39 protein-coding genes (2 of these 39 cut by a window edge) are annotated in these 57,671 nt (G+C 71.1%); 15 read left to right on the top strand and 24 right to left on the bottom strand.

Annotated features, from left to right (window positions below; translation table 11 throughout):
- On the bottom strand, positions 1–433 hold the 5' portion of the coding sequence (locus tag ACFW0G_RS16650; RefSeq protein ID WP_378326137.1) for an SDR family oxidoreductase. Its footprint begins 320 nt before the window's first position; the window shows 433 of its 753 coding nt (coding positions 1–433); it begins with the start codon at positions 431–433; the stop codon falls past the left edge of the window.
- A 157-nt stretch (positions 434–590) separates the two neighbouring features.
- Between ACFW0G_RS16650 and ACFW0G_RS16655 the strand changes: the two genes are divergently transcribed.
- Both ACFW0G_RS16655 and ACFW0G_RS16660 read left to right on the top strand, forming a co-directional pair.
- Positions 591–1,406, top strand: a complete 816-nt coding sequence (locus ACFW0G_RS16655) for a class I SAM-dependent methyltransferase (RefSeq protein ID WP_378326138.1) — start codon at positions 591–593, stop codon at positions 1,404–1,406.
- A 116-nt stretch (positions 1,407–1,522) separates the two neighbouring features.
- Positions 1,523–2,011 carry a hypothetical protein gene (locus ACFW0G_RS16660; protein WP_378326139.1) on the top strand — a complete coding sequence of 163 codons (489 nt, stop codon included), beginning with the start codon at positions 1,523–1,525 and terminating at the stop codon, positions 2,009–2,011.
- Positions 2,012–2,166: 155 nt separating this feature from the next.
- On the opposite strand, the gene ACFW0G_RS16665 is transcribed toward ACFW0G_RS16660, so the two are convergent.
- The 15 genes from ACFW0G_RS16665 to ACFW0G_RS16735 form a co-directional block, all read right to left on the bottom strand.
- Positions 2,167–4,104, bottom strand: a complete 1,938-nt coding sequence (locus tag ACFW0G_RS16665; RefSeq protein WP_378326140.1) for a hypothetical protein — start codon at positions 4,102–4,104, stop codon at positions 2,167–2,169.
- Positions 4,101–5,528, bottom strand: coding sequence for a type VII secretion protein EccB (gene eccB / locus ACFW0G_RS16670; protein ID WP_378326141.1), 1,428 nt, complete (start codon positions 5,526–5,528; stop codon positions 4,101–4,103). Before eccB ends, ACFW0G_RS16665 begins: the two co-directional genes overlap by 4 nt.
- Position 5,529: 1 nt before the next feature.
- Positions 5,530–6,909 carry a type VII secretion integral membrane protein EccD gene (eccD, locus tag ACFW0G_RS16675; protein WP_378326142.1) on the bottom strand — a complete coding sequence of 460 codons (1,380 nt, stop codon included), beginning with the start codon at positions 6,907–6,909 and terminating at the stop codon, positions 5,530–5,532.
- Positions 6,906–10,853 carry a type VII secretion protein EccCa gene (eccCa, locus tag ACFW0G_RS16680; RefSeq protein ID WP_378326144.1) on the bottom strand — a complete coding sequence of 1,316 codons (3,948 nt, stop codon included), beginning with the start codon at positions 10,851–10,853 and terminating at the stop codon, positions 6,906–6,908. Before eccCa ends, eccD begins: the two co-directional genes overlap by 4 nt.
- The gene (gene mycP, locus ACFW0G_RS16685) at positions 10,850–12,142 is read right to left on the bottom strand and encodes a type VII secretion-associated serine protease mycosin (RefSeq protein ID WP_378326146.1); all 1,293 of its coding nucleotides are present in this window, start codon (positions 12,140–12,142) and stop codon (positions 10,850–10,852) included. Before mycP ends, eccCa begins: the two co-directional genes overlap by 4 nt.
- A gap of 1 nt (position 12,143) precedes the next feature.
- Complete coding sequence (locus ACFW0G_RS16690) at positions 12,144–23,465, bottom strand: putative nucleotidyltransferase substrate binding domain-containing protein (protein WP_378326147.1); 11,322 nt, start codon at positions 23,463–23,465, stop codon at positions 12,144–12,146.
- Positions 23,465–23,797 carry a WXG100 family type VII secretion target gene (locus ACFW0G_RS16695; RefSeq protein WP_378326149.1) on the bottom strand — a complete coding sequence of 111 codons (333 nt, stop codon included), beginning with the start codon at positions 23,795–23,797 and terminating at the stop codon, positions 23,465–23,467. Before ACFW0G_RS16695 ends, ACFW0G_RS16690 begins: the two co-directional genes overlap by 1 nt.
- Positions 23,797–24,258 carry a YbaB/EbfC family nucleoid-associated protein gene (locus tag ACFW0G_RS16700; RefSeq protein ID WP_378326150.1) on the bottom strand — a complete coding sequence of 154 codons (462 nt, stop codon included), beginning with the start codon at positions 24,256–24,258 and terminating at the stop codon, positions 23,797–23,799. Before ACFW0G_RS16700 ends, ACFW0G_RS16695 begins: the two co-directional genes overlap by 1 nt.
- Before the next feature lie 134 nt (positions 24,259–24,392).
- Entirely contained in the window at positions 24,393–25,844 is a 1,452-nt protein-coding gene (locus ACFW0G_RS16705) for a hypothetical protein (protein WP_378326151.1), read from the bottom strand.
- A gap of 21 nt (positions 25,845–25,865) precedes the next feature.
- Positions 25,866–26,423, bottom strand: coding sequence for a hypothetical protein (locus ACFW0G_RS16710; RefSeq protein WP_378326152.1), 558 nt, complete (start codon positions 26,421–26,423; stop codon positions 25,866–25,868).
- Between the two features lie 3 nt (positions 26,424–26,426).
- Complete coding sequence (locus tag ACFW0G_RS16715) at positions 26,427–26,735, bottom strand: WXG100 family type VII secretion target (protein ID WP_378326153.1); 309 nt, start codon at positions 26,733–26,735, stop codon at positions 26,427–26,429.
- Between the two features lie 36 nt (positions 26,736–26,771).
- The gene (locus tag ACFW0G_RS16720; protein ID WP_378326154.1) at positions 26,772–27,089 is read right to left on the bottom strand and encodes a WXG100 family type VII secretion target; all 318 of its coding nucleotides are present in this window, start codon (positions 27,087–27,089) and stop codon (positions 26,772–26,774) included.
- A 183-nt stretch (positions 27,090–27,272) separates the two neighbouring features.
- On the bottom strand, positions 27,273–27,941 hold the full coding sequence (locus ACFW0G_RS16725; RefSeq protein ID WP_378326155.1) for a hemerythrin domain-containing protein: 669 nt from the start codon (positions 27,939–27,941) through the stop codon (positions 27,273–27,275).
- Between the two features lie 5 nt (positions 27,942–27,946).
- On the bottom strand, positions 27,947–30,613 hold the full coding sequence (locus ACFW0G_RS16730; RefSeq protein WP_378326156.1) for a BTAD domain-containing putative transcriptional regulator: 2,667 nt from the start codon (positions 30,611–30,613) through the stop codon (positions 27,947–27,949).
- A gap of 21 nt (positions 30,614–30,634) precedes the next feature.
- Entirely contained in the window at positions 30,635–32,443 is a 1,809-nt protein-coding gene (locus ACFW0G_RS16735) for a helix-turn-helix domain-containing protein (protein WP_378326157.1), read from the bottom strand.
- Positions 32,444–32,633: 190 nt separating this feature from the next.
- Between ACFW0G_RS16735 and ACFW0G_RS16740 the strand changes: the two genes are divergently transcribed.
- From ACFW0G_RS16740 to ACFW0G_RS16755, 4 genes are all read left to right on the top strand, one after another.
- Positions 32,634–35,432 (top strand): AAA family ATPase, encoded by a 2,799-nt coding sequence (locus ACFW0G_RS16740; protein ID WP_378326158.1) that lies wholly within the window; start codon positions 32,634–32,636, stop codon positions 35,430–35,432.
- Positions 35,429–38,257 (top strand): ATP-binding protein, encoded by a 2,829-nt coding sequence (locus ACFW0G_RS16745; protein ID WP_378326160.1) that lies wholly within the window; start codon positions 35,429–35,431, stop codon positions 38,255–38,257. Before ACFW0G_RS16740 ends, ACFW0G_RS16745 begins: the two co-directional genes overlap by 4 nt.
- A gap of 294 nt (positions 38,258–38,551) precedes the next feature.
- Positions 38,552–39,088 carry a hypothetical protein gene (locus ACFW0G_RS16750; RefSeq protein WP_378326161.1) on the top strand — a complete coding sequence of 179 codons (537 nt, stop codon included), beginning with the start codon at positions 38,552–38,554 and terminating at the stop codon, positions 39,086–39,088.
- A gap of 17 nt (positions 39,089–39,105) precedes the next feature.
- Entirely contained in the window at positions 39,106–39,528 is a 423-nt protein-coding gene (locus ACFW0G_RS16755; protein WP_378326163.1) for a DUF4234 domain-containing protein, read from the top strand.
- 56 nt (positions 39,529–39,584) lie between these two features.
- Here ACFW0G_RS16755 and ACFW0G_RS16760 read toward each other — a convergent pair whose 3' ends face one another.
- The gene (locus ACFW0G_RS16760; RefSeq protein WP_378326164.1) at positions 39,585–42,500 is read right to left on the bottom strand and encodes a BTAD domain-containing putative transcriptional regulator; all 2,916 of its coding nucleotides are present in this window, start codon (positions 42,498–42,500) and stop codon (positions 39,585–39,587) included.
- A 295-nt stretch (positions 42,501–42,795) separates the two neighbouring features.
- On the opposite strand from ACFW0G_RS16760, the gene ACFW0G_RS16765 reads away from it, so the two are divergent.
- The 4 genes from ACFW0G_RS16765 (at position 42,796) to ACFW0G_RS16780 (ending at position 46,476) form a co-directional block, all read left to right on the top strand.
- Positions 42,796–43,773, top strand: coding sequence for a DUF4436 family protein (locus ACFW0G_RS16765; RefSeq protein WP_378326166.1), 978 nt, complete (start codon positions 42,796–42,798; stop codon positions 43,771–43,773).
- Positions 43,770–44,468, top strand: a complete 699-nt coding sequence (locus ACFW0G_RS16770) for a TIGR00645 family protein (RefSeq protein ID WP_378326168.1) — start codon at positions 43,770–43,772, stop codon at positions 44,466–44,468. The genes ACFW0G_RS16765 and ACFW0G_RS16770 overlap by 4 nt, the downstream gene beginning before the upstream one ends.
- A gap of 113 nt (positions 44,469–44,581) precedes the next feature.
- Complete coding sequence (locus ACFW0G_RS16775) at positions 44,582–45,169, top strand: hypothetical protein (RefSeq protein ID WP_378326169.1); 588 nt, start codon at positions 44,582–44,584, stop codon at positions 45,167–45,169.
- A gap of 83 nt (positions 45,170–45,252) precedes the next feature.
- Positions 45,253–46,476: a glycosyltransferase 87 family protein gene (locus tag ACFW0G_RS16780; protein ID WP_378326171.1), complete on the top strand. Its 1,224-nt coding sequence runs from the start codon at positions 45,253–45,255 to the stop codon at positions 46,474–46,476.
- 5 nt (positions 46,477–46,481) lie between these two features.
- Here ACFW0G_RS16780 and pntB read toward each other — a convergent pair whose 3' ends face one another.
- Positions 46,482–47,900 (bottom strand): Re/Si-specific NAD(P)(+) transhydrogenase subunit beta, encoded by a 1,419-nt coding sequence (pntB, locus tag ACFW0G_RS16785; RefSeq protein ID WP_378326172.1) that lies wholly within the window; start codon positions 47,898–47,900, stop codon positions 46,482–46,484.
- A 38-nt stretch (positions 47,901–47,938) separates the two neighbouring features.
- Complete coding sequence (locus ACFW0G_RS16790; protein WP_378326173.1) at positions 47,939–49,462, bottom strand: Re/Si-specific NAD(P)(+) transhydrogenase subunit alpha; 1,524 nt, start codon at positions 49,460–49,462, stop codon at positions 47,939–47,941.
- Positions 49,463–50,213: 751 nt separating this feature from the next.
- On the opposite strand from ACFW0G_RS16790, the gene ACFW0G_RS16795 reads away from it, so the two are divergent.
- Entirely contained in the window at positions 50,214–51,020 is an 807-nt protein-coding gene (locus ACFW0G_RS16795; protein ID WP_378326174.1) for a L,D-transpeptidase, read from the top strand.
- Between the two features lie 48 nt (positions 51,021–51,068).
- Entirely contained in the window at positions 51,069–51,866 is a 798-nt protein-coding gene (locus ACFW0G_RS16800; RefSeq protein WP_378326175.1) for a choice-of-anchor P family protein, read from the top strand.
- Here the strand turns inward: ACFW0G_RS16800 and ACFW0G_RS16805 are convergent.
- Positions 51,856–52,206 carry a hypothetical protein gene (locus tag ACFW0G_RS16805; protein ID WP_378326176.1) on the bottom strand — a complete coding sequence of 117 codons (351 nt, stop codon included), beginning with the start codon at positions 52,204–52,206 and terminating at the stop codon, positions 51,856–51,858. The two genes, ACFW0G_RS16800 and ACFW0G_RS16805, sit on opposite strands and share 11 nt — an antisense overlap.
- A gap of 387 nt (positions 52,207–52,593) precedes the next feature.
- Between ACFW0G_RS16805 and ACFW0G_RS16810 the strand changes: the two genes are divergently transcribed.
- Positions 52,594–52,758, top strand: coding sequence for a hypothetical protein (locus ACFW0G_RS16810; RefSeq protein ID WP_378326177.1), 165 nt, complete (start codon positions 52,594–52,596; stop codon positions 52,756–52,758).
- Between the two features lie 113 nt (positions 52,759–52,871).
- Positions 52,872–53,486, top strand: coding sequence for a TetR/AcrR family transcriptional regulator (locus tag ACFW0G_RS16815; RefSeq protein ID WP_378326178.1), 615 nt, complete (start codon positions 52,872–52,874; stop codon positions 53,484–53,486).
- A 19-nt stretch (positions 53,487–53,505) separates the two neighbouring features.
- On the opposite strand, the gene ACFW0G_RS16820 is transcribed toward ACFW0G_RS16815, so the two are convergent.
- Genes ACFW0G_RS16820 through ACFW0G_RS16830 form a run of 3 tightly spaced genes read right to left on the bottom strand, consistent with a single transcriptional unit; the run spans position 53,506 to position 55,468 of the window.
- Positions 53,506–54,948 carry an MFS transporter gene (locus ACFW0G_RS16820; RefSeq protein ID WP_378326179.1) on the bottom strand — a complete coding sequence of 481 codons (1,443 nt, stop codon included), beginning with the start codon at positions 54,946–54,948 and terminating at the stop codon, positions 53,506–53,508.
- On the bottom strand, positions 54,945–55,289 hold the full coding sequence (locus ACFW0G_RS16825; protein WP_378326180.1) for a VOC family protein: 345 nt from the start codon (positions 55,287–55,289) through the stop codon (positions 54,945–54,947). The genes ACFW0G_RS16820 and ACFW0G_RS16825 overlap by 4 nt, the downstream gene beginning before the upstream one ends.
- Positions 55,290–55,303: 14 nt before the next feature.
- The gene (locus ACFW0G_RS16830; RefSeq protein ID WP_378326181.1) at positions 55,304–55,468 is read right to left on the bottom strand and encodes a CopG family transcriptional regulator; all 165 of its coding nucleotides are present in this window, start codon (positions 55,466–55,468) and stop codon (positions 55,304–55,306) included.
- Between the two features lie 155 nt (positions 55,469–55,623).
- Here ACFW0G_RS16830 and ACFW0G_RS16835 point away from each other — a divergent pair, with 155 nt between their 5' ends.
- Positions 55,624–57,003 (top strand): MFS transporter, encoded by a 1,380-nt coding sequence (locus tag ACFW0G_RS16835; RefSeq protein ID WP_378326182.1) that lies wholly within the window; start codon positions 55,624–55,626, stop codon positions 57,001–57,003.
- On the opposite strand, the gene ACFW0G_RS16840 is transcribed toward ACFW0G_RS16835, so the two are convergent.
- Positions 56,962–57,671, bottom strand: the 3' portion of a protein-coding gene (locus tag ACFW0G_RS16840; protein WP_378326183.1) for a helix-turn-helix transcriptional regulator. The gene runs 247 nt beyond the window's last position; 710 of the gene's 957 nt are visible here — the last part of the coding sequence; its start codon lies beyond the right edge, outside the window — the gene reads right to left on this strand; it ends in the stop codon at positions 56,962–56,964. The genes ACFW0G_RS16835 and ACFW0G_RS16840 overlap by 42 nt on opposite strands.

The raw sequence follows: 57,671 nt of genomic DNA on the forward strand, positions 1-57,671 counted from the left end.
CGCCGATCGAGGCGACGTTGACCACCGAGCCGCCGTGCTCGCCCATCCACGCGTCGCGGGCACGCTTGATCCAGGACAGCGGCGCGAGCACGTTGACGCCGAGGATCTTGGCCGCGGCCTCCGGCTCGGCGTCGAGCATCGGACCGTAGACGGGGTTGATCCCGGTGTTGTTGACCAGCATGTCCAGCCGCCCGAACGTCTCGATCGTCTTGGCGATCGCCTCGTCCTGGTGGGCGGTGTCGTCGGCCTTGCCGGGTACCGCGAGGGCGACGTCCTGGCCGCCCAGCTCGGCGACGGCGTCGGCCAGCGGCTCGGGCTTGCGCGCCGTGATGCACACCTTCGCCCCGCGCTCGACCAGCTCTTTCGCGATACCCAGTCCGATGCCCCGGCTGGCCCCGGTGACGATCGCGACGCGATCCTTGAACGAGTTCACTGCGGTGTGTCTCCTCATCTGCCCGGATGGCCAAGCGGAGGCTTGCGCCCGGCCGATCCTAACGGCGGCCGCCGCCCGCCTCAGCGTGACATACCGTCCGGTCGGTATCGACACCGCCCACTGAGACGTCGGCCACACCGGGCGTAAAATCGCCGACGTGGAAGACGCCGACCTCGTCGGAGTGCAGAAGACGCTCAGCCCGGTCCTCCGGGCCAAAGCACTGGACAACCGGCTGCCGGACCCGATCCTCGGCGACGAATACGCCGAGCAGGCGATGCGCCGGCTCGACCCCGGCTACGACAAGCGCGGATTCGGCACGAGCCAGCTGGGCCTCGCCGCCGTGGTACGCGCCAAGGCCCACGACGACTGGGCCCGGAGCTTCCTCGCCGATCATCCCGGCGCGGTCGTGCTGCATCTGGGTTGCGGCCTCGACGCCCGGGTGTACCGGATCGACCCGCCCGCCACCGTCGACTGGTACGACCTGGACTACCCCGCCATCATCGAACTGCGGCACCAGTTCCTGCCACCGCGAGAGCACTACACGCTGATCGGCTCCAGCGTCACCGACCTGACCTGGCTGGACCGCGTCCCCCACGGCAGGCCGGTGCTGATGATCGCCGAGGGGTTGGTGCCCTACCTGTCCGAGACCGACGTCCGGCGACTGCTGACCGGCGTCGTCGACGCCTTTCCCGCCGGCCAGCTGCAGTTCGACACGGTGTCGGTCTGGGCGTGGCGCACCTCGAAATGGGATCCCACCCTGCGCAGATACGGCACCCGGTTCCACTGCGGCTTCGCCGATCCGGCAGCACTGGCCGATTGGCACCCCCGGCTCGAATACGTCGACGAGGCGCCGATGAACGACTCGCCGGTCCTGATGGCCAAGGCGCCCGCGAACGTGCGCCGCCTGTACCGCCTCATGAACCTGTTGCCGGGCATGAAACGGTCCAGCCGCATCGTGCGGTTCCGGTTCTGACGCACCGAGCTGATCGACGTTCCCCGCGGACCGGGCGCTTATCGGTGATTGAACGCCTGTTGATCGCGCGCTCCTACGGTCCCGTTCACCTACGGACTCGAGGGGAACGCACCGCGATGCCTGGAACGACCACGCCCGAACTTCCCGACTTCTCCCCGCACACCGCGGAACCCGCTGCCGAACACCGGACCCTGGTGCCTCCCCCGCAGGTCAAGGTGTCGTTCTGGCTGCTGCTGCTCCAGGCCGGCTTCGCGCTGGGCACCGCGCTCCTGACGATCATCGGGATGTCGGCCGCGGACGCGGTGGCGCGCGCGACCGACGGGGCGGTGTCGGCGGGCGTGGCCGCCACGGCGATCGGCCTGGTCGCGGTCGTGTTCCTGGTGATCGGGCTGCTCACGCTGCTGATCGCGCTCAACGTGCGCGAGGGCCGGGGCTGGACCCGCGTCGTGCTGGTCGTGGTGTTCGTGCTCGCCCTCGCGGGGCAGGTGAACGGCGGACAGGATCTCGGCGGCTGGCTGACCGTCGCGTTCTCCTTCCTCTGCACCTGCCTGCTCTTCGCACCCGCGGCGAGCGCGTACTTCCAGGCCGTCAAACAGCGGCGGTAGCCGGGCCTGTCAGGGCCGGTGCTCGAACCGGTCCGTCGTCCGGGTGCCGTCGATTCCGACCAGCGGGGGTGAACGACCGCCGGATCCCGCCGCCGTCCGGCGGCTTCGTCGGCAGGTCGAGCCCTGGCGGCGACGGCACGCCGAGTGGCCCATGGTCAGGTCAGCCCGAGCGGATGGTCGAAACGGGCCGGGGTTTCGAGTTCCTGGCGGCGACGTGGGGCGACCGTGTCCCGGTTCGCCGCGACCTCGGTCAGTCTGTCCAGCGCGGTCTGGTCCCGGCCACCGTCCGCGCCGGTGACCTCGCGCAGCAGCACCCGCCCTTCGGTCACCGCGAGCACCTTGAAACGGGTGTCCGGCGGGAAGATGACGCGCTGCTGTTCGGGACCCTCGCCGCCGGTCAGGAACCCGGTGCGCCGCGCGGTCAGCGCCAGGACGAAGAACTCCACCGCGCCGGGCAGCTCGACGAACGGCGTGGCCAGCGCGTGGAGCAGGCCACGTTCGGTCAGCACCTCCCCGACGCGGTACCGCGCCCACTGTGCGTCGTCCAAAGTGGCCGAGGTCAGCACCGGGCCGCGGTGGGTGGGCAGGCGCCGGAGACCGGACACGATGCACCCGGCATAGGGCCGGAACGCGCCGAGAGTTCCCGTACGCAACGCCTGATCGAAGCTCTGCGAAGCGCCTTCCGCGTAGGCACGGACCGCGACCAGGTCGGTGATCACCGCTTCCGAGAAGCTCGCAGTCTCCTCCTCCCCACGCAGCCCTGGCCGCTGCGCGAGCAGCCGGGACACCGCGCTGGCGTAACTGTCGAACCGGCTGCCCAGGGTCCGGCGCAGCCATTCGTGTTCCGCCGGTCCGCTGCGGTGGTCCGGGGCGATCCGGTCGTCGCCGGGAACCTCCGGAGTTTCCGCCGTGGGTTCCCTCTCCACCCGCATCCATTGTGTGACCGGCTCTTCTTCCTCCAACGGGGCTTCGGCGAAGATCAGCTGGGCGGCCTGCCGCGCGGCTGGTTCGAGCCGCTCGACGAGTCCGGCCGCCGCGTCGGCGAGCGTTCGAGACGGAGGCGTGCCGGGTTCGCCGACGGTGACCCGCAGCCGGCGTGGGTCCAGCGGCACCGCCCTGATCTCGCCGCCGTTCATCGGTTCGGTGCCACCGCGCACCCACAGTCCGGATTGGACGGTCTCGACGATGATGTCGTCGGTGAGCCGGAAAACCCCGGGATGCGGCTCGGCGAGGCCGGGCAGCGGCGCGCGGTACCGCACCACCTTGGGCACCGCGGGCATCGGGACCCTGCGCGGCCAGTAGCTGAGCACGGTGGCGAACGCCCACTCGATCAGTCCGGTGTGGACGGTGAGCGACGCACCGAACGCGTCCGCGACCAGCTGGCCGACCGGTTCCCCGGCACGCTCATGGGTGCCGTGCGGCATCAGCCGCACCCGCGTGCGGGCCGACGCCGGGAGTGCGGCGAGCAACCGGCAGACCTCCGGCACCGGCACCGACGGTTCGAGCACCACGGTCAGCATCTCGGCCTGGCACGGCAGGTCGAACACCGGCGCCGGATCGGGGTGGGACTCGGGCCGCAGCCACAACCCGGCCGGGATCGGTTCGACCACCAGACCGGGGCCAGGGGCCAGCCGCCGCAGCGGGGTGCCCGGTTCCCAGGCGGGCACCGGATAGCGGAGCCCGGCCGGCCGCGGCGGAGCACCGGGCCGGAACCGCAGCCAGCCCGCACCATCCGCGACGAAGGCGAACCCACCCGGCACCGGGTGCACCACCCCGTCCGGCGCGATCACCTCGGTCTGCTTGCGTTCGGCCAGCGCGTGCGCGAGCGATCCCGGCCCGCCGGAACCGGCACGCGACAGCACCAGCCGCAGCGGCCGGCGGTCCGGTACCAGCGCGGCGAGCTCTTCGACCAGCGCCGGGCCGCCGAGCTCGGGCGTGTCGACGACGACCACCGTGTGCCCTGGTTCCGGCGGCAGCGTCCTGGCCAGTTCGACCGCCGTCCCCGCCGGTCCTTCCTGCGGATGCACCAAGAGCGCGGCGCCGATCGGGCGGCACATCAGCCCGGTGCCCGCGTGCGGCGAGCTGATCCTCATGCCGGGCCGCTCCGCTGGGTCCTGGCCGCCTGCGGGTCGAGCGCGTTCCCGGTCGGCAGGAAGGCGAGCACGGCGGAGGGCACCGGGACCGGTTTGGCGTCACCGTAACCGAGTGCCGCGGCCACCTCGTCGCCCGGCAGCGGGAACTTCACGCCGACGTCGGTGATCAGGAACTTGGTGCCGTTCTCCACGCCCGGCGCAGGCTGCCCGATGACCAGCGTGCCGGAACCTCCCGGCACCCGGACCTGGTCGGCCACCCGATCGTCGTCGTGGTCGCCGCGCGGGCGCGGACCGGTCACCCGGAGCTGGTCGGCCGCGACCGTGACCAGCGAACCGGTCGCGCCGATACCGGCGGAGAATCCCAGGCGCACGCACACCGATCGGCCGTCCGCGCCGTCGGCAGGCCGAGGGGGTTCCTTCGGCAGCCCGGTGACCACCGTGGTCCTCGATTTCGGCGCGGCGGCCGCCGCGGCCGCGGTCAGCGGGATCGCCCGCACCTCGCCCTGGTCGTAGGCACCGCCGGTGGCCGGATCGGCGAGGAACAACGCGAGTTCGGTGCGCGAGATCGGGACCAGCCCGTCCGCGCGCATCAGGTAGTAGGTCCCGGTGCCGCCCGCGACCTGCACCTCGAACAGCTGACCGGCCTTGGTGGATCGTCCGGCCAGCGACTGGCCGGGCTGCCCGCGCTCCGGCAGCGGAGGAAGCGCGAGGCCGGGCCCGGCCGGGAGCGCGTTGAGCCACGCGGTGCTCACCGGCAACGGTTCGAAACCGCCGAAGCCGAACGTGATCAGCAGGGCCCTGTCCTCGATCCGCATCCGCTGTCCGTGCCACACCAGGACGATCGCCCCGTCCGGGGTGGCCACCGGTATCGCCCGGTCCTCGGGCACCGGCGTGAACTGCCACGCCGCGCCGACCGAGACCGCGACACCCGGCCGTTGCGGACCGTCGACGGCACCGACCGTGGCGGCGCACACCATCCAGGGTTCGGTGTTCAGGCGCTTCGGGTCCGGCAGCGCGTCCGGCGCGTTCGGGATGCCGATCGGCAGGCCGTGCGGCACACCGTCCAAAGAGGACTTCGACACGGTGCGCACTTCGGCGTTCCCGCCGCCCGCGGCCAGCCGGGCGGAGGCGTAGTTCAGCACCGGCCGCAAGGTCCCGTCCAGAAACAGGTACCGGCTGCCGGTCTCCTTCTCCACGATGATCGATCCGGGTTTGCGCCATCCGCTGTCGCCACCGCCCGCGATCAGGCCGATGACCCAGAACGCGGCCGCGGCCACCAGCGCGATCAGCACCCCGATCACCGTGCCCACGCTCGCCCGCCGCATCGGTGTCTCCGACGCGTCCAGTTCGCCGGTCACCAGCGCCGACACCAGCCTGCCGACACCGAAAAGGTGGGCGTGCAACTGGTCTCGCTTGTTCTGCATGTCAGCCTGCCAAGGAGCGGAAGAAGGAGTAGACGTCCAGCACCGCGAGCATCATCGGCACCACGGCGATCGCGAACAGCGTCTCGCCGAGGTCCGCGGCCCGGCCCCAGTACGGCAGCAGCCTGTGGCCGGGAAGCCTTGCCGCGCCGAGGAAAAGCAACCCGGCCGCGAGGACGAGACCGGCCAGGGCGCCGACACGCGCGACCGGGTCGAGCGCACCGGCGAGCGCGATCGCCTGCAGCGCCAGGCCTGCCGCCCCACCGGCTACCGCGGCGCTCCGCTGCCACGCGCTCACCAGCACCCGGGAACGCAGCAGCAGCCCGAGCGACACCACGGCCACGAAGACCTGCGCGGCCCAGCCGCGGTCGAACGCGAGCAGCGCGAAACTCCCGGCACAGATCACCGAGATCGCCACGAAGATCGCGGACAGGAACCGATCCGCCTTGGCCGCCCTGGCCAGCGCGACGCGTTCCGGCACCGGGTCGGTGTCGGAGCTCAGATCCGCGGCGCCGGTCGGCAGCTGGGGCAGCCGGATCCGGACCATCCGGGCGGACAGCGAGGGCGCGGCCACCCCGGCGAGATAGGCGACCCCGGCGACCAGCGCGGCCGCCTGCGCTCCGGTCAGATCCGTGCATAGCACCAGCAGGCCGCCGACCGCCGCCGCGGCGCAGGGCAGCACCGCGCCGAGGAAGACCGCGGGCGCGACGCCGACGGCGAACAGCGCGATCACCCCGGCCGCGGTCGCCAGCGCTCCTCCTGCCAGCGCGCCCGTACCGCCGAGCGGCTCGGCGCCACCCGCAACGGCCGCGGGCAGCAGCAGGCCCGCCACCAGCGCCATCGGGATCGCCGCGACGCCGAGCACCGCGCCGAGCACACCGTCGCCCCACGAACGCGAGGTGACGGCGGAAAACCCGAGCAACAGCACGGCGAACACCCCGGCGGCGAGGGACCGGATCCACTCCATACCGCCGAACAGCCCGATCGCGGCCGGCACGACGGCCAGCGCCCCGCCGCCGAGCACCAGGAACAGCCGCCGGGTCAGGTCCGGGCGCCAGCGGTCACCGCGTTGCCGGATCGCGGTGCCCACCCCGTCGACCACGTCGTCGAAGTCGATCGGCGGCATCGGCGCCTCGCGCGGGCGAAGGTAGAGCACCTCCCCGTCGCGCAGGCCCAGCGATTCCGGCGTGCCTCCCTCGTCGAGCGGTTCCTCGCCGAGCCGTTGCAGTACCCAGTGGCCGCGCCCTGCCGCGGCCTGCGTGCGGTCCGGATCCGCGCGGCGGCTCAGCAGCGGCAGCAGGTCGAAGACCGGGGTACGCACCGGCACCGCGAAATCGGCGCGGCCTGCCGGGGCCAGCACGGTCAACCGGCACAGATCACTCAACGGACATTCCCCTCTACGAATCCACTTTGGACGAGCCGGACGCCGCGGCGGGTGACCAGCTGCGCGCGACCGGGCGGCAGTTGCCTCGGCGCGGCCTCGCCGAGGAACTTGCCCTCTTCGCGCGGATAGGACAGCAACAGACCGGGGCAGCCGAGTTCCCACATCCGGCGCAGCAGCGGGTCCATCATCGCCCGCATCGCGCCGGAGCTGCTGCGCGCGATCACCAGGTGCATCCCGATGTCCGCGCCCTGGGCCAGCAGCTCCGCCAGTGGCTCGAGCGGACCGCCGATCCCGGGGGTCAGCAGGTCGTAGTCGTCCACCAGCACGAACAGCCGCGGCCCGCTCCACCAGTCCCGCAGCCGCAATCGGTCCGGGGTGATCTCCGGCCCCGGCAACCGGCGGCGCATCGACACCGCCGCGTTGGCGGCCAGCTCGGCCAATGTCCCGGTGGCCACCGAGTAGCCGATCCGGTATTCCTCCGGTACCAACGGAAACAGCTGCCGTCGCGGATCGGCGAGCAGGATCTTCGCTTCGTCCGGGGCGTAGCGCTCCAGCACTCCCCTGGCCACCAGCCGGAGCAGGTTGGTCTTGCCGGTCTCGCCGTCCCCGAACACCATCAGATGCGGCGCCTGGGCGAAATCGTGCCAGACCGGCCGCAGCCGCTCCTCGTCCAGCCCGAGCGCGAGCCGGAAATCCCCTTCGGCGGCGGGAAGCCGCTCGACGGGAAGCCGCGACGGCAGCAACCGCACCGGTGGCGCGTCCTCGCCCGGCCAGAACCCGGCGATCTCCTCGACCAGGTTCTTGGTCGCGGTACCGAGGTCCTCCGCCGCTCCACCGCCGTCGAGCCGCGGCAGCGCACCGAGGAAGTGCCTGCCGTCGGACGTCAGCCCGCGACCGGGCTGTGCCGGGACCCCGGCCGCCGCGCGGCTGCCGATCTCGGATTCCAGCGGATCTCCCAGCCGCAGTTCGTACCGGGTGCCGAGCAGGTCGCGCAGCCACGGCCGGATCTCCGACCAGCGCGTGGCCGCGACCACGACGTGGATGCCGAAGCCGAGCCCCCGCGAGGCGAGTTCGGAGATCACCGGCTCCAGGTCCTCGAAGTCCTGCCGGACCGTGGCCCACCCGTCGACCACCAGGAACACGTCGCCGTAGGGATCGTCCACCTCCCCGTCCCGGCGGAGCCCGCGGTAGGCGGCCATCGATTCCACGCCCAGTTCGGCGAACGTCGCCTCACGCCATTCCAGCAGCCCGGTCAGCTCGGCGACGGTCCGGTTGACCCGGTCGGAGTCCAGCCGCGCGGCCACCGAACCGGTGTGCGGCAGCCCGGACACCGCGCCCATCGTGCCACCACCGAAGTCGAGGCAGTAGAACTGCACTTCCGCCGGGGTGTAGGTGAGCGCGAGGGCGAGCAGCAGAGTACGCAGCATCGTGCTCTTACCGGTCTGCGGCGCGCCCACCACGCCGACATGCCCGGCGGCCCCGCCGAGATCGGCCAGCAGCAGATCGCGGCGCTGTTCGAACGGACGGTCCACCACGCCGACCGGCACCCGCAGCGCCCCGCCACCCGGTTTGTCCACAGTGGACAAACCGCGGCCCGGATCGGGCACCACCCCGGGCAGCAGGACGTCCAGGCCGGGCGCCTCGGCCAGCGGCGGCAGCCAGACCTGCCGGGCCGGTGGCCCCTGGCCGAGCAGCCGTTCCAGCATCGCCTCCATCACGGTCCCCGACTCGGTGTCTTCGCCGGGCGCGGCGGACCGCTCCGGCTCGGACCGTGCCGGCTCGCGCGACGGCTGGAACAGCGGGCCGAAACCGACCACCTCCCGCCCGGCGGGTGCCGCCCGCACCGGCGCATCCTGTTCCCCGGTCGCCGCGATCGGGCCGGACACGTAACCGGCCTTGAACCGCACCAGCGTGGTGGTGTCCTTCTTCAGATATCCGTGGCCTGGGCCCGACGGCAGTTCGTAGGCGTCGGCCACCCCGATCACGCTGCGGCTTTCCATCGCGGAGAAGGTCCGCAGCGCGATCCGGTAGGACAGATGGCCTTCCAGCGCGTGAATGCGGCCCTCGTCCAGCCGCTGGGACGCGAGCAGCAGGTGCACCCCGAGGCTGCGGCCGAGCCGCCCGATCATCACGAACAGGTCCATGAACTCCGGTTTGGTCGCCAGCAGCTCGCTGAACTCGTCGCAGACGAGGAACAGGGTCGGGAACGGGCTCAGCGGCGCGCCCTGCGCGCGGGCCTTCTCGTAGTCCAACCGCGAGCTGTAGCCGGCCTGGCGAAGGAGTTCCTGGCGCCGCATCAGCTCGCCGTGCAACGCGTCCTGCATCCGGTCGACCAGCGGCAGCTCGTCGGCGAGGTTGGTGATCACCGCCGAGGTGTGCGGCAGTTCCTCCATCCCCATGAAGGTCGCACCACCCTTGAAGTCGACCAGGACGAGGTTGAGCACCTCGGAGGAATGCGTCGCGGCCAGCCCGACCACAAGGGTGCGCAGCAGCTCACTCTTCCCGGAACCGGTCGCGCCGATGAGCACGCCGTGCGGCCCCATCCCGCCCTGCGCGGACTCCTTGATGTCCAGCTCGATCACCGAACCGTCCGCGCCGAGCCCGATCGGCACCCGCAGCTGGGCGGGCAGTTCCGCGCGCGGCCGCCACAGCTCGTGCACCGGGTAGCTCCGTACGTCACGGATGCCGAGCAGCCGGGCGAGGTCGAAATCGGCGGCCAGTGGTTCGTCCGCGTCGGCCGTGCCGGCGGTCCGCAGCGGCGACACCATCCTGGCCAGCGATTCGCAGCGGGCCAGTCCCAGCCGGTCGGGGGTGGCCAGCGGCGGCGCGGAATCCGCGCCGGTGCGGTCGATCCGGTCGGCGCTCACGGTGAGGCCGAGCCGGTGCGGGCTCTCGTGGCCGCTGCCGCCACCGACGTCGAGCAGCAGCACGTTGCGCAGCCCGCCCGCCGCCAGTGGCGAGTACTCCGGCAGCGTCACGCCGTCGCAGACGACCACGGTGTACGGTTCGCCGCGGCCGAGGGGCGCGTCCGGTGCGAACGCGGGCCGCCCACCGAACGCGGGCCCGAGCCTGGCGAGCAGTTCGTCGTGCTCGGTGGCGAACAGCCTGGCCGGCCCCGCCGCGTCGGTTTCGTGGCCGCTTTCATTGTGCGGCAACCATTTCGTCCATTGCCAGGTACCGATCCGGTCCCGGCAGGCGAGTACCGCGACCCTGAGGTCCTCCGGGGCGTGGAAGGTGACCAGCTGCGCCACCATCGCCCTGGCCAGCTCGTACGTCGCGTCCGGGTCCCCGGTCAGCTCGAGCCCGGAGTAGCCGCGCAGGTGCAGTGCGCTGGCCACATCGGACACCGTGGAGTAGGCCGCGATGAACCGCCGCAACGCACCGGCGCACAACGGTTCCAGGTCTTCGACCGGTTTGGTCTGCGCGGGGACGAGCCGAAGCAGCGCGCGCTGGGTGCCGGTGCCGATCCGCACCTCGGCGAAATCCTCGTGGTTCGGCCTGCGTTCCCACAGCCGGGGGCCGGACGCGATGGTCCACAGCCGCGCCGGAGCGGGGTTGTCCCAGTCCACCGCGGCGCGCTGCTGGTTCAGCGCCCCGCGGACCTGCTTGCGGACCTGGCCGAGGTAGCGCAGGTAGTCCCGCCGCTCACCCTTGAGCTTCCGCTTGCGCTCGCCGGACGCCCGGCCGAGCTGCCCGAACATCATGCCGACCGTGGACACCGCCATCAGCCCGGACGCCACGTACATTCCCCCGCCGGTGCCCGGATTGGCGAACATCAGCACGGTCGCCCCGGAACCGAGGCCCATCGGCAGGTATGTCATCACCGAGGACATGTCGGCGCCCTGCACCTCGGGCAGGGCCGGGGGTTCCTGCAGCTCCAGTTCACCGTGTGGGGACGGCGGACCCGCCTGGCGCGGCGGACGGCTGATGACGATCGTGCTCACTTACTAATCCGATCAAAAGTAGGCGGAGACGGTTCGCGGCCGGTTTGCTTGTATAGAGCCGTTTCCGCCGTGGCTGTGGTCGGATTAGTAACGAACGGCACAGTACTTCCTCCTGAACGCCAGCCCCGGCGCCGTCCGCGCGGCACCGCGCCACGCAGTACCCAGGCCACCCCGATCACCAGCACCGCCCCGGCCGCGGAGAGCATCGCCACCAGCCGGGTCGGATCGTCCGGCGCGACCAGGGCCGGTGGCGGCACCACCACCTGCCGATCATCCACAATGGACTTTCCGGCGAACTCCTCCGGCAGTACGGCGGTGACCGCCGCGTACGGGTTGACCACACCCCAGCCGACCCGCGGATCGGGCACGTTCGTCCCCGGCCGGTCCGCGGTGACCTCGAGGCGGTGCTTGACCTGCCGGGCGGTCAGCTTCGGGTGGTAGGCCCGGACCAGCGCGGCGGCACCGGCCACGAACGGGCTGGCGAAGCTGGTGCCCTGGGCCACCACATGCCCGGTCCCGGCGGCGCTCAGCCCGACCACGTCCACCCCGGGCGCGGCCAGATCCACGAAGTCCCCGGTCTCGGAGAACCTGCCGCGCGAACCGTCCGCGGCGATCGCGCTCACCGCGATCACGTCCGGATACGCGGCCGGATAGGCGGTGGGGTTGCCGTTCTCGGCCTCGTTGGCGGCCGAGGCCACGATCACCGCGTCGTGCTGGCTCGCGTAGCGCACCGCGGTCTCCAGATCCTCGCTGGAATGGAACGTGGTCGCCGAAATGTTGACGACCCTGGCGCCCGCGTCCACCGCCTCCACGATCGCCTTGGCCATGGCCGAGGCCGAGCCGCCCGCGGAATCGGTCTGCCGCAGCGGCAGGATCGTCGCGCCGGGAGCCACTCCGGCGAACCCGGTGCCCTCCCGTGGCTGCGCGGCGATCAGGCTCGCGACGAACGTGCCGTGCCCGAGGCAGTCGGCCTCCTTGCCGGACGGGGAGACGATGTTCACCACCGGGCGGACGTGCCCGGCGAACTGCGGCACCGCGTCCACCCCGGAGTCGACCACCGCGACGAGCTGGCCTTCCCCCTTGGTGAGCGGCCACACCCTTTGCGGGGCAAGGCGTTTCTGTGGCCACGGGGTGCCGGAGAACAGGGTGTTCGACGGCGCCGCGCATTTTCCGCCGCCGGCGACCTGTTCCAGCGGCGGCACTGTGGGATCGGCCAGCGCGGCGGGCCCGGTGCCCAGGAGCAGGGCGGCCGCCAGCGCGCCGGCGCGCGCGAGGAAGGAACTCGGCACTTCACGCCCCGCCTTTGGGCCGCGTGATCGACGGCGCCGGGGTGATCCGCACGTCGTCCTCGTCCTCTTCTTCGTGCGTCGCGCTGCTGGCGTGCACCGCGAGCTTCAAGGCGTCCACAGTGGACAGGGCGTGCCATGGCCGCGCCAGGTCTTCGGTTTCCCGGGGCGGTTCACGATCGACCGGTGCTTCCGGTGGGGCTGGGCGCGCCGCCGGAGGCTGTCCGGGCAGGGGTAGCTTCAGTCGTTCCGCCTCGGCCCGGGGCACCAGGAGATACACCCCGTCCGGCATGGTCACCGTGCGGTGCCTGGTCCCGGTGCCAAACCGCCGGTCGAGCACGTTGCCCTGCTCGCGCACCACCGAGAGGTCGTAGCGGGCGGTCGCCCGGTACCGGTAGTAGGTTCCTCCGTGGGTCACGGTTTCTTCCCGGTTTCCGGTGCCGGTGGTCTGCGCGGCCGTGCTCTTCTTCGTCGTCGCGGCGGTGCCGGGGGTGCCGCCGGTGGTACCGGGGCCAGTGGTGCCCTGCGCGGTCCCGCCGAGTGAGAAGGTGCCCGTCGTGGTGGTCTGGTGCGCGGTACCGGTCTCGTTCGCGATCTTCGTGGCCTGCTCGGTGGTCAGCTCCACCGTGCCCAGCAGCTCCGGCGAAACCACCTCGAGCCGCATCCCGAACCGGTAGCCGGTCGTGGTGGCCAGGTCGTTGTCGACGACGGTCTGCTCGATCCCGTCGAGCAACCGGCCGAAGTTGCCGATCCGCAGGTCCTCGTCGGTGAACACGGCCGTCTTCTGGCCGCCGTGCCTGCCCTCGGCCACCAGTTTCGTGGTGTCGCCGGCTCGGAAGAAGGCGACCTCGTTCGCTGACTCGGTGATCAGGCGCCGCAGTTCGGCGGCCAGTTCGGGGCCGCCGGGCATCGCCTGCGCGAGCACCTTCGCGCCGCGCAGGTCGACGGCGCCGGAGTGACTCGCCACGGTGCCGGCCGGTTCGGTGGTGGGGCAGAGTTCCTCGGGCACCAGCAGCGAGGCCGTGCCGTCGCGCAGGGTCGTGCCGTCCACCCGGTTGCCGTCCCGGAAGATCTCCACGACGTATTCGACCGGCACCTCGAACCGGACGGATTGCTTGCCGCCCTTGATCTTGTCCGCGTTCTTCACCGTGTGGCCGGTGCTGTCGGTGCCGCCGGTCTGACGGCCGGCGAGCAGGCCGCCCGCGGGCACCCCGCTGACCGCCGAAGCCGGGTCGGCTCGCACCTGCGGAGCCATCCCGTCGAGGGTGGCGGCGATGGTCGAGTTCGTGGTCTTCGAGGTGGCGTGCGCGGACGAACCCTCGGCCGTGCTGTCGACGGCGATCCGCTCCGACCCCGCCGACCTCGCGTTCGCGGTGTCCAGCCTGGCCGCGACCCGGATCTCCAGCTGCCGAAGGCCCCGCCAGGTGGAGCGGTGCACGACCACCGACTGGCCGGACGTCGCCGCCCGGCGCAGCGCGGCCTTGACGTCACTGGGGGAAAAGGCCGCGCGTAGTGCGGGAATCACGCCGGTCGGCGCCCCGGTGTCCTGCGAGTGCGGGGCGAACTCCGGCGCGTACCGGTTCAGCAGCCGTCGTGCTTCGGGCAGGATCCGGGCGGCCGGGCTCACCTCGTCCACCGCGACGTTCCCGAGCGACTTCCCGATGTGCTCGGGGAGGTACCAGCGCTTGTCGTCCACAGTGGACACCGATGGCTCTGCGACCGGGAGGTTCGCCTTTTCCGCGCGATCCTTCGGCATCCAGTACTCGACGCCGTCCGGCAGGACGACCGGGATGCGGTGGGTCGCCGGGTGGCCGCCCGCACCGGGACCGTCCTGCCAGGAGTACGCGGTCACCCAGTACACCGCGTCCGCCCGGTACTTCAGGTGGGCTCCGGAACGCTTGATCGTCGAGGTGTTCTTCCCGCCGACGCTGTCCGTGGTGCCCTCTTCGCCGCCGACGCCCTTGCGCACGCCCGCGGCCGCACCCGCTCCGGCCTGCGCGTAACCCTCGACGCCCCAGGATTTACTGTGCCCGGACTCGGTGCTCACCGACGAGGTGTGCTGTGTTTCCGAGGTGACGCCCTCACCGTCGCCGACCAGTTTCGGGTGGCGCAGCTCCAGTTCCACCCGCACGGCGTCGGTCCGGCGGTGCACCGCTCCCGGCGCGAGCACCTGGAGGTCGAGGCCGCCGTTCAGCATCCGGTCGAACCGGGCGTGTGCCACCGACGTCGGCACCGTGAGCGGGGTCAGCCCGCGCCACGCGCCGACGCCCTTCCTGGTCACCGCGAGCGCCTGCGCGATCGCGGCGTTCACCTTGTCCACGTGGTCCAGCCGTCCGGGCAGCGCGCTGCCCGGTGGCAGGCTGATCGCGCCGGTCGGGGACAGCGTGTTCTTCGCGGCGGGGATCGCGGTGAAGGTCGAGGGCAGGCAGTCCGATTCGGGCAGCACCATGCGGACCGAGCCGGACACGTACTGGCCCTCGGCCCGGTTCCCTTCGGAAAGCGCGACCTCGAACGTGGCCGGGTAGTCCACCGCCACGCCCGGTCCGGAGTAGGTGAGCTTGTGCGTCGAGCCCGTCGCGGCCGAGGTCGCGGAGCTGTCGGCATCCTGCCATTTTGCCGCGCCACCGAGGGTGAGCCCGGCGAGCAGGCCGGGTTTGTCGCGGTCGACCCCGATCCTGGCCGCGACTTCCAGACCGACGCCCCGGTTGCTGCTCTTGGTGTCCTTGCTCTCCACCGATCCCGTACTGCCGGTGCTGCTCGCGATCTCGACGGTGCCGACCCGGCGGGCCGTCGAGGCCTTGCCGAGGTAGGCCTTGACGGTCAGGGTCAGGTTCCGCCCGGCGACGGAGATCGGCACCCGCAGCCCTTCGCGCACCTGCTCGTAGGAGTCCCGCAGGTTCGCCGCGGACAGCGTTTCGGCGAGCTGCGCCTTGACAGTGTCGAGCTGTGTCTTCCGGCCCGCGAAGAACTTGTCGAGCAACTCGGTCGCCTTACCGGTGACGTGCTCCAGGCCCGTCGCACTGTCCACTGCGGACAGTGCGGTCGCGGTGCCCGCGTCCGGCGCGGCGGGCGGGTCGAGCGGCGCTGCCTTCAGCGCGGCGGAGGCGGTTTCGCCGCGCAGTGCGGCTTCGAATTCCGCGGCCTGCCACGACGGCACCCGGACGTAGACCTGGCCCCGATGGGTTCCACGGTAGTCCAGCCCGGTGCCTTCGACGGCGTATTCGGTGTCCACCCGGTACAGCACGGTTTCGCCGTCGTACTTCAGCGTGGTCTTCGCCGCGCCTTCGATCGTGGCCGCGGTGGTGAGACTCCTGGACGGGCCCGCGGTGGCGGACGCGGTGGCAGCGATCTTCACCTCTCCCGACGGGATCTTCACCCCGGGCGCGCCGTAGGAAAGCGCCACGCCCACCTCCGTGCCGAAGGCGCCGGCCTGTGCCGTCTTGTCCTTGCGAGTGCTGCTCGCGCTCTGTTCCAGAGTGAGGTCGGAGGTCTCGACGCGCTGGAAATGCGTGGGCGTGGACCGCACGGCGACGCCCGCGGTGCCGTCGGTGGCGGTGAGCACTCCGCCGAGCAGGTGCCTGCCGTGTGTGGCCGGGGTGTCCACGGAGAACCCGCCGGTGATCGCCCGGTGCAGCGGTGATCCGGGAACGACCCCGGGCCGCTCCAGCAGCGCGTCCCGGATCGCGGTGAGACCGCCGGCGTCCTCCACCACGCCGAAGACGCGGTGCACCGCGTCCGGGGCGATGACGGCCTGACGGTCCGCGGTCACCGATGAGACCTCGCCCGGATAACGCACTCGCAGCGCCGATGGAAGGTCCGTGGTGTGGGTCCGGCCCCCGACCGAGATGTCGAGCACGGCGTCCACCTCGAAGCCCGTCTTCCCGGTGGCGGTGACCGTGTGCGTGGTCTCGGCGGTGTGGGTGACGGCCTGCTGTCGGGTCCGTTCGTCGACCGGTTTCAGCGTGGGCTTGACGGTGAGGAAATGCCCGTCCGCCACCGCCGAGGTCACGGCCACCGCGGCGGAGAGCGGGCTGACGGTACTGGTCGACGTCGTGGTGCCGGTCGTGCTGACGGTGCTGGTCGCGGCGGCCGTCGGCACTTCGGCACCGACCGGGGCGGCCCGGGTTCCGGTGACCCGCAGGCGCGCCCGTACCGGGGTGTCCCCGCCGACGAGTTGTTCCCCGGCCAGGAGCCTGCGTGTCGCCCCGGCCGGTCCGTGCCGCTCGATCAGGTCCACGATCGCTTGGCGGGCCTGCTTTTCCACGGCCAGTGGCAAGTTGTCGGTCACCACGTCGACCAGTGCGGCGGCGATGGCGTCCGGTTCGCGCACCGGGTGGCCGAGAACCTGTTCTACCTGGCCTGTCCCGAGCAGGCCCCGGCTCAGGTAGACCGGCGGTGTGCCGGGGGTGGCCGTTCGCGGCGCCTCGGTGACCGGCTCCGTTGGCGGTTCGGTGACCGGTTCTGTCGGCTTTTCGACGACCGGCACCGGCGACGTCTCGGCAACCGCCACCGGCGACGTCTCGGCAACCGGTTCTGTCGGCGTTTCGACGACCGGCTCCCGTGGTGTTTCGGTGACCGGTTCTGGCAAGGCCTCGGTAGCCCAGAAGTGGGCGGCCTTCCGCTCGTTCAAGGTGCGGACGAGAACCACCTCGTGACCGTCGCCGACCGAGGTGACGGAACCGTCCTCGTTGACCACCGACAGCCGCACCCCGTACCGGTCGGCCACGGCCTGCACGGCGAGGTCACCGGCCGTCGTGGTGTAGTAATCGGAATCGGTCCGGATGGCCGTCGCCGCCTCGGCCAGTGTCACCGCGGTCTGCCCCTCGGTGGGGGTGAGCAGCAGCCGGTAGCGGTCGGCTTCGGCGCCGGTCGCGTGTTCCACGCGGTCGGCCACCTCAAGCCGGATCTGTTCCCAGCCCGCGCCACCGAGCCGCTCGCCCGCGGTCGCCGCGAGCGCGTGGAAGAGACACCACCCGTCCGCCGGAACCGACTGTTCCCGGTGGCCGAGGCGGCCGAGTTCGGTGTGCTGCCGTTCGCTGAGTTCGTAACCCGTCTGCTGCGGCGCGGGGCGGGCGGCGGGCTGCCGGGGCCCGTTCAGGCGGTATCCGTCCAGGAAGTCCAGGTACTGCGCGATCGTGTCGCGGGCGGCGAGGACCGACTTCGCTTCCGTCTCGGTGAGCACGTAGCCGTGGTCCGGTTTGGCGGGACCACCGGCGAACAGCGCGGAGAATCGGCTGGACAGCGGCCCGGGAAGCCGGGCTTCGTCGTTTTCCCTGCCGTAGTGGGCATGCAGTTTCTGGCGGAGCCCCTGCACGGTGTCGAAGGCGGTGCGCAGGTCGGTGACCTGATCACGCTTCAGCACGCCGAGATCGCCGAGGGTCCGCAGCCGGTCGGCGGTGTTCGACCGGCCGAGCTGGCCCTCGCTCGCGCCGAGCCAGCGGGTGCCGAGGGTGAGCGGGCGCAGCAGGGTTTCCTTGACGTCGAACCTGCCCTGGATGTCCATTGTGGACTTCGCGGCCGGGACGAGGTCGCCGAGGGCTTGCTTCGCCCTGTCGGGCGGAAGCCTTTCGTGCGGCTCTCGGAACCGGCCGAACACCGAGGCGTCCGCGCCGGGCAGGTCGACCGGGATCATCCTCGCGTCGAATCCGACGCCGAAGTTCGGCAGGCCGGGCTCGGCGGTGACCAGCGTGTGCTCCGCCAGCCATTCCGGACGGGCCGACTTGTGCGTCGGCAGCCACATCGGGTCGGCCTGGAACAGCACCGGCCCGGTGCCGGGCGGCAGGGACGCGTTCAGCCGCGCCCGGGCCAGGTTGATGACATCGCAGGTCAGGTTCTGCAGCACCTGCAGCCGGCGGTGGCCGGGGGAGTCGTCCTCGACGTCACCGACGATCGCGAAATCGAGATCGCTCGCGGGCGCCAGTTCCTTCCGGCCGTAGCCACCGAGGGCGACCACGGCCCACGAGTGCGCGGGTGCCCCGGCGATCCGGACGGCGGTGGCCAGCGCGTTGTGCACGATCTCGTCCGCGTGGGCGACGATCAGGCCGGTGAGCTCGGCGGGGGCCACCCGCTGCGCCTGCCACCGGGCCGCCGTCTCCCGCAGCGACGCCAGGTTCCCGGCGAGCTCGCCGGCCACCGCGGGAATCTCGGCGACGATCCGGTCGGCGCGCACGGGGTCAGTGACGATCTCCTCCGGGAGCCCGTCGACGATGCGCCGCAGGACGTCGCGCTCCCCGCTGGAGAACGTGTGGCCCCGCTCCATGCGGTCCAGGAGGACCTGCTGCTTCTGGTTCGGGCGAGCGGGCGGCACGGGCCCCGGCGGTTCCTCCGGGGGCCGGAACCCGTGCTTCGGCAGGTCCAGCGGGGTCTGCGCCGGGGACCTCGGGTCGGTCAGTACCGCGTGGCTCCCGTCCGGCAGGTGCACCTGGCTGGTCATCGTCTGCTCGATCCGCCGCAGGTGCCGCGGCAGCAGCGTCGGCGCGTAGTACACCTGCCGGCCCATCAGCCCGTCGTCCTCGACCACCGAGTTCAGCGGTTTCCGTCCGCCCGGCAACGGTTTCCCGTCGCTGTTGAAGATCCGTTGCCACGGCCCGGAATCCCGGTACTCGTCCGGCAGGCCGAAGTAATGCGCGATCTCGTGCGCCAGCACGTTCTGCGGGGTCGCGGTGCCCCACTCCACCTGATTGGCGTTCTCGGTGCCGGTCAGTTTCACCGTGGTGTGCGCGCCGGTCTCGGTGAATTCCACCCGGACGTGGAACTGGTCGCCCGAGGGCAGGCGATATCCCTTGTTCAGCACCGAGTCCACCCCGGCGAGCGCCTTCGCCCGCGTGTCCGCCATTGCCTGGGGCGAGATCCCGTCCTCCGGCTTCAGGTGCACCTTGAGCGTGTACTCCTGAACCCAGTGCCCCGGCTCGACCTCCATCCGCCGCACGTCGTAGCGGACCAGGCCGGGGATGAACTCCAGGTGCTTCGGGTCGCTGGACCGGAGGATGTCCCGCGCCTCGTAGTCGACCGTGCGGACCGGGGCCTTGTCCCGCAACGACTCCCATTTCGACGGCGGCAGCGGATTCTTCGGCTGGGCCCAGTCCGCGGTTTCGGTGGCGGGGGCGTGCCCGGTGGGGTCGACGGCGACCGGAGCCGCCCTGCCCCTGGTCCCGTACCGCGGCTGGTGATCGAGTTGGCCTTTCACCTGTGCGTCCAGGCTCGGCGGCACGCCGTCCTTGCCTGCCTCGAATACCACCTCGCCCGCGGCGATGTTCTGCTGCCTCCGGTCGGCGAGCACCTGGGCGAGCGAATACCGCGAGGCCTGTTCCGTCGACGGCACCCGCAGCTCGATGGGCAGCCCCGTCACCTGGTTCCGGTGCAGGACCTCGTCGATCACCTCGGCCGCGACGGCAGGGGGCACCCACCTGCGCGACTCGCCCTGCTTCGTGGTCACCGGCAGCGCCAGCGAACCTCCGCCGCCCTGCCCGTGGATCACGATCCCCGTGACACCGGCGATGTCGACGGTGGCGGGCACCGTCTTCGGTGGCTTGCCGCCGAACTCGATCACCAGGTGCTCCCCGTCCCGCCGGACCGTGGTGACACTGCGCAGTTCCGGCGCGGAGACGACGAGAGCCGGGTCGTTGCGCAACGGGACGACCTGCCGGTCGGGGCCAGTGGCCTGCCGCTTGGCCGGGGGACCGGGCTCGGGGGCCGCCTCGACCACGATGGTGATCGGTTCCCTGCCCTCGAAATTCACCTTGGTGAACTCGTGAAACGTCTTGGCCGGTTCGTTCACGCGCCCGATCGAGTAACCCGGCACGTTCCCCCCGGCGCCGACGGGATACACCCGGAACTTTCCGCGGCCCCGATCGTGATCCTTCGCGTCCACATTGTCGGCGAATCTCTCCGCCGTGATCACATAACCCTCGCCGACCGCGACGACCGCCGCGGCGTGATAGGGAGCGTGGTCCCGGTCGTCGTGCGGCGCGTCCTTGGTCGGCACCATGACGAAGGCCTGGCCGACCTGCGGAGCCGCCTTCTCGTTCGCGTTGGCGCCGTGCTGTGCGAGGTAGTCCTGTGCCACCGTCCGGTTGTCTTCGAAGGAGTTGCCGAACAGATGTTCCGTGCCGGCGACCTGGCTTCGCAACGGCACCGTCTGCTGTTTCTGCCCTGGCGCCAGATCGTAGGGATACTGCTGGTTGTTGAGGATTTCTTCGGCGGTGTGCAGGCAGTCGTTGACGAACAGTTCCGTCTGATATTCGACATAGCGCTTTCCGTCGCGATCACCGACCCGGCCGGTCGGCACCGCGAAGGCCGGTGGGACCTCGCCCCGGCGCACCCACAGCGTGTCCGCGTCACCGCGTTCGTTCGCCGGTGTCTTCTTGATCTTTTCGAAAAGGTACCGGCCGTCCGGCGACGCGAACGCCATGGTACGCAAGGAAACCGGGGGCCTGGGTGGCACCGGCCGGGCAACCGGTGGCGTGGACTCGGCAGGGCCGAAGTAGCCGCCGAGCACCTCGATCACGGGCGCACGGCCGAGTGCCCGGTCGAACGCGGTGACGTTCGGCTGATACCGCAGGCCACCGGGCGCCGGCGCGAAGGTCTCGGGAAAGCGCAGGTACTCCGGCTTGGTCCCGGCCCGGTCCGCGAGGGCATCGGTGACCATCCTGGCGAGCAACTCGGTGACCGCCTCGTCGGTATTGATCTCGTGCCGGTAGACGCCCTCGTCGGGGTGGCCCGCGAACGCGCGCCCGGGGTCGTGTGCGTGGAGGTGCATGAACTCGTGTGCGAGCAGATGCCGCAGTGCCGCGGACTGGTGGGCCGGAACCGGGGTGAGCGTGCCGAGCATGCCGGTGTTCAGCAGCACCTGCCCCGAAGTGGCCCGAGCGGGATTGGACTCGCTGATCTCCAGCAGGTCCGCGATCTCGAACTGCTCGGCGAGCTGGTCGAGGCGCCGCCGGGCCACGGAATCCGGCCTGGCGAGTTCCCGGATGAAGTCCGGCGCGAGGATTTCCGCGCGCAGCACCGGGTCGGGATGGCTCCCGTCCGGGTCGAACACCATGTCCAGGGTGAAATGCTTCGCGAAGGTGGTCTTGTCGACCTGGACTACCCGCTCCGCGGAGACCCGGACCTCGGGTACCCGGATGCCCTTGTTCCGCAAGTCCTGGAACAGGGCGTGGAATCCCGCACGCACCGGTGCCAGGTCGACATCGACCGGGTGCGCGCCCTCGTGGGTCGCGTGCACGGTGAGCGGGTCGGGAACGGCCGGGTCCGGCAACCGCTTGGCGACACCGTCCCGCAGCCCCTGATACCACTCCGGCTGCCGGTTTCGCGGCCACTCGGTCTCGACACCGGGCACAGCGGGGCGCGGTCGCGGGGCCCGGTCCGTCACCCGTGGCGTGGGCGGGGACAACGGAGGCGCGGGCGGCGGAGGTGGCGGCGCGGGTACCGGTGGCGGGGTGTGGCTCGACGGGACGGGGTGGGCCGCCACGGTCGGCTGGTACCGGTGGCCGGTCTCCTGCGGTGACGGCGGGGCCGGGCGGCTTATCGGCGGTACCGACCTCGGGGCTGATGTGTCCGATGTGGACGGAGTGAGTGACGGCGGGGCGCTGGCGGGCACCGGTACCGGAGTCGGCTGCGGCGCCGGGTGGCTGGGCTTCGGTTCGGCGGGCGCCGGCGGCGGGGTGACCGTGGACGGGGGTGTGGAAGCGGCGAGGTGCGAGCTGTGCGGCAGGGTCTGCGGACCGGCTTTGACCGGGCCGTCCAACGCCGGGATGCCCTGCGGGGCAGGGGTGTTCTGGTGCGCGGTGCTCGGCGAGGCGGGCTGGGTCGTGGGCTGGGTGGTCGTCGCGGGCTGGGGCAGCGACGCGGGGTGCGAGGTGGCCGGGGTCTGCGCGGTCGAAGCGGCCGTCGTGGTAACTGGCGGCGGTGTGCTCGCCGCGGGCTGCGAGGGTGCCGGGTGCTGGGTGCGGACCGGCTGCGGGGCGGGTTCGGTCTGCGTGTGCGTGGTCACCGGGGACTGCGCGGGCTGGTGGCTCGGCTGCGACCGCACCGGCTGCTGCTCGGCCTTGGTGGCCTGCTGATGCGTCTCGGGCTGCGTGATCGTCGGCTTCGGCTGCGCGGGCCTGCCAGGCTCGGCGGGCACCGAGGGCTTGACCGGTTCCGTGGACTTCGGTGGCTCGGGCGTGGTCTTGCGCGGCGACGGCGGGTGCTCGGTCTTCGGGGAGACCGGATGCTCGGTCTGCTTCGGTGCCGTCGATGGCGGCGTGACCGGGTGTGCCTGGGCCGGTGGCGGCGTGGTGGTGTCCACCTTCCCACCACTGTCCGATGTGGACTGCCGGGATGCCGGCGTCGAATCCGGCTGCGCGCTCGTCGTCCGCGTGCCGGGCTCCCTGGCCGGCTTCCCGCCGGTTTCGGTCACCGGCGAGTCGGTCATGGGCGGCATCTTCGACAGGTCCAGTTTGTCGATGCCTTCGACATGCGCGTTGGCGATCTTGTTCTTACCGGCCTGTGTGCCGCCGCCCTTCTTCTTCCTGCCACCGATTCCGTCGACCGCGCCCTCGATCGCGCCCGCGGACGCCGCGGCCGGGTTGAGCCCGTTCCAGTTCCCCTGCACGACCCCGCTGACCTGCTCGGTCAGCCATTCGTGCAGGCCGCCCTTCGTCATCTCGCCCGCGATCGAATGGGAGAACTTCGGCGCGAACCGCTTCCCCGCCGCGCCGAGGCCGAAACCGATCACCCCGCCGATGGCGCCGGCGATCGCGGCGCCCTTGGTCAGGTCGGTGTCCCATTTCGTGCGATCGCCCTTGAGCATCTGGATGCCCTGGATCGCCGCGTCCATCCCGACCTGGAAGACGATGCCGAACAGCACCGCCATGACCAGGTTCTTCAGCACGACCTGCACGGAGATCCGGGCCGCGGCCTGCATCGCGGGAATGGTGGCGGTGGACGCGCCGAAGGTCCAGAACGCGTTCGCGAGCGCCCAGGCGATCTGCACCGCCAGCATGATCAGCGTCCCGACGATCATGTACTTGGCGTATTCGACCTGGAGCGCGGTCTCCTTGGCCAGGTCACCGAGTTGCTTCGCGGTGACCGCGATGTCGGGCACCTGCGCCTTGAAGGCCTGGGTGAACTTCCGGAACTCCTCGGACGCGGTGCCCTGCAACGCGCTCAGCACTGCGGCGGTGACCGAGTCGACCTCGTTCTGGACCCCGGTGAGCTCCCTGGACGCCTCCTCCCAGGCGGTGGCCAGGATGCGGAGCTTGTCCTCGTCGCCCTCCGGCCACGCGTCACCGCCGACGATCTGCACCAGCCAGGTCAGCTCCGAGGGGATCTGCAGACTCATCAGGCCCCCTTGGCCCGTTTCGTCACCTGCTCCGCCGATGCCACGGCGTTGCGTTCGGTGCGCTGGAAGCCCTTGGCCATGGTGCTCACTCCGTCCCCCATGCTGCGCACGACCTCCCCCATTTCCCGCATGGCCTGCAGGACGTCCTTGCTGTTCTTGTCGTAGTTCTTCTCGAACGCCTTGCCGGTGTCGTCGGCGCCCCAGCAGTTCCCCGCCGAAACCGTGGCGTTGTGCAGGGCGTTGTAGATCCGGTCCAACCGGGCGGCGAGGCCCTCCGCGTCGGCGGCGGTCTTGCCCAGCCGCTCGGTGTCGACGCCGAACGGTTGGCTCATCACCACCACCGCTTTTCGCCGTCGGCCTGCTCGCGCCCGTCCCGCTTGTCCGTCTCCTGTGGACGGGCGAACCGCGGATCGTCCTCGACCAGCTTGCGCACGTCCTCGGTCATCGGCGGGTGCTCCGGCAGTACACCGCCGGCCAGGTCCCGGAACTCCTGGGGCAGGTGCGGTTTCAGCAGCGCTTCCATTTCCGCCGTCGCCTGCTGCCGCGCGTCGGCGATGGTCGCGAGCAGGACGGCGGCCAGCTCGGCGGGCGCCATCCGCCGGTACGCCGGGGTGGGGAAGCTGAGATCGCTGATCTCGCCCTGCGCGCCGACGGTCACCGCGACCGCGCGGCCGGGTGCGGTGGCGGTCACCGAGATCTCCTTGAGCTTGCGCTGCATCTCGGACAGCTGGTCGCACTGCCGCCGGTAGTCGGCGAGCAGATCGCCGATCCGTTCGTCATAGGACGAGGTCATGAAATCTCCTTGCGAGCACGGGAAGGCTCCGCGTCGGACTGGGGGGCGGTCCGGCGCGGAGCCATGGGCCCGCCGGACCGGTCCCCGCGGCGGGTGCGGGGCCGGGGGAACGGCGGGTTACTCAACGGTCGGCGCTAGCCGGGCCGTCCGATCACGCCCGGTGGGGCGTCCGGGTTGGCGCCCCACACGTCCTCGTCCTCCACCAGCCAGGTGGTCCGTTCCCGTTCCCGTTCGCCCTGACCGGCCGCGCCCGGCGCACCGGCACCCATCGGCATCCCGCCGACGCCGGAGCCACCCTTACCGGTACCGGCCCCCGTCATCCCGCCCTGACCGGCAGCACCGGCACCGGAAGCTCCGGCGCCGTAAGGCTTGACACCACCGCCGCTCAGCGACGCGCCTCCGGCGCCGTACGGTTTGACGCCACCGGCGCCACCGCGCGGCATGGCACCGCCACCGGGATAGGGCGACAGGCCACCGCCCGGCGGCTTGCCCCCGGGGTTCGGGCCGAGCCCGCCACCCGGTTTCCCGCCCGCGTAAGGCGTCAGACCGCCCGGCAGCCCGCCGGAATAGGGCACCAGGCCGGCGCCGCCGGGGACGGGCCCGCCGCCACCGGGGACGTATGGCGTGAGACCGGCACCGGGAGGTGTGGTCACTCCGCCGCCGGGATAGGTGGCCGGGGCCGCACCGGCGAGGCCGGTGCCCGGGTCGTACGGATCCGGTTTGAGCCCGAGGTCACCGGGACTCAGCGGGGCGGGCACGCCACCGGGATACGGACCGGGACCGCCGGAACCGGTGGCGCCCGGATACGGGATCGGCCCGCCCGAGCCGTCACCACCGGGGAACGGGCTCGGCTCGCCACCGGGCCCGGCACCGCCGAAACCGGGGAAGTTCTGTGGGCTCCCGCCACCACCCGGCGGCGGAAACTGGGGCGGGGTGATCCCGTCGGGGCCGCCTCCCGGCGGGGGCTTGATCTCGTCGGGGGACTTCGGCACCGGGGCGTCGAAGTCCCGGACCTTGACCGAGTACTCCCCGGCCAGGTCCTTGATCACCTTCCGCATGTCCTGGTCGAGCATCTTGACGACCTCGGGCTTCGCGGAAACCTGGATCAGCCCGTTTTCCATCTTCGGCGCACCGAGCTTGACCGCCTGATCGGCGTACCAGCTGTCGATCGCTTCGAGCTGGTACTGCGCGGCGTTCAGCTTGTTACCGGCATCCACAATGGACCGGGGCAGCGAAGCGGTTCCACCGAACGGGGGCTTGTTCACCCGCTCGACGTGGGCGCCGAAGACCTTGCCGTAGTAGTCCATGGCATTGCGGAAGCCCTCCGCGGCAGGGCCCTTCCACGGGCCGTCCGGGCCCGCGATGGCCTTCGCATGCACCTGCACGGTGTCCCGGCACAGCTCGAACACCCGTGCCAGCTTGGCGAACTTGTTCCCCGCGTCGAAGAAGGACTGGGGATTGGCGTTCGCCGTCCTGGCCGCCTCGCCACCGTGTTCCTCGGAACCGCCGTTGACCGCCGCCTTGATCTGTTTCCATGTCCAGGAGCCGTAATCGTCCCCGGTGGGAACGTCCTTCGACTGCACCATTTTCTCGCGCCAATCTCGTTTCTAGGCCCCGCCGGCGGGAGCGCCGCCCCCGCCGGGCATCCCTCGCCCGAACGCCTGCATCAGCTGGGCGACGTCCCCGGCGCCCTTCGAGTTGAGCTCCTCGGTCGTCTTGTACTTGGTGGCCAGCTCGTTGATGCCGGAAACGAGCTTCTCGAAGGCGGTGCCCATTCTGGTCAGCGTGGTGACGTATTCCTTCTTCAGCCCGCCTTCACCATCGGACCCCACGGCCACCGCCCTGATTTTGTGGCCATGCTGGAAATTGCCCGCCTTGATGTCGATCGACTGGATGTCCTTCAGTGCTTCCTTGATCGTGGGCAGGAGCTGTTCGATGGCCCGGCCGAAATGCTTGAGCGCCATGTCGTCCACCGAGACCTGGCCCTTGCCGCCCTCGGACTTGTACACCGGCGGGACGGGCAGCGGTCCGCCGTCCTCCGGCTGGTGATCCGCGGGCCGGTCGCCGAAACCGTTGTACTGACCGGCCTTCGCGAACTCGTCCTTGGCCTTGTTCGCCGCGGCGTTGCGGTTGGCTTCGGCCATGGCGATGCCTTCAACGGTCACGGCCTATTTCCTCCCGACGCCGAGGCTGTTCCACATGTCCGAGCCCTGGTTTTCGGCCTTGCCGTAGCTCGTCATGATCTCGGCGAGTGCCTGGCGGGCCTGCGCGAGCAGGACGGGCATCTGCGCCGCGGAGGCGTCCCACTTCGCCTTGCACTGCTGGTAAGAGGCCTTCGCCTCGCTCTGCCATTCGGCAAGGCTCTTCTCGGTGTTGCTCTCCAGCGTGCCGAGCATGGTCTTGATCTGCTTGTCGACGCCCTCCATCTGCTCGAGGACACCCTGCACGCGGCCGAAGTCGATGGTGTACTGCGCCATGTCGATGGTTCTCCCTGTTCGGTGCTCGATGTCTGACTACAGGCCGGGCAGGCCGGGCATCGCGCTGCCCGCCATGTCGACCGCGCTCTGCTCGGTCTTGACATAGGACTTCGTGTTGCCGTGCAAGGCTTCCAGCATCGTGCCGAGCTGCTTGACGATGTTCTGGTACTCGTGGCACCAGGCGTTCATCGAGCTCTTGAACCGGACGGAGGCGTCGCCGGTCCACGCCACGTTCAGCTGCTGGATGTTGTTCTGCATGGTGTTCTGCGTGGTGTTGGACGTGCTCAACGCGGCCTCGAACTCACCGGCCGCCTTCTGCATCGCCGGCGTGGAAACCGAAGTGGGTGACGTCATGGTGTTCCCCTCTCCGCGAGATCCCGGATTCCCGGGAATCGCACAAGTTCTTGTCGACGTAGGGCGAGACGCCGAATCTGCCGATCAGGATGGCGCAGCGCGGTAAGCGGCCGGTCAACGTCGGATCAACGGCCTCGTACCAGCGCTCCACCGAATTCCGCAAAGGACACCGGGCGGCGGAGATCAGCGGGCGTGGCCGAAGACCTGCGTCTCACCGGCGGTGTAGGCCGCCAGGAGCGGTTCGACGACCGGGGCGGGCGGCAGCAGACGGCGCTCGTCGGCGGTGGCGTACCGCCACAGCCATGGCTGCATCCAGGAGACGAGTCCGGGCGGGGTGGACTTGCGGATCTCGGCTTCGGCCGAGGCGTACCGCGCGGCACTCACGTGGCGCAGGATGACCGGGAACAGGTGCTGTTCCTCGGCGTCGATGTGCTCGATGAGCAGGTCGCGCTGTTCGACCAGCAGCGCTGCGAGCCGTGGCGCGTGGCGGACCGGGTTCTCCGCGAAATGCGCGGCGGTGACGTCGGCGGCGTCCTGGAGCCGGTCGAGCACCTCGTGTTCGCCGATGTACGGGACGAGGTCGACGGCCCGGCCCGCCGCCGCGGCGATCACGGGCCAGAGCCGGTCGTCCTCGTTGCGGTGATGGTGGCGCACGGCGGCGTTGTACTGGTGGATGTAAGTGGTGACGGCGCCGGCGCGGGTGAGCGGCATCGCCCTCGCGTCGGCGCCGGACAGCAGGGCGGCCAAGCGCGCGATGTCGCCGAGGATGGCGCGATGGCTCAGGCGGATGCCGGTGAGGTCGGGCAGCGCGGACGTCGTGTCCGTCGTCGTCGGGGCGGAGCTGTTGGTCATGCCGCTCACCGTGCGTGGCGGTGCTCAACGCGAGATTGACGGCCGATCAACAGTGCGCCCCGGCCCGGGTCCGGGCTGTGCAGAAGCGTGCCCAGGCGCTGCAGACCGTCCACAGTGGTCAGATTCTCCCCGGTGGCGTCCGCGGCGCGCATGACCGGCGTCATGATCGTCACGTCGGGTTCCCGGGAGCTGAGCGCCGTGTACAGGCGCGCGACGTACCGGGCGACGGCGGCCGGGCTGTCCGGATTCTCGTCGTCACCCGCGAACCGCGCGGCCTTGTGCATGGCGCGCTCGGCCTCCTCGGGCCGGTCCGTCGCCCACAGCACCAGGGCCAGCAGATTGCCCGCCATATGGCGGCGCTGCGTGTCGTCCGCCTCGTCGGCGCAGGCGAGCGCCAGGCGCAGATCGGCCTCCGCCAGGTCGTGCCGCGCCGCGAGGAAGGCGAGCCAGGCGCGGATGTGCAGCGCCCTGGCCCGGTACTCCGGATCCCGCAGCGTCCGGGCTCGTTCGGCGGCGTCGCCCGCGATCCTGCTGATCTCCAGGTAGTGGGTCAGGCCCATGAAGTGCCCGCTGACGCCGACGACGCCGAGCAACTCGACGGCCGTGCGCAGCGCCTCCGTCCCGCACGGCAGCAGCTGTTCCATCGTGGCGGTCAGCAGTGCGTGCTCGGCACCGAACCACGCCCGTACCTCCGCGGTGCCCGCGAAAGCCACGCCCGCGTGCCGCACCGGGCGCAGCCACGCACGCGGCGGCTCTCCGGGTACGACGGTGCGCGAAGCGCGCAACACGGTGGCGATCAGCATCTCCGCGACGCGCACGAGTGCCGCCTCCCGCTCCGCGAGACTCTCCGTCTGCTCGGCGCGGTGGCGCGCGTACAAGCGCAGCAAATCGTGGAAACGATAACGCCCCGGTGCGTGCGACTCGAGCATCGCGGCGTCCACCAGCGTCTCGGCGAGGGTCTCCGCGGTGCGTTCGTCCGTGTCCAGCAAGGCGGCCGCGACCGGTAGCGGGACGTCCGGCGCGTCGGAGAGGGCGAGCAACCTGAACGCGCGGGCGGCATCGGGACTCAGTGCCTCGTAGGCGAGGCGGAAAGCCGGCTCGACAGCCAGATCGCCGACGCGGAGTTCGTCGAGCCGGGCGCGTTCGTCGCGCAGCCGCTGGTCGAGCGAGGCGATGCTGCGGCCGGGGCGGCCGGCGAGCCGGGACGCCGCGATCCGCACCGCGAGCGGGAGCCGCCCGCAGGCCGCCACCAGGGAACGCGCGGCCACCGGTTCGGCGTCCACGCGTTCGGCGCCGACGATCGCGGCGAGCAGGGCCAGCGCCTCGGACTCGGGTGGCAGGCCGAGATCGAAGCAGCGCGCGCCCGGGAGTGCCAGATCGCGGGCACGGCTGGTCACCAGGACGGCGCAGCCCGCGGTGCCCGGCAGCAGCGGGCGGATCTGCTCGGCGTCCCGCGCGTTGTCGAGGACGAGCAGCACCCGCCGATCAGCGAGAAGACTGCGGTAGAGCGCCGCCCGCCCCGCGAGGCCGAGCGGGATCCGGTCGGCCGGCGTGCCCAGTGCCGTCAGGAGGTCCACGAGCACGCTGGCCGGTTCGGCGGGTGTGCTGCCCGTCCGCAGATCCACGTGGAGCCGCCCGTCGGGGAACGCCCCGCCCAGCGCGTGCGCGACGTGGATGGCGACGGTGGTCTTGCCCACGCCCGCGGTGCCACTGATGGTGCACATCGTGACCGCGTGACCCTCGCCCGCGCTGCCCTCGGCCAGGACACCGCGGATCGCGCCGACCGTCGCGGCACGGCCGGTGAAGTCGGCGATGTCGGCGGGAAGCTGCTGGAGAAGCGGCCGGACAAGGGGCACGGCCGACAGTGTGGCCATCCCGCCGCCGACCTCGGTGTCCACTGTGGACGTCAAGAGTTCCGGGTCGGCGGCGAGGATCCGCCGCTGCAGCTCGGCGAGCGCGGCCGAGGGCTCGACCCCGAGTTCGGTACGCAGAGCCTGTCGCGCGGCACGGTGGACCGCCAGCGCCTCGGCCTGGCGCCCGCAGCGGTAGAGGGCGAGCATGAGCAGTTCGCTCAGGCGCTCGCGCAGCGGGAACTCCGCGACCATGGCCCGCAGTTCCGGCACCGACTGGGCGTGCCTCCCCAGTTCGAGCGCGTAGCCGAGCAGGGCCTCGCGCACGGTGGTGCGCATTTCCTCCAAGCGGTCTCGTTCGCGCTGTGCCCAGGGGCCGGGTACCCCGGCGAGCGCGCCGCCGCGCCACCGCGCCAGCGCACCGGCCAGCCGGTCGTGCACCGCGCGGACACCGCCGCTCCGGTCGGCCGCCTCCCGTTCGAACAGGACGGAGTCGACCTCGATGTCCCCGGCCCGCAGCGCGTACCCGCCCGGCACCGAGGGCAGCACGTCCCCGCTTTCCCCCGCGCACCGGCCCGGTTCGAGTACGGTCCGGAGCCGGGAAATGTAGGTCAGCACCGTGCGGTGGCCGGTCCGCGGCGGTTCGTCGCCCCACAGACCGTCGACCAGCTCGGCCATCGAGACGGCCCGGCCCTCACGCAGCAACAACATCGCGAGAACGGCGTGCTGCTGCGGGGAACCCACGTTGAGCGGCTCATCGCCTGCTCGGGCGCTCACCGGCCCGAGCAGGTGAAAACGAAGCCTGGCTTCTCGTTCGAACACCTGAAGTCCCTCCCCCGAAACTCAGCGCGCCGACACCACGACAGCCGGTTCGCGGTCCGGGCGTAAGGCTTCGGGCACCCCGAGCCGGAGCAGGTTCGCCACCTGGTGGCACTTCGCCCACGCTTCCTCCGGCCGATCGCCGATCGCGCCGGTGAGTTCGAGCGCCAGCTCGCGGGTGGGCAGCGCCCCGCGGCCGTGGCCCGTGCGGTGCGCCAGTGCCCAGCAGAGGAGGTCTCGCAGCGCGACCTCCTCCGCCGGGCTGTCCGCCGCCCGCGCGGCGGACAGCCCGAGGCCGAACAACTCGGGCCAGGGATGCGGCCGCACCCGCACGTAGGAAAACCAGTGCAGGGCACGGGCGACCGCGATCACGTCGTGGTGCCAGCGGGCGTGTGCCGCGTACCGGATCGCCGGGATCCAGTTGCCCGCCTCGGCGTCCAGCCAGGCCTCGGCCTCCGCGCACGTGCGCAGCGGAACCGAAGCGGGCTCGCCGCACGGTTCGGCTCGCTGCCACACGTCGAACAGCAGGCCCGCCCGCGTCGCGGTGTGCACCAGCCACGCGTTCGTCCGGTCGGCGGCCGCCCGCCGCGCCGACGGGGATTCCTCCTCCCGGAACCGTTCGACGGCGAACGCCCGGAGCAGCCCGTGGAGTTCGTACCGGTCGCCGTCGCGCCGCACCAGGCTCGCCTCGGCCAGCGCCGTCAGCGCGCGTCCGGCGTCGTCCGGTTCGATCCCTGCGGCCACCGCGGCCAGCGCCGGGGTGAAGTCCGCGCCGGGGACGACCGACAGGTGCCGGAAGACCAGCCGGGTTCGTTCGCCGAGCTGGCGGTAGGACAACGCGAAGGCCGTCCGTACCTGGAGATGACCCGCGGACAGCAGGGACAACCGCCGCTCGTCGGCCAGCATCGTGGCCAGGCCCTTCAGCGTCCACTGTGGACTCACGGCCAGCCGGTGCCCGGCGAGCCGCAGTGCCAGCGGCAGATTTCCGCACAGCCGCGCGACTTCCGCCGCCGCGCCGGGCTCACCGTCCACCCGCCGCGCACCGGCGATCCGCGCCAGCAGGGTCACCGCGTCGGCGGTCCGCAGCACGTTCAGCACCCGGTGGTGACCGCCGGTGAGTTCGGTCAGCGCTCGCCGGCCCGCCACCAGCACGAGGCACCGGGCGGTCCCGGGGAGCAGCATCCGGACCGCGTCCGCGGCCGGCACGTTGTCCAGCGCCAGCAGGACCCGCTTGCCGTCGAGCAGCGACCGGTAGAGCCAGGCCCGCTCGGCGAGCGATCCGCGGATCTCGGTCTCGGGCACGCCCAGCAGGCGCAGCAGCCGGTCCAGCGCCCGCGCCGGGGTCAGCGGTTCGTCCATCCCCCGCAGGTCGAGGAAGAACCGGCCGTCCGGGAACAGGTCCGCCAGCGCGTGCGCGGCGGTGGTGAGCAGGCTGGTCTTGCCGACGCCCGGCAGCCCGGAGATCGCGGCGACCGGAACCTCCTCGGTCCCCCGCGCGACCAGTTCGGCGAACGCGCGAAGCTCGGCGAGTTCGGTGTCGCGGCCGATCAGTTCCCCGGACGGGTCCGGCTTCGGCGGCCCGGCCGGGGCGCGGCGACGGCCTCGGCGGGCCGCGGCGAGGAATTCCGCCCGCGCCCGATCCGCCAGCCGCAGCGCGTCGGCCAGCGCGTCCACCGACCGCCGCTGCGGACCGCGCGCCCTGCCGCGTTCGATGTCGCCGATCGCGCGCACGCTCATTCCCGACGCTTCGGCGAGTTCCTCCTGTGTGAGCCCGGTCGCCTGCCGGTGCCGCAGCAGCAACTCACCGAACGTCGCTTCTTTCCCCCACTGCATGATGCCCCTCATTGCTCTCGTCCCGGCGCCTTGAACCCCCAGCGGCGTGACATCACACAGTGTTAGTCTCGACCCCCCGTTTTGCCTCACGGTCTGCACCGCAATACTTAACGGGCACCCCGGATTAACCAATCGGGCACCCCGTTTTGGTGACAGTGGGTGATGATCCTGGTGCGGGGGAGGTACCACGGTGGTTCTGCAAACCGAGCGGCCCTTGATCGGCCGCGAGGACCAGCTCGCCCGTGTGCGCGAGTTGCTCACGGCCGGTGCCGGCATGCTGGTCTTCGAGGGGCCGCCCGGTGCCGGCAAGACCGCCCTGCTGGCGGCGGCCGGGAAGCTGGCCGGGGCCGCGGGCCTGCCGGTGGCCAGTGCCCGGGCGCATCCGCTGAAGGGGGACTTCACCTTCGGCGTCGTCCGGCAGTTGTTCGAACCACTGCTGGCGGCCCTGCCGGAAGAGGAACGCGCCGTCGCGCTGAGTGGCCTGGCCGCCCCCGCCGGACAGGTGATCGGCGGGAACGCCGAGCATGACAACGATGTCGGGGACACCTTCGCCGTGGTGCACGCGCTGTACTGGCTCACCGCGCGGCTCGCCGAGCGACGGCCCCTGGTACTGGCGATCGACGACGTCCAGTGGGCGGACACGGCCACACTGCGCTGGCTGCTGTACCTGGCCCGGCGCGCCGAGGGACTGCCCGTGGTGCTGCTGGCCTGTCGCAACGTCGCCGAGCCCGGCGCCGATCCCGGGTTGCTGGCCGAACTGGCCGACGCGCTCGCCGGTGTCGAGGTGCCCTGGCTGACCACCGGCCAGGCGGCCGAGCTGATGACCGGGGTGTTCGGCCGCTCGCCCGATCCCGGTTTCAGCGCCGCGTGTCACCGCGCCACCGCGGGCAATCCGTTCCTGCTCGGTGAACTGGCCGCCTCGCTGGCCGCCCAGGGCCTCACCCCGACCGCGGAGGTCGCGGACCGGGTGCCGGACCTGGTCCCGGAGACCGTGTCCGCATGGGTGTCCGCCCGGATACAGGCCGATTCGGCGACCGCCGAACTGGCCAAGGCGGTCGCGGTGCTCGGCGACGGCACGGACCTCGCCACCGCCGCCGCTCTGGCCGATCTACCGCTGGACCGGGCGGGTGCGGCGGCGGACGCACTGGCCGCGCTGCGGTTCCTGGCCGGGACGCATCCGCTGGAGTTCGTCCATTCGATCGTCCGCAACGCGGTCCTCTCCGGGATCGCGCCGGACGAACGCGAGGCAGCCCACCGGCGCGCCGCCCGTCTGCTCCACGAGCGGCGCCGGGCGGACGAACAGATCGCCGCTCAGCTGCTGGCGTCGGGCCCGACCGGGCAACCGTGGGCGGTCGACGCGCTCCGGGCGGCCGCGGACACGGCGATGCGCCGGAGCGGTCCCGAGGCCGCGGTCACCTATCTCCGCCGCGCGCTGGAGGAGCCGGCGCCCGGAGCTCTCGAGGTCGACCTGTTCGCTCAACTGGGCCAGGCCGAGCTCGCGGTGGACGCGCCGAGCGCGGTCGCCCATCTCAGCGAAGCGTTCGACAAGGCAGGGGACCCCCGCCGCGCCGCCCGGATCGCGAGCGGTCTCGCGGTCGCGATCACGCAGTGCGGCGAGTTCGCGCGCGCGGAGAAGGTACTGGCACACGCGATGGCCGGCCTCGGCCCCGGCGAGCACGAGCTGATCATGGAGCTGGAGGCGACCAGCATGATGATCGGACTCGCCGCCTTCGCGCCACCGATGGCCGCCAGGGCGCGCCGGCTGTTCGCCACGGCCACGAGCCCGGAGATCGTTCGCTGGGCGGCCGCGTCCCTGGCGATCTACGGAGCATGGGCGGGTGGCTCGTGTGCGGAGGTGGTCGCCATGGCCGAGCGGACCTTGGAGCTCGAGGCCGGGCACGATCAGCTCTCCCTGGTGGCGACCGGGCTGGCCGCGGCCGCCAGCTGCTACGCCGGCCGGTTCGACCTCGCCGACGCGAGCGGTGACCAGATCCTCGAACTCGCGCGCGCCACGGGAATTCCGACGATCGCGAAATGGGCGCACTGGACATTCGGCTTCGTCGCGTACCAGAAAGGCCATGTCACCGACACGATCGAGCAAATGCGGATCGCCGACGAGATCTCCGAATCGGTCAACGGCGAGGGCAACCATCCTGACGTCTACGCGGGATTCGCGGAGTCCTATGTGGACCAGGGCAGGCCGGACGAGGCGGATGCGGTGCTCGCCAGGTTCGGGTTTCTCGACGGTGACGTTCCCGAGAGCACCGGGGCGTCCGCGCTGTTCGGTGTGCGTGGCCGGATCCGGCTGCTGCGCGGTGACCCGCGTGGAGCGCTCGAGGACCAGCTGCGCTCCGGCCGGATCCTCGAAGGGCTGGGAATCGGAAGTCCGGCGCTGTCGGCCTGGCGGTCCCGCGCCGCGGTGATCCACCACCGGCTCGGCGAGCCCGCGGAGGCCACGCGGCTGGCCGGTGCGGAACTGGAGCTGTCCCGCGCGTGGGGTGTCCCGCGCCCGCTCGGCATCGCGCTGCGGGCGCACGGAATCATCCACGACGACCTGGACACGCTGGCCGAATCGGCCGAGGTGCTGGCGGGTTCGCCCGCCCGCCTCGAACACGCTCGCAGCCGGTTCCGGCTCGGGCTGGCCCTGCACGCCCGCGGTCACGCCGAGGACGCGCGGGCCCAGCTGCGCCAGGCATACCGGCTGGCCAGGGAATGCGGGGCGGACGCGCTCGTCGAGCGCGCGGGGGAAGCCATCACCCGTGCCGGCGGCCGGCGGCCCCGCGCGGCGCGGACCGGCGCCGGGGCACTCACCCCGCGGCAGCGCCGGATCGCCGAGCTGGCCGCGGCCGGACGGACCAACCGGCAGATCGCCGAGGAACACTACCTGACCTTGCGCACCGTGGAACACCATCTCACCGGCGTGTACCAGGTGCTCGGCATCGATCGCCGTGAAGAGCTCGCCGCGGCTCTCGCGGCAGGGGAATCGTGAACACCCCGCTGTTCGGCCGGGACGCCCAGCTCACCGCCATAGCGGATGTCCTCGCCGCGGGGAAACCGGATCATCTGGTGCTGTCGGGGATTTCCGGCGCAGGGAAGTCCGCCCTGCTGGACAGCGCGGCCGGCCTCGCTGTCCGAAATGGACACCGGGTGTTGTGGGCAGGCGCCCATCCGCTGGAGCAGGACTACGCGTTCGGCCTGGTGCGCCAGCTCTTCCAGCCGATCATCGCCGAACTGTCCGATGCGGACCGTGCCGCGTTGTTCGCCGGGGCGGTGGCTCCGGCCGTCGCCGCGGTGTGGCCGGAGCCGGGACCACCCGCCGAAGCCGGTGACGCGCATTTCGCCGTTCCGCACGCCCTGTACTGGCTCGCGGTGCGGCTGGCCGAACAGGGTCCGATCGTGCTCGTCGTCGATGACGTGCAATGGGCGGACGAGGCTTCGCTGCGCTGGCTGGCGTACCTCGCCGGCCGGGCGGATCCGGTACCGCTCCTGCTGATCGCGGCGCGCACCACCGGAATGCGGGGCGGTCAGGAGGCGCTGGTCGACCAGCTGACCGGGCACCTGCGCCCCGTGGCGGTGTCCGGACTGTCCGAACCGGACGTCGCCGCGTTCGCCCGCGCCGCGCTGAAGGCCGAACCCGAACACGGTTTCGTGGCCGCTTGCCGCGAAGTCACCGGCGGGAACGCGTTCCTTCTCGGCGAACTGCTCGCCACCCTGGCCGCGGAGGACGTACCGCCCACCGAGGACGCGATCACCCGGCTGGCCGAGTTCAGCCCGCACGGGGTGTCGCGCTGGGTGCTCACCAGGATCCGGCGCGCCGATCCGGACGCCTCCGCCGCCTGCGCCGCGGTGGCCGAAGCGATGGCGATCCTCGGGGAGAGTGCCTTCGTGCCGGTCGTGGCCGCCGTCGCGGGACTTCCCGAGGAGACTGTCGAGCGTGCCGCGGACCTGTTGTCGCACATGGGTTTGCTCCGCGGCCTGGCCCCGATGCGGTTCGCGCATGCCATCGTCCGCGGCGCGGTCGACGGGGAGATCCCGGCCGGGCGGCGCCGCACCGCCCACGCGCAGGCCGCCCGCGTGCTGGACACCCGGCGCGGCGACGCGGAACGGGTCGCCGCGCATCTGCTCGCCTGCGATCCGATCGGCGAGCCGTGGGCGGCCGACGCGTTGCGCCGGGCGGCCCGGCAGGCACTGCACCGGGGCGTCGCCGAGCCCGCGGGGCGGTACCTGCGCCGCGCGCTCGCCGAAAGCGGGGACGAGACGACCAGGGTGGTGGTGACCGCCGAACTGGGCCGCGCCGCGCTCTCCGTGGACCTGCCTTCCGCCGTGGCACACCTCACCGACGCGTTCGACGCCGTGGTCGCGTTGCCGCGCGAATCCTGGCCGGACCGGCTGTTCACCGCGACCGTGGCCAAGGACCTCACCCTCGCCACCGGGGCGAGCGGGAACTTCTCGATGGGGCGTGACGTGCTCGACCAGGTGGCGGCGGCCCTCGGGGACAGCGAGCCCCAGCTGGTCTGCGATCTGGAGGCGTACGCGATCGGCGCGGGCGTCGGCATCCCCGGGTTCCCGCACGAGGAACGGCTTGCCCGCCTGCGCGAACGGGCCGCGGCCTTCCCGGATTCCGCGCGGCTGGCGGCGGCGCTGACCGCGCATCACCGGTCCGGCACCGGAACCGGCCGGGAGCGGGTGGTCGAGGATCTGCGCCGGGCATGGGAACTGCCCACGGCCTCGGCCATCGAACGGCTGGGGGCCTTCGCGTTCTGTGCCGCCGGGCTGTGCCGGGCCGACGAATTCGACCTCGCCGCACGGTTCAGCGAGGCACTCGTGGCCGAATCGTCCGTGGCGGGTCAGCCGATGTTCGCCGAACTCGGGCACGCGCTGCACGGTGTGGTCGCCTTCCACACCGGCCGGCTCACCGACGCGCTCGACGAGGCACGCGCGGCGATCGAGCTCCGCGACAGCCTGTCCGGGGGCCACTGGCCGGCGTCCGGCTGGGAGGGTCATCTGATCCGGGTCCACCTCGCCCGAGGTGAGTTCGAAGAGGCCGAACGGCTGCTGAGCGCGGCCGGGGAACCCGAGACCTGGCAGCCGAGCTACTTCGTGAACTGGCTGCTGCACGGGCGCGGGCAGATGCGCTCGCTGCGCGGGGACCTCGAAGGCGCGCTGGCGGATCATCTGGAGTGCGGCCGCAGCCTCGCCGGATACGACATCCACAATCCGGCGGAAATCCCGTGGCGGTCCCGGGCGGCACTGGCGAACCACCGGCTGGGGCGAACCGGCACGGCTGTCGAATTGGCGACCGAGGAGCTCGAGCTGGCCCGGCGCTGGGGCGCGCCACGAGCCCTCGGCCAGGCCCTGCGCGCGCTCGGCCGGATCACCCGCGACACCGACCTGCTCACCGAATCCGTTGCCGTGCTGACGGATTCGCCTGCGAAACTGGCCCGCGCGTACTCCCTGTTCCACTTAGGACTCGCCCATCACCGGGAAAGCCGCCGCGCCGACGCCAGAACCGTGCTCACCCGGGCACACCGGCTCGCGCACGAATGCGGCGCCCACCGGCTGGCCGAGAAGGCCGCCGAGGCGGTGACGCGGATCGCCGGCCGCCGGCCGAACGCACCCCGGATCGGCCTGGCCGCGCTGACCGCGCAGGAACGCCGGATCGCCGAACGGGCCGCGGCGGGCGCGGGCAACCGGCAGATCGCCGAGGAGCTGTTCCTCACGTTGCGCACGGTGGAACAACACCTCACCTCCGCCTATCGCAAACTCGGCATCGACGGCAGGCGCGGGCTCGCCGGCGCCCTGCGTTCCCGCTAGTTCTGCCGGTTCTTCCACCTGGCACGGTCCGCGTGCCGGGATTAGCGTGAGACCTGTTCGTGCGCCCTTCAGCCCTCATTCGCACGAACGCGAAGTGACGGCCGCCGCCGCCCGGCACCCCAGCGCGCGGCGGCGGCCGTCCTCGTAGTTCTGCCTCTTGTTCTGCCTGGTGCGGGAATGGGCCGGGTTCTACGGTGAATTCGCCCCGGCGGCTCGGTGCGATCCCCGCCCGGCGCCCGGTTCTGCTCGTCCAAAAAGGACGAAGTAATCCATCAGAAGCATTGGGAGAAATCCATGAGGTACCGAGCTATCGCCGCGGGAGTCGTGGTGGCCGCCGCGCTGCCACTCGCCGCGTGTTCGTCCACTGCGGACGCCGCGACGATCGCCTGGATCGACAAGGTGTGCGGAGTTTCGGTCAAGCTCGGCGACGTCTTCGCCGCCGTCAAGCCGATGAACGACGAACCGGCCAAGGTCAAGGCGCAGTCGGTGTCCGAATCGGACGCCCGGGTGGCGGCCGTCGACCAGGCGGTGAGCGATCTGAACGCCTTGAAGAAGGGGCCGCACGCCGACTCCGAGAAATACGTCTCGGCACTGGCCGACGTGTACACGAAGATGAAGCCCAGCCTCGAACGCGCGCGGAACGCGATCCGGTCGGCGGACGAGCAGGATCCCACGGCCGTGAACGCCGCGCTCGCCACGGTCACCAAGGAAACGGAAGAGGTCGACCGGATCCGAGCCGGTTACAAGGGCATCACCACCGCGGCCGATCTCGCCGATGCCGAAGGAAAAGCCGCGAACTGCAAGAAACTCCCCTCAGCGGGCCAGAAATAACCAGAAAGGTTGACGACATGACCCACCCGGAAGCCCTCCGCACTCCCCCGGTGCCGCACGGCACCGAGACCGGCGCCCCGGAGTTCAAGCGGCGCAGCCCCGCCGCGGTGTGGCTCGGCCTGCCGCTGATCACGCTGGGGATCTACCACTTCGTCTGGTACTACAAGATCCACCGGGAGATGGCCGCGTTCCACCGGAAGCCGGACTCCCCGGTGGCCGGTCCGATGCTGGTGCTCCTGTTCCTGTCCTGGACCCTCGTCGCGCCGTTCGTGTCCTACTACCGGACCGGGGAACGCATCCGCGAGACCCAGCGGCACGCCGGCCTGCCCGAGTCCTGCAACCCCGTGCTCGGGACGTTCCTGATGCTGCTGTGGGGCGCCGGTGTCCTCTACTACCAGGCCGAACTGAACAAGATCGCGGATTCGCGCGGTCAGCTCTAGCCCTCCGTCCGTGAAGGCCTCCTTCACAGCGCTGAACGCTGTGGTGAAGGAGGCCTTCACGGACTTGGGACGGCCCCGCTCAGCAGGCCGCGAACGTGTTCGGTCTCAGGGGCGCCGCAGCTTTCGAAGAGTCCGAGCGCCTGCTGCCGGCAGGTCAGCGCGCGGCCGGGCTGGTTCAGACCATCAAGGGCGCTGCCGAGCGCGGCGAGCGCACCGGCGATGACATAGGCGTGGTGCGACTGCCTTCCGATGGCCAACGCTTCTTCGGCGACGTCGAGCGCCTGGCCGAACTCACCGGCCTTCCGGTGCACCTCGGCGAGGCAGAGCAGCACACGGGCGGTCTGGGTCCGCAGCCGCGCCCTCTTGTACATCGCGATCGCTTCGCGGAGATGAGCACCCGCCTCCTCGGTCCTGCCCAGTTCGCCGAGGACGATCCCGATCTGGTGCAGGGCGTTCGGCGTGGCGATGCTGTCCCCGATGTCCCGGCTGACGGCGAGCGCCTCGGCCGCCGCGGCCAGCGCGCGATCGCCGTCACCGACGCCGAGATGCGCGCAGGCACTGGTGGCCACGGTGAACGCGACGGCGGCGTTGTCCCCGAGAGAGCGGTAAAGCGGGCGCGCCTTGTCCAGCAGCGCGAGAGCGTCCGCGTAACCGCGGCGTTCCACCGCGCAGATCCCGAGGCCGAGCAGGGACTGGGCGACGCACTGGGTGTCGCCGGACGCCGTGCTCAGCTCCAGCCCGGTGGTGAGTTCGGCCTCCGCCTCCGGCATCCGCCACGCGTGGTGGAGGAACACGGCGAGCGCGTGCCGGGAACGGATCTCGCTGCCGCGGTCACCCCGGCGCCGCGCGGCCGCGGCGACCGCCCGCGCCGCCAGCCCCACGTCCCCGCTGGGCGAAACCCGGTCCATGAGCAGGGCGAGGAGCAGCATCAGGTCGGCGGCCTGGCGAAGCTCGCCCGCCGGGTCCTCCGTGGTCTGGCCGACGATGCGCATCGTGCTGTCCCGCATGACATCGAGCCAGTCACGGGCCTCGTCGTGGCCGGCGAACGACAGCCCGGCCGCGTAGGTCGGTACCACGTAGCCGGGCTGACTGTCGCCGGGTTCGAGCAGCCGGAACACGTTGCGTGTCGTGGCCAGCGTGAAGTCGAGGACCCGGCCCACCACGGCGCCGCGCTCCCCGGCCGGGTCGACGTCCTCGGCCTTGCGGCGGGCGTACAACCTGAGCAGATCGTGGTAGTGGTACTGGCCGGGCCGCGGCGAGTCGAGCAGTCCGGTGTCCACAAGGGACTCGAGGATGTCCTCGGCCCGTTGCTCGGCGAGATCCAGCGCCGCCGCCGCGGTGGCCAGCGGGAGAAAGGCCGTGTCGGGCACGGACAGCAGCCGGAACGCCTCGGCGTGCTCGGCGCCGAGCTGGCGGTAGCTGAGCTCGAAGGTCGCTTCGACGGCCAGATCGCCCACCCGGAGCTGGTCCAGCCTGCGGTACTCGTCACGCAGGCGCCGGGCGAACGACGCGATCGTCCAATCAGGACGGCAGGCCAGCCGGGACGCGGCGATCCGCACGGCGAGCGGGAGGAACCCGCACGCGGTGAGCACATCGAGAACGGCGTCCGGTTCCTCGCCGGCCCGCCGCTGCCCCACGATCGCGCCGAACAGCGCGGCCGCCTCGGCCCGCTCCAGCGCTTCGAGCGGGACGAAAACGGCGGGCAGCCCGGCCATCGTCGTCCTGCTGGTGATCAGGACCGCGCTCCCGCCCGCACCGGGCAGCAGCGGGCCGACCTGCTCGGCGTCGCGCGCGTTGTCCAGCACCAGCAGCACCCGACGCCCGGCCAGGCAGGACCGGAAGAGCGCCGCCCGTTCGGACGCCTCCTCGGGAACGGCGGAGTCGGCGACCCCGAGCGCCCGCAGGAAACCCGCCAGCACGGCGGCCGGATCGCGGGGGCGGGAGCTCGTCCCCTCGAGGTCCACGTAGAGCTGTCCGTCGGGATAGTCACCCCGGACCGAGTGTGCGATGTGGACGGTGAGGGCGGTCTTCCCGATCCCGCCGATCCCGCTGATGGCCGTGATCGGCACGGCACCATCCGCCCCGGCACGCAGTACGGCGGCGAGTTCACCGACCCGGGTGGCACGACCGGTGAAATCGGCGACGTCGGCCGGGAGCTGGGCGGGTTTCGGCACGACGGGCTCCGCACTGGGCCCTGCCGCTGGTGCCGGGCCCGCGAGATCCGGGTCGGCGGCGAGGATTCCCTGGTGCAGCGCGCAAAGCCGCTCCCCCGGTTCGATGCCGAGCTCCTTGGTGAGCGTGCGCCGGGTGTCGGTGAACACCCCGAGCGCCTCCGCCTGGCGCCCGCCCCGGTACAGCGCGAGCATCAGCAGCTCCCGCAGCCGCTCGCGCAGGGGATGTTCGGAGGTCAGCGCCGTCAGCTCCGCGACCACGCCGGCGTGCTCGCCTCTGGCCAGTTCGACCTCGACGCGGGTCTCCAGCGTGGTGAGCCGCCGCTCGGCCAGCCGGGTCCGCTGTGCCACGCCGTAGGGGCCGGGGACGCCCGCCAGCGGCTCGCCCCGCCACTGCCGCAACGCGGCGGTCAGCAGCCGGCCCGCCTCGCCGAGGTCACCGTCCGCTTTGGCCTGTCCCGCCTCGGCGACCAGCCGCTCGAACACTCCCACGTCGACGTCTTCGGCGCCGCAGCGCAGGGCGTAGCAGTTGCCGACCGAAACCAGGAGATCCTCGCCTCCGAACACCGTCCGCAGCCGGGAAACATAGGTCCGGAGCGTGCCGAGCGCCCGTGGCGGCGGGTCCTCGCCCCACAGACCGGCCACCAGCTGGTCCACCGACACCGCCTGGGCCGGTCTGAGCGCCAGCATCGCGAGGACCGCGCGTTGCTGGGGCGTCCCGAGCGGTAGTTCGGCCTCCCCCCGCCACGCCTGGACCGGTCCGAGCACCGTGAACCGCACCGCGCCAGCCGGCTGTTCCACCGGCCCCCTCCTCCCCGCACCGCGTGCCGGGCGGGGAAACCACCCGCCGCGTTTCGCGGAGTATAACCACGAGCGAGCGGAACGGCCGCTTTTCGGCAGTACGACCCGGGCCGTCCTTTGTGGACTTCAGCGCTGCGAAGGGGCCCTTCGGTGCGCTGGGCGCCATGAAGGACCCCTTCGCCCCAGCACGTTTACCGGTTGTTGAGCACGCGTTGGCCACGCGTTCCTAGCCTGCCAGGCGCACGCCGGACCAGAGAAGGATGAAATGAATTCGAAGGGGACTGCCCAGCGCGGCTTGGCAGGTTGGATCAGAGCGGTCATCGTCGCGGCTGTCGTCGCGCTGCTCACCGGCGTCAGCCTGTGGGTGTACGCCGTCGAACGCGGCAATGGCCAGAGCCAGATCGTCATGGGGGACACGAACGCGGCCGACCGGGTGGACGTCGCCGTCTTCGCCCAGAAGGTCGACGCGGCGGCCCAGGAGCTGTCCGTCCAGGTCGAGCTGCACCCGCAGGGGCAACTGCTGGACGGCGAGACCGGCGCACCGCGGCGCGAGATCACGGTCTACACCAACGGGCTCAAAGGAGAGACCCTGTCACTCAAACCGGGGAAGAACCCCGGGGTGTCCGACCTCAAGATCGCCTTGCACGACGGCGTGGTCACCGACTACCCGTTCGACCGGTACAAGTTCGATGTCCTGTTCGCTGCCGAGACCGGGAACCACGCGGTCCCGGTGAGCGTGACGTTCACCAACGCCGACTCGTTCTTCAAGATCAAGCCCGCCGACCTGAAGACCGACGGCGGCGCGCTGGCCTTCACCGCCCAGGCGGGGCGGTCCACCGGGACGATGGCCTTCGCGGTGTTCATCATGGCCTTCATGTGGGGCCTGAGCCTGGCCGCGGTGATCGCCGCCTGGTTCGCGGCGGGCGGCAGGCGCGGGCTGCTCTGGCCGTCGCTCAGCTTCATGGGCGCGTTGCTGTTCGCACTGGTGCCGCTGCGCAACGCGCTGCCCGGTTCGCCGCCCATCGGCGCGATCGCCGACTTCGGCGCGTTCTTCATGGCCGAGGCGCTGATCTCCATTTCGCTGATCACCACGGTGGTGTTCGGATACATCGTCGAACGCGCCAACGCGAAGAAGGAAGCGGCCGAGAAACAACCGGAACCACCAGCCCAGGGACCTCCGCCGATGGTGATGACGGCGCCACTGGCCCCGGTCGGCCCCGTTGTCCAGCAGGGACACCAGCCCGGCTGGCCCGGCCAGCACTTCCCCCGATGAACGAGCAGGCGGCGAGCGTGCACCACAACGAGGCGTACCCCGGCCGGCGACGCCCGAACCGGCTCGGCTACGCGCTGTTCCTCAGCCGATGGCTCCAGTTCCCGCTCTACGTCGGGCTGATCGTGGCCCAGGCCGTCTACGTCTGGCGGTTCCTCCTGGAGACCTGGGAACTCGCCGTGCACGGCTTCAGCGGCCGGGGCGCCGACGGCGGCGCGTTCACCGAGTCGGACGTCATGCTGACGGTCCTCCAGCTCGTGGACATCGTGATGATCTCCAATCTGCTGATCATGGTCATCGTGGGTGGGTACGAGACGTTCGTGTCCAGGATCCGCCTGCGGGGTCACCCGGACGAACCCGAATGGCTCTCGCACGTCAACGCCAACGTGCTCAAGGCCAAGCTGGCCACGGCCATCATCGGCATTTCCTCGATCCACCTGCTGCGGACCTTCATCAAGCCCCCCGAACGGGTGCACGGCACCGGTGAGATCGACGTGACCGCGGTGATGTGGCAGGCGATCCTGCACTCCATTTTCATCCTCTCCGCGATCGGACTGTCCGTTGTGGACAGGATCATGAGCGGGACCGAGAAGCTGTCGCGAACCCACCGGGAAGCCGGCTACGCGGACCTGGTGGCGTTGCCGTCCGAACGGGACGACGTCCCCGCCGCCGTCAACGGCCGGGACTCCGCGCGTTGATCGGACGTTGACCGATCGGCATCCAGCGGACGGCATAGTCGTCCGGCATCGGAACGGTGCTTCCGCGCGCCCGCGGCGCGTCAGTGAAATGTTGTTGTGAAAGGGATAGTTCCATGAAGAGTAAGACCATCGGCGCGGCGCTGCTCGCGGTCACCTGCGCGTTCGGGCTCGGCGCGTGCGGTTCCAAGCCGGAAACGCCGAAGGCCGCGGACCGCTCCGCCGCACCCACCCCGACGTCGGTGGCCGCGCCGAACACCGGCGCCGACACCGTGAAATGGCTGGACCAGTTCTGCGCCGCGGCCGACGGCATCACGGACCTCGCCAAGAAGGCCCCGCAGTTCGACGAATCCACCTCGCCCAGCCAGATGAAGGCCGAACTCGGCAAGCATCTCGACCAGGTGTCCACGACGGTGGGTGGCGCGATGGACAAGTTCCGCGCACTGGGCAAGGCCCCCATGACGAGTCTCGACGACGGTTCCCGCAAGCTCACCGCGTCCCTCGGCCAGCTGAAGCAGGTGGTCGACACCCTCAAGGACAGGGTCGGGAAGGCGGATCCGGCGGACGGCGCGGCGTTCATCAAGATCGGCGAGGACACCGGCACCGAGATCGGCAAGGTCAACTTCGACTTCGACACCAAAACCGACAAGAGCGTCGAGGAGGCCGCGGCGAAAGCCCCGGCCTGCAAGAAGTTCACCAGCTGACACGGACGTGGCCGGTCGCCCGCCGACGCGGGGCGGCCGGCCACCCCGCGTGAGTCCTCTCGCGACCGGACGGAGTGAGCACAATGGACAGTGATGTGGTAGTTCCGTTCCTGCGCCGGGGAAACACGACGACGTTCGGCGGGATGCTGCGGCGACGGCTCGACGCGCTCGGCACCCGCCGGTGGGCGGTGGTGACGCTGGTCGTGGCCGCATCCGTGGTGACAGCGGGAAATGTCGCCATCGTCTGTACACTGTGGCCGGTGGACCTGGAGGTCTACCGATCCGGCGCGCAAGCCCTGCTACACGGGCGTGACGTCTACGGACCGCTCCCGCCGACCAGGGGCGGCCTGCAGTTGCCGTTCATCTATCCACCGTTCGCCGCCGTGGTGTTCCTGGTGTTCCTGGCCCCGCCGATTCCACTGGCCGCGGTGCTGATGCTCGGGATCTCGCTGGCGGCGCTGGGCGCGGCGGTGTACGTCGTGGTGCGGCCGCACACCGGACGCCGCACCGCCGTGTTCGCCGCGGTCCTGACCGGGACGGCGGCACTGGCCTTCGAACCGGTCCGGAACACGCTGTGGTTCGGCCAGGTCAACCTCGTGCTCATGGCGCTGGTGGCGATCGACTGCCTGGCCCCGAAGACACGCTGGCCGCGCGGCCTGTTGCTGGGGCTGGCCGCGGCGGTGAAGATCACCCCGGCGGGCTTCGTCCTGTTCTTCCTGCTGAAGCGCGACTTCCGCGCCGCGGGGACCGCCGTCGTCACGTTCCTCGCCGCCGGGCTGGCCGGATTCGCGGTGGCGCCGAGGGCATCGGCGGACTACTGGTTCGGTGGCCAGCTGACCACGGCCTCGGGGTTGAGCGGATCGGTCTACGCCACCAACCAGTCGATCCAGGGCGCGGTCCACCGGCTCGGGCTGCCGCCCACGCCGACGCTCGTCGCGATCGTGGTGACGACAGCGGCCGCCCTGCTGCTCGCCGTGGGGGCCATGCGCCGCGCCGACGCCCCGATGGCACTCCTGCTCAACGCGGCCATGGTGCTGGTGTGCTCACCGATCTCGTGGTCGCACCACTGGGTGTGGATCGTCCCCGCCGCCGTCCTGCTCGGCGCCCGCGCCCGAAGCCGCCGCGCGGTGGCCGCTCTGGTGGCCGTCCTCGTGGTCTTCGCCGTCGCACCGCATTCGTTCCTGCCCGCCACCCAGCTCCGCGAGCTCACCTGGCGGCCGCTGGAGCATGTGGCCGGCAACAGCTATCTGTTGCTGGCCATGGGTTTTCTCGTTTGGCAGTGCGTCGCACTCCGCCGCGGCCGGTAACCGGTTCAGAGAGCGGTGAGGATGTCGCCGACCCGGTCCTTCGCGTCGCCGAAGAGCATCGCGGAGTTGTCCCGGAAGAACAACGGGTTCTGCACCCCGGCGTAACCGGAGGCCATGGAACGCTTGAACACGACCACGTTGGCGGCTTCCCAGACGGTGAGCACGGGCATGCCCGCGATCGGGCTGCCGGGGTCCTCCGTCGCGGCGGGATTCACCGTGTCGTTGGCGCCTATGACCAGGACCACGTCGGTGTCGGCGAAGTCGTCGTTGATCTCGTCCATTTCGAGCACGATGTCGTAGGGCACCTTGGCCTCGGCCAGCAGCACGTTCATGTGTCCCGGCAACCGGCCGGCCACCGGGTGGATGCCGAAGCGGACCTCGACCCCCTTGTCGCGCAGTTTGCGGGTCAGCTCGGCCACGCCGTACTGCGCCTGGGCGACGGCCATGCCGTAGCCGGGCGTGATGATCACCCGCGACGCGCCGGTCAGCAGTTCCGCAGCGCCTTCCGCGGTGATTTCCCGGTGTTCGCCGTAGTCCTTGTCCCCGCTCGGACCCGCCTCGATCCCGAAACCACCGGCGATCACCGAGACGAACGAACGGTTCATCGCCTTGCACATGATGTACGACAGATACGCACCGGAGGAACCGACCAGCGCGCCGGTGATGATCAGCAGATCGTTCTCCAGCAGGAACCCCGACGCGGCCGCGGCCCAGCCGGAATAGGAGTTCAGCATCGACACGACCACCGGCATGTCGCCGCCACCGATGGACGCGACCAGATGCCAGCCGAGCGCGAGGGCGACGACCGTGACCGCGATCAGCAGCCACAACTGCGGATCGATCACGAACCAGGCGGTGAGCGCGACGAACACGACCAGCGCGCCCAGATTGAGCAGGTTCTTGCCGGGCAGCGTCAGCGGCGCGGACTTGATCTTCGCGGACAGCTTGAGGTTGGCCACGATCGAGCCGGTGAAGGTGACCGCGCCGATGAACACCCCGATGAACACCTCGGCGTGGTGGATGCCCAGCGTGCCGAGCGAGTCCAGATGCCGCGCCTCGACGCCGCCGGGCTCGTGTTCGACCAGCAGGAAACCGTTCCAGCCGACCAGCACCGCGGCGAGCCCGACGAACGAGTGCAGCAGCGCGATCAGCTCGGGCATCCCGGTCATCTGCACCACCCGGGCCCGCCACAGCCCGATCAGCGCGCCGACCAGCATCGCGGCGACCAGCAGGCCGAACGCGGCGCCCCTGATGCCCTGGTCCAGCGTCAGCGCGATCGTGGCGACCAGCGCGACCGCCATCCCGGCGATGCCGAAGGAGTTGCCCGCCCTCGCCGTCTCGTGCCGGGACAGCCCGGCCAGCGCCAGGATGAACAGCAGCGCGGCGACGATGTAGGCCGCCTGGCTCGCGGTGTGCACGGTCATCTCAGGGCCTCTCAGTACCGGGTCGGGGACGGCGGCGGTCAGCTGCGGGTGAACATGGCGAGCATGCGGCGGGTCACCGCGAAGCCACCGAAGACGTTGATGGAGGCCAGCAGCGTCGCCGCCACGGCGAGGACGACGACCGTGCCCGCGGTGCTGACCAGGTTCAGCACCGCGCCGACCACGATGATCCCGGAGATCGCGTTCGTCACCGACATCAACGGCGTGTGCAGCGCGTGGTGCACGTGCCCGATCACGTAGTAGCCGATCACGATCGCCAGCGCGAACACCGTCAGATGCGGCAGCAGTGCTGCCGGGGCCAGCGCCGCCAGCCCCAGGAACACCGCGGCGGCGACCAGCACCAGGCCCAGGCGGCGGCCCGCCGGCACGGGCTTCTTGACCGGTTTTTCGGCCGCGGGCTCGGAAGCCGCGGGCGCCGGGGCCGCCGAGACCCGCACCGGCGGGGGCGGCCAGGTCAGCTCGCCGTCCTTGACGACGGTCATCGAGCGGATCACGACGTCGTCGAAGTCGACGACCAGCTTGCCGTCCTTCTCCGGCGTCATCAGCTTCAGCAGGTTCACCAGGTTGGTGCCGTACAGCTGCGACGCCTGCGCGGGCAGGCGGCCCGCCAGATCGGTGTAGCCGAGGATCGTGACCCCGTTGGCGGTGACGATCTTCTCCCCCGCCACCGTGCCCTCGACGTTGCCGCCGTTGGCCGCGGCCATGTCCACGATCACCGATCCCGGCTTCATCGAGGCGACCATCTCCGCGGTGATGATCCGCGGCGCCGGCTTCCCGGGGATGAGCGCGGTGGTGACGATGATGTCGACGTCCTCGCACTGCTTGGCGTACAGCTGGGCCTCGCGCGCCTTGTAGTCGTCGCCCATCTCCTTGGCGTATCCGGTGGCCGAGACCTCGGCCTCGGAGTCCTCGATGGACAGGTACTCCCCGCCGAGGCTCTTGACCTGGTCGGCCACCTCCGGCCGCGGATCCGTCGCCCGCACGACCGCGCCCAGCGAGCCCGCCGCGCCGATCGCGGCCAGCCCGGCCACCCCGGCACCGACGACCAGCACCTTGGCCGGGGCCACCTTGCCCGCCGCGGTCACCTGACCGGTGAAGAACCGGCCGAAGGTGTGCGCGGCCTCCACGACCGCCCGGTACCCCGCGATGTTGGCCATCGAAGAAAGCACGTCCAGCGACTGCGCCCGCGAAATCCGCGGCACCGCGTCCATCGCCAGCGCCGTGATCGGCCGCCGCGCCAGGTCCTCCACCAGTTCCGGCTTCAGCGCCGGGGACAGCAGGCTGACCAGCGTCGCGCCCGGTTTCACCGCCGTCAGCTGCTCTTCCGACGGGGCGTTCACCCCGAACACGACGTCCGCGTCGGCGACGGCACCGATCGTGGCGCCCGCCTCGGCGTAGGCCTCGTCGAAGAACCCCGACGCCAGCCCGGCGCCCGGTTCGACGACCACGTCGTACCCCAGCGCCCGGAGCTTGCCCACCGTCGCCGGGGTGGCGGCCACCCGCGTCTCCCCCGGCTGGGCTTCCTTGAGGACTCCGATCACCATTCCGGCTCCTTGCGAGGTCGCTGCGTCGGGCATCGAGGGCCTCCCGTGCCTAAGCGGCTGCTTAGCGCAGCAGGATAGCCGCGCTCCGTGGCGGAAGTCGACGATTTGTCGCTGTTAACCGGATCACGGGCCTGGAGCGGACGCTGTCCAGGCCCGGGCGGCAAGCGCCCGCCGGGTGGCGCGTCGGACCGGCGCCGAAGCCCGGCCGGACCCACTCCCGCGTGGACGCCGGGGCGCCGAACCTGGCTGACAACGGCGTTTGGCCGCCGAATACCACCGGAATGGTATGTACCATTGCGCGTTACCACCCACCTGACCGTTCCACTCGATCGGATGAAACCGGACAGCAGGCCCACGCCGGCGCGCATTGCCGCCGTCAAACGAGTCATTCCCGGCGCCGCTGGTCACCGGAATATTTGTCATCCTGATCAGCATCCATCCACGCGAAAGACTCAGAAACGTCGACTTTTTAGCCTCGGTGACCCACTAGCAGTACGCCTGTATGTGTCGCTAGTATGCGTGCCTACACCCACCCGGGTGAGAAAACTTGTCGCTCGAAGGGCAGACACGTAGACGTTCCGTTAGCGATTGACAGTCTTTCGAGTTACGCGTGAATATCCCCTAGGCGTGTCGCCCAGGATCCGTTGGCGCGGCGGATCTCGCTGGGCGGGCAAGTGACCATTCGATTCGCGCACTTGGTTACCGCGCTATTCCTTCCTGCGTGAAATCATCCATTCAAGGATCGTGATAGATGGAAATCTGCGCTATTCCGAGTCGTCCCCGGCAGCCGGGACGGAATCGGGCGTGGTTCGTGGTCGCGGCGGTCGCCTGCCTGGCGTTCCTGACCGCGGGGTGCGGCAGTGACACCCCCGAGGCGGCCCCGGCCGCGGTGAGCCGGGAGGACCTGACCGCACTGCCCGAGGCCACCACGTTCGGCTCGGTTCCCGAGGCGGTCAAGGATTCCGGCGCGCAGCCGACCGGAAAGGTCATCCACCCCAAGGAAGACCTGATCGTCTACACCAGTGCCGGCGGGAAGGCGATCGCGAAGCTCCCGTCGATCCAGATGGGTTCGCCGACCTGGGTCCCGGTGATCGCCGAACAGGGTTCCTGGGCCGAGGTGCTGCTGCCGACCCGGCCGAACGCGGCCGCGGGCTGGGTGCATGTCGACGCGGGGAAGACGGAGAACGCGCGGAACGACTACGTCGTCAACGTCGCTCGCGACACGTTCTCCCTGGAACTGCTGCAATCCGGCAAGAAACTCGGCCAGTGGACGATCGGCACCGGCAAGCCGGAGTACCCGACCCCGCAGGGGCGGGCGTACATCCTCGCCTCGATCGCGGAAACCGTGAACAAGTACAGCCCGATCGTGCTCCCGTTGAGCTTCCACTCGGACTCGCACCAGACCTTCGGCGGCGGGCCGGGCACGGTCGGCATCCACACCTGGCCGGACGACAGCTTCGTCGGCAAGGCCACCAGCGACGGCTGCATCCGGGTGCCCAAAGACGCGCTCGACGCACTCGTCAAGGTTCCGCTCGGCACGATCGTGAACATCACGTAGCCGCGGCGGTTCCGCTTCACCTCCCCCGAGAAACCGTTATCCTCCACCGTGAAAGGCACCCCATTGTCCAAGAGCAAGACCGTCGCCGGTGGCGTCGGCGCGCTGACCGCCGTCCTCGCGACCGGAACCCTGCTCGCCCCCGCGGCGAGCGCCACCGAGCACGAGGACAACTCCGCCTACGCGATCGCCGCGAGCGGGCTGCTGAAGATCGACCCGCTGCCCTCCGTGCGCGGTTCGGCGGGCTTCGACCAGAAATCGGTCGCCGAGTTCTCGCTGCCGGGCGGGATGTTCACGCTGAACGTGCTCAACGCCCAGGCGGGCAAGGACTTCGCCAAGGCGAGCATCAAGGACGTCAGCGTGAACCCCGGCGTACTGATCCACTCGGACAAGCCGCTGCTGACCGCCTCGGCGATCACCAGTGATTGCAAGGACGGCAAGGCTTCCTCGTCATTGGCGAAGGCGTCGATCGGCGGTACCAAGCTGGACGCGGCCGCCGCCCCGAACACCACGATCAGCGTGCCCGGCCTGGCCTCGGTCACCCTGAACAAGCAGACGAAGAACAAGGACGGCTCGATCACGGTCACCGCGATCGAGATCGGCGTGGACGGCATCCAGAAGCTGAGCCTGGCCTCGGCGACCTGCACGCCCGAGGCTGACGGCGACGGTGGCACCTCGACCACCGCGCCCCCCGAACCGACGAAACCGGCCGACAAGCCCACTTCGCCGAGCAAGCCCTCGGACGACCAGGGCGGCAACGAGGACAAGCCCGCCGGCGACAAGCCCGACGCGAACGGCAAGGCCCCGGCCCCGACCCCGGTCCCGGCCCACCTCGACGTCACCGGCTGACCGGCGCTGACACCCCAGTGGCCTCCGCCCACCCCTGGCGGAGGCCACTGGCGCGGAGAAGACGCGAAGCGCGCAGTTCAGCCGCGAATGGGGCGTCCCATCCACCAATTGCCCGGCGCTTCCGGATCCGCGCTGGACCAGAACTCACCTCGTGCCAGATCTTCAGATAGGCGTCGATGATCTTCCGCTCCGCGGGCGTTCCCGGCTCGTACCCGAGCGACAATGCCGCCCGCTGCCCCATCACCACATGATCGTTTTCGGTGAGCCGGCCATCCCCGTCCACGTCCAAACCGTCGAACCCGCGACCGATCTTGATCGCCAGAAAATCGGAAACCGACATGGAACCCTCCCCGCGCACTTCTCGAAAGCAGGCCCGAAACGACGATAGCCCGCATCAACCACGGCACCCTTCACCCAGATGGGGCGGGTTGGCCGAATCCAGCAGCGGCGGCCCCGGAAACGTCCTTCCCCCACGCGAGTGAAGATGACCGGCCACCGCGACGCAGGTGCCGTTCCCCGCGCGGCGCCGCCTCTGCCATCCGGGTGAGCCTCGCTCGCGGACGCCCGTCCGGCGGTCCTACCCATGGTGTGCACACACCACGGTTTCCCGGCCGCGCCCCCCCACTTGTGAGGGACCGGCCCGGACTTTCCGGACACCCGGCGGCCCGTGCGGACCCGGCGCGCGGACGAGCACCCACGCACGCGCTGTCGGGCAGGATGCCGTGCCATGGGAGATCGCGGAAAACACGAGGCAGCGCCGGCGGACACCGGCCGGGCACACGAGGAGCCGACACCGATCTACCACGCGGTCACCTCGGCGGTGCGCGCCGGTCCGGACGCCACGACAGCGAGGGACGACGGCCCGGCGGACGACCGGGACGGCGAGCACTGACCAGCCCGCGTACCGGTTCCCGCAGGCCGTTAAGCGATTGCTTAGTAGGATGGGAGTGATCGCGGCGGCGGCAAGCGCGCCCGCCGACGTGCCGGCTCTGGAAGGATCCGCGGATGACCATGTCCCTGTCGGCCGAGCTGTGGCCGGACGTGCAACCGGAGACGGCACGGCGGCTGATGCTGGCCGGCGTCGAATCCTTCGCCCAGCGCGGGTACCACGCCACCACCACCCGGGACATCGCGAGCGCCGCCGGGATGAGTCCCGCGGCGCTGTACGTGCACTTCCCGTCGAAGGCGGCGCTGCTGTTCGCGATCAGCCGCAGCGGCCACGAGCAGACGCTGTCGGTCGTGCAGAGCGTCGTCGCCAAGGTCGCCGACCCGGTGGAGCGGATCCGCCGGATCGTGGAGGACTTCGTGGCCTGGCACGCCCGGCGGCACACGGTCGCCCGCGTCGTGCAGTACGAGCTGCACGCGCTGCCGGACGAGGAGTTCGAAGTGGTCGCCGACCTGCGGCGCAAGATCGAGCGCATCGTCCGCGACGTGATCACCGAAGGCGCCGGGGCGGGCGTCTTCACCGTCGGCGACCCGCGCACCGCGGCCAGGGCCGTGCTGTCCCTCGGCGTCGACGTCGCCCGCTGGTACACCGAGCGCTCCCGCAAGACCCCGAAGGCGCTCGGCGAGGAGTACGGGGAGCTCGTCCTCCGCATGCTCGGCACGAAGGTAGCCTGAGTCACATACCAAGCGGTCGCTAACTAGCCACCGCCTTCGGCGCATCGACCCGGCCACGGACGGCGGAGCACACGGCGGCCAGCGCCATGATGCCCATCATGGCGTAGAACGCCGCGCTGAGCCCCTTGGTGAAGGTCGTGGCGAGCTCGCCGTGCAGCCTGGTGGTGCCGACGAAGATGGCGAACGCCAGATCGCGCGGGATGGCGTACGAGGCGACCACGATCGCGGTAGTGAACGAGAAGACCATCCCGATACTGGAGAACGTCCGGAGCACCCCGGAAGCGATCCCCAGCCACTCCGGCGGAGACGCCGTCATCACCGCGGAACTGTTGGCGGGATAGAAGAAACTGCCCCCGATCATGATGACCACGTTGCCGATCGCGGTGAGCCACAGGCTGCTGGTCGTGGTCATCTGGGCGAAGATCACCAGCGCGACGACGGAGATCCCCAGCCCGGCGGTCGCCGGGATCACCGGGCCGAGGCGATCGGCCAGCCGCCCGGCGTACGGCCCCGCCGCCGCGCCGAGTACATACCCCGGCACGAGCAGCAGGGACGCGTCGACCGGGTCGAGACCGCGTGGCCCCTGCAGGTACATGATCACGAGGAAGAGCACGGCGAAGCTGCCGAGTCCCTGGAACAACGCGGCCAGCAGCGAAGGGGCCATGGCGGGAATCCGGAACAGCGACAGATCCAGCGTCGGGTCCTTCTGCCGCAGTTCGATGAACACGAACGCCACCAGGAGTACGACGCCGCCGGCCAGGCACGCGATCATCGTCGCGTCCAGCGGTCCGGTGGCGAGCCCGGTCATCGCCCACAACACCCCGAAAAGGCCCGCCCCCAAGGTGATCCCGCCCAGCGGATCGAATCGGCGGCGCCGCCGTTCGCCCCGGTCCCGCAGCACCCGGAGGGCCAGCACCAGCGCGACGACGCCGATCGGCACGTTGATCCAGAAGATCCAGCGCCACGACACGTAGGTCACGATGACGCCGCCGAGCAGCACGCCGATCACCGAACCGAGCGAGAACCCGACGGCGTTGAACCCGTAGGCGCGGCCGCGTTCGGACGGCGGGTACAGCTCGGCGATGACCGCGCCGCTGTTGGCGGCGATCAGCGCGGCCCCGATCCCTTGGACCACGCGGGAAACGATGACGGTCGGCGCGTCCCACGACAGCGCGCACAGCACCGAGCCGAGCACCAGGATCGCGAACCCGGCCTCGTACATCCGCACCCGGCCGAACATGTCGCCGAGCCTGCCCAGCTGGGTGGCGAGCACCGTGACCACCAGCAGGTAGCTGACGACCACCCAGGTGACCGAGGCCAGCGAAACGCCGAGACCGCTTTGGATCGCGGGCAACGCGAGGACCACGATCGTGCCGTCGACCCCCGCGATGAGCACCCCGACCATCACCACGAGCATGCCGAGACCGCGCCGCGGCACGGTCTCCCCCAGTGTCGTGGTCATTTCTTGAGCGGCGCTTCGACGCTCCACCGGCGGCCGTCCGGATCACGCACGACCATCCGCTGGGTTCCCCAGTGCGTTTCCTCGAACGGGGTGACCACCTCGACGATCGGGTCGGGACGGAACGCGTCGGCGTCCTCGACCCGTAGCACCAGCTGGGCCTCGGGCTCCTGGTCCTCGGGGACCTCGGCGACGACGAAATACGGCCCCTCCTCGTGCCGGAGCGTCCCGGACCCGTGGTCGGTGGCGAACTCGACCTTGTAGCCCAGCGCCTCCAGGAACTTGGCCGTCTTCCCCCAGTTGTGCGTGTGCAGGTAGACGCCTTCGACACCCTTGGTCGTCATGTCCTTCTCCTCTTTCACGAACGGTCTTCGTCTTGCTGCCCATGGGCGGCGAGGTGAGCGCGCAGCGCCTCGGTGACCAGCGCCGAGAGCGACATCTCGTGATCGATCGCGAAGTGCTTCACCTGCCTGATCAGGTCCACGGGCAGATAGACGTTGAACTGCTTCACTTCGGCACCCATGCAAGCATGCTAGCAATCTAGTTTGCTCGCCGCCATCAGGGTGACGCGGTATCCGGTCGGTATCGAGAAAGTGCGCTGAGACGTTGACCACATACCGAGCGGTTGCTTACTTTGCCCGGACCACGAAGTCCCTGCTTCGGACGAAGGGCGCGAACATGACGGACCCCGCCGCCAGCCTGTCGATCAAACAACGCCGCCGGGCCGCGACCGCGGCCTCACTCGCCGCTTCGGTCGAGTGGTACGACTACTTCGTCTTCGGCATCGCCGCCGCGCTCGTGTTCGGGAAGACCTTCTTCCCCGCCGCGAACCCGGCGGCCGGTGTCCTCGCCTCCTTCGCGACCTTCGCGGTCGGCTTCCTCGCCCGGCCGGTCGGCGGGATCATCGCCGGCACGCTGGGCGACCGGCGCGGCCGCAAACCCGTGCTGGTACTGGCCATCGCGGTGATGGGCCTGGCCACGACCGGCATCGGCCTGCTGCCGACCTACGCCTCGATCGGCATCGCGGCCCCGCTGATCCTCGTACTGCTGCGGCTGGTCCAGGGCATCGCGGTCGGCGCGCAGTGGGGCGGCGCGATGCTGCTGGCCACCGAGTACGCGCCGCCCGGCAAGCGCGGGCTCTACGGCAGCCTCGTCCAGCTCGGCGTGCCGATCGGCGTGGTGCTCGCGAACTCCGTCTTCCTCATCGCCTCGCGCGTCGCGCCGCCCGCCGACTTCCTGTCCTGGGCGTGGCGGCTGCCGTTCCTGGTCGGCGTTCTCGTGCTCGTGCTGGCCTGGTACATCCACGCCCGCGTCGAGGAGACCCCGGAATACCGTGCGGCGGAAGCGAAACTGGCCGCGCAGCAGCGCGCGTCCTCGCCACTGCGCGACATCCTGCGCCACCATCTCGGCACCGTGCTGCTCGCCGGTGGCTCCTTCGCCGTCAACACCGCGACGTTCTACATCCTGCTCACCGGCACACTCGACTACGCGACGCGCGACCTCGGCATGTCCCGCACCACCGTGCTCACCGCGACGCTGATCATCAGCACCACCCAGCTGGCCGTGATCCCGTTCGCGGCGGGACTTTCCGACCGGATCGGCCGGATCCGGATCTACGCCTTCGGCGCGGCCGGGCTGCTGCTGTGGGCCGTCCCGATGTTCCTGCTCATCGACACGAAGTCGTTGCTGTGGTTCGTGGTGGCCAGCTTCGTCGGCAGCCTGTTCCTGAGCATCATGTACGGGCCGCAGGCCGCGCTCTTCGCCGAGCTGTTCACGGCGAAGATGCGCTACACCGGCGCGTCGCTCGGCTACCAGATCAGCGCGGTCGCCGGCGGCGGGCTCGCGCCGTTCGTCATGGTGCTGCTGCTCGAATCCACCGGGACGTCGATGTCGGTGTCGGCCTACATCATCGTGCTTTCGGTCATCTCGCTCGCCTCGATCGCGGTCCTCGCCCGCCGCGCCCGCGCCGCCGGGCCCGAAGTCCCGGAGCAGGCCACGGACGAACCGGAGATCCCGTCAGCGGATCGCTCGCGCGAAGCGGTCGGCGACCAGCCGTAGCCGTTCGACGAGTTCGGGCGGGGCCTCCTCCACGACGAAGTCGAAATCCCAGTGGGCCAGGTGGAACGGCACGGGATCCAGTCCCTGCGCCCCGGTCCGCACCCGGCAGCTGCCCTCGTCGATCGCCTCGACGGTCCCCACCGCGGGGCCGACGCGCTCGGCGACCACGGCCGCCGGCGCGGCCACCCGCAGCACGAGCTGATGCGGATAGGGCGCCGAGCTGATCGCCCGCGTCACGTACGCGGCGAGATCCTCGGCGGGTGGTTCACGCGGGGTGAACCGGAACCCCGGCACCGGGACGCCGTCGACGCGGTCGGCCCGGAACGTCCGCCAGCCGTCCCTGCCGACGTCGAACGCCACGAGGTACCAGCGCCGCCCGGTGTGCACCAGCCGCAGCGGTTCCACCTCCCGCTCGGTGACCACGCCGTCGCGGTCGCCGTAGCCGAACCGCAGCCGCTGGTGGTCGCGGCACGCGGCGGCGACGGCCGTCAGCACCTCGGCATCGATCACCGGCCCTCCCCCGCCCAGTGAAACCGTGGCCGCGCGCACCCCGCTCACCCGGTGCCGCAGCCGCGCCGGGAGCACCTGTTCCAGCTTGGCCAGCGCGCGCACCGACGACTCCTCGATCCCGGCCACCGTGCCGTTCGCGGCCGTGCGCAGTCCCACCG

The sequence above is a fragment of the Amycolatopsis sp. NPDC058986 genome (assembly GCF_042741125.1).
Classification (GTDB): domain Bacteria; phylum Actinomycetota; class Actinomycetes; order Mycobacteriales; family Pseudonocardiaceae; genus Amycolatopsis.

Excerpts from the sequence above, each read along its gene's own strand:
- ACFW0G_RS16755 (WP_378326163.1), top strand. The coding sequence starts at position 39,106 with ATGACCCACCCGGAAGCCCTCCGCACTCCCCCGGTGCCGCACGGCACC.
- ACFW0G_RS16835 (WP_378326182.1), top strand. The coding sequence starts at position 55,624 with ATGACGGACCCCGCCGCCAGCCTGTCGATCAAACAACGCCGCCGGGCC.
- ACFW0G_RS16780 (WP_378326171.1), top strand. The coding sequence starts at position 45,253 with ATGGACAGTGATGTGGTAGTTCCGTTCCTGCGCCGGGGAAACACGACG.
- ACFW0G_RS16805 (WP_378326176.1), bottom strand. The coding sequence starts at position 52,206 with ATGTCGGTTTCCGATTTTCTGGCGATCAAGATCGGTCGCGGGTTCGAC.
- ACFW0G_RS16775 (WP_378326169.1), top strand. The coding sequence starts at position 44,582 with ATGAAGAGTAAGACCATCGGCGCGGCGCTGCTCGCGGTCACCTGCGCG.
- ACFW0G_RS16660 (WP_378326139.1), top strand. The coding sequence starts at position 1,523 with ATGCCTGGAACGACCACGCCCGAACTTCCCGACTTCTCCCCGCACACC.
- ACFW0G_RS16665 (WP_378326140.1), bottom strand. The coding sequence starts at position 4,104 with ATGAGGATCAGCTCGCCGCACGCGGGCACCGGGCTGATGTGCCGCCCG.
- pntB (WP_378326172.1), bottom strand. The coding sequence starts at position 47,900 with ATGACCGTGCACACCGCGAGCCAGGCGGCCTACATCGTCGCCGCGCTG.
- ACFW0G_RS16735 (WP_378326157.1), bottom strand. The coding sequence starts at position 32,443 with ATGCAGTGGGGGAAAGAAGCGACGTTCGGTGAGTTGCTGCTGCGGCAC.
- ACFW0G_RS16695 (WP_378326149.1), bottom strand. The coding sequence starts at position 23,797 with ATGAGCCAACCGTTCGGCGTCGACACCGAGCGGCTGGGCAAGACCGCC.
- ACFW0G_RS16715 (WP_378326153.1), bottom strand. The coding sequence starts at position 26,735 with ATGGCGCAGTACACCATCGACTTCGGCCGCGTGCAGGGTGTCCTCGAG.
- ACFW0G_RS16820 (WP_378326179.1), bottom strand. The coding sequence starts at position 54,948 with ATGACCACGACACTGGGGGAGACCGTGCCGCGGCGCGGTCTCGGCATG.
- ACFW0G_RS16725 (WP_378326155.1), bottom strand. The coding sequence starts at position 27,941 with ATGACCAACAGCTCCGCCCCGACGACGACGGACACGACGTCCGCGCTG.
- ACFW0G_RS16720 (WP_378326154.1), bottom strand. The coding sequence starts at position 27,089 with ATGACGTCACCCACTTCGGTTTCCACGCCGGCGATGCAGAAGGCGGCC.
- ACFW0G_RS16810 (WP_378326177.1), top strand. The coding sequence starts at position 52,594 with ATGGGAGATCGCGGAAAACACGAGGCAGCGCCGGCGGACACCGGCCGG.
- ACFW0G_RS16770 (WP_378326168.1), top strand. The coding sequence starts at position 43,770 with ATGAACGAGCAGGCGGCGAGCGTGCACCACAACGAGGCGTACCCCGGC.
- ACFW0G_RS16815 (WP_378326178.1), top strand. The coding sequence starts at position 52,872 with ATGACCATGTCCCTGTCGGCCGAGCTGTGGCCGGACGTGCAACCGGAG.
- ACFW0G_RS16795 (WP_378326174.1), top strand. The coding sequence starts at position 50,214 with ATGGAAATCTGCGCTATTCCGAGTCGTCCCCGGCAGCCGGGACGGAAT.
- ACFW0G_RS16750 (WP_378326161.1), top strand. The coding sequence starts at position 38,552 with ATGAGGTACCGAGCTATCGCCGCGGGAGTCGTGGTGGCCGCCGCGCTG.
- ACFW0G_RS16705 (WP_378326151.1), bottom strand. The coding sequence starts at position 25,844 with ATGGTGCAGTCGAAGGACGTTCCCACCGGGGACGATTACGGCTCCTGG.
- ACFW0G_RS16700 (WP_378326150.1), bottom strand. The coding sequence starts at position 24,258 with ATGACCTCGTCCTATGACGAACGGATCGGCGATCTGCTCGCCGACTAC.
- eccB (WP_378326141.1), bottom strand. The coding sequence starts at position 5,528 with ATGCAGAACAAGCGAGACCAGTTGCACGCCCACCTTTTCGGTGTCGGC.
- ACFW0G_RS16690 (WP_378326147.1), bottom strand. The coding sequence starts at position 23,465 with ATGAGTCTGCAGATCCCCTCGGAGCTGACCTGGCTGGTGCAGATCGTC.
- ACFW0G_RS16790 (WP_378326173.1), bottom strand. The coding sequence starts at position 49,462 with ATGGTGATCGGAGTCCTCAAGGAAGCCCAGCCGGGGGAGACGCGGGTG.
- ACFW0G_RS16830 (WP_378326181.1), bottom strand. The coding sequence starts at position 55,468 with ATGGGTGCCGAAGTGAAGCAGTTCAACGTCTATCTGCCCGTGGACCTG.
- ACFW0G_RS16825 (WP_378326180.1), bottom strand. The coding sequence starts at position 55,289 with ATGACGACCAAGGGTGTCGAAGGCGTCTACCTGCACACGCACAACTGG.